This is a genomic window from Devosia sp. (genome assembly GCF_039927955.1).
GTDB lineage: Bacteria > Pseudomonadota > Alphaproteobacteria > Rhizobiales > Devosiaceae > Devosia.
In genome coordinates, this window is sequence record NZ_JBDSUA010000008.1 from 1 (window position 1) to 54,743 (window position 54,743).

The window sequence follows — 54,743 nt, forward strand, 5'->3', positions numbered from 1 at the left end:
GAGACAACCTGGCCCGGTTCACCCGCCGATCCAAACGCGCCTCCAAAACACTTCAGATGCTCGACGTGACACTTGCCCTGTTCTTCAACCGAAATCTCAAACTGAGTCCAAAGTGAACAGTCCCCCACAAGGGGGAGGGTCAGGGAGGGGGGATGAGAGCCCAATACACCGACGATTCACATTCATTGCGCATTCAGCCCGCCCCCATTAGCCTCCGCTCGACTTCGGGGGATTTTCACCATGCGCCTGCCTCTTGCCATTGCCGCTTTCGCGGCCCTTGCCCTGCCGGCTTCGGCGCAGATGATCACCCTCAGCCCCGACCAGGTCGGGCAGATCTTCTGCATCGGCAGCGTTGGCAATGACATGTCGCCGGTCGAGGCCGCGCTACTTACGCCCGATCTGCAAAAAGCCATCGCCGCAGCGTGGGCAAAGAGCGATGCCTATGAAAAGGCCAATCCGGGCGACATGCCGCCGCTTGGTGACGGCGTCCCCTGGCGCACCGCGCCCGACTATGCCGATGGCTGCACGGTGGGTGCCGTAGCAATCACCGGTGATACCGCAACCGTGCCGCTCAACTACACCTTCAAGGATTATCCCGACGCCAATTACACCGACACGCTCGATCTCAGGAAGGTCGTGGTCGAAACCGGCTTCGATCCCTATTGGCGCATCGATAACATCGAATATGCCGAAAAGCCGGGCACGTTGACCCAAGCACTGATCAGCCTCACCGCGACCCAATAGAGCGACCTCAATTCACGTCATGGTGAGCCGGCATGGTCCCCCGCATCGCAACGCGGCGCGGGATTGACACCGTGCCTCAAGGCGCTCATGTGTCGGGCGAATTCGGCCCGTGCCGAACTCATGTCAACAAGGACAACCCCGATGAACCCCGACAGTCGAAGTCGATCTTCGATCGCCCCGGAGCTGCAGCGCCCCTGAAGGTTCAGGTCCGGCGCGGCCCCGCGGCCCTGCGCAAAGGACTAAGTGATGCTGCGTATCTATACCAAGGACCAGACCCATCTGGTGCGCGCCGTCAGCGACGGCATTTCCAATGTCACCGGCCTCGAAAACGCCGTCTGGTACGATCTGGTCGACCCGACTGACGATGAGGAACTATTCGTCGAACGCTGCCTGGGCGTCTCCGTGCCCACCCGCGACGAAATGAAGGACATCGAGCCGTCGGCCCGCCTTTTTCACGAAGGCGGCACCGAATTCCTCACCTTGACCGCGCTGGTCAATATCCAGGAGGAAAACCCGATGAAAACCCCGGTAACCTTCGTGCTGCGCGAATCGACCCTGGTCACCGTGCGTTATGCCGAACCGCTGCCCTTCACGCTGTTCGGCAGCCGCGTCACCAAGCCCAATGGCCGCATCTATGCCAATGGCGAACTGGTCATGGTCGGCCTGCTCGAAGCGCTGATCGACCGCCTGGCGCAGGTGCTGGAAAACACCGGCGACGAGATCGACACCATCTCGCGCGAGGTGTTCCGCAACCGGACCAAGTCCAGCACCCGCAAGGCGCACAATCTGCAGCATCTGATCGAAAAGATCGGCCAGAAGGGCGATATGCTGACCCTGGCCAAGGAAAGCCTGATCAGCATCTTGCGCCTGGCGACCTTCCATCAGACCAAGGACACCTCCAACACCAAGGCGGCCCGTGAATTGCGCAACGAGTTCAAGGTGTTGCAGCGCGACGCCTCGGCCCTGAGCGAGCATGCCGGCTATCTGTCTACCAAGATCAATTTCCTGCTCGATGCCACGCTGGGCCTGATCAATCTGGAGCAGAACCAGATCATCAAGATTTTCTCGGTGGCCTCCGTGGTGTTCCTGCCGCCCACTCTGGTCGCCTCGATGTATGGCATGAACTTCCGCGTCATGCCCGAACTGGAGTGGCAGCTGGGCTATCCCCTCGCTTTGGCCGCCATGGTTCTGTCGGCGATCCTGCCCTACCTGTTCTTCAAGCGAAAAGGCTGGCTCTGAGCGCAAATTTTTGCCCCGCGCCAAACGCATGGCTGCCATAACGATTGACCCGATTGCTGGCAGCCGCGACCACCATTACATCACCGCCAACACGACGAACCGTTCCCTCCCTCCCTTGTGGTTCGTTGCGTTTCCTGCATTCGGGCTTGCCTGGATGCAGTAATGGCCTCGCTCCCCCTCGGGCGAGGCCATTTTCATTTCCCCCGCAAAACGCATGGCTGACATGTCAGCACCCCCATTGCTGACGAACGTACTTCAAGGCATCTTCATCATGTTGCTGAGACGTGCCCCGTATCCTCCTCCCTCGGGCCATGCATCGCAACACCGGGCCTTGATCGTATCCTCCTCCCTCGATCCTGGCCCACCCGGCGGCGCGCATATCCTCCTCCCTTGCGCCTCGCCATTACTTTGGATTTGGCTCAGGCCGGTCATAAGGCTCCACTCTCGGGTGGAGCCTCTTTTTTGTGCCGATGGTTTTGCCGACGAACCGCTGTCGAAACAGTCTGCATCCTCGCCCCTTGCGGGAGAGGGACTGCAATTCTGCGTCCAGCAGAATTGCAGGGTGAGGGGTTGTCTCCGCATACGACTAGCTCAAAGCAAGAGACCCCTCATCCGCCCTTCGGGCACCTTCTCCCGCAAGGGGAGAAGGCAGAAATAGGCATAACGGCAGTCCACCACCTGCCAGAATGCCGCAGTCAAAAATGCATGGCTGGCATAACCTCAACCCCATTGCTGACCAAATGGTCAAAATCTATGGTGATGACGTTGCCGCAGCGTCCTCCGTATCCTCCTCCCTCGGACCACGCCGTTGCAACACCGGGTTTAAGTCGTATCCTCCTCCCTCGACTTGGGCCCACCTGGCAGACGGCATATCCTCCTCCCTTGCCGGATGCCGCTACTTTGGATCTGGCTTTGCCGATCATCAGGCCCCGCTCTCGAGTGGGGCCTTTTTTTGTCCCAGGCTTTTGCGCAGACCGCATACCAGCACTTCCCAGTGTGCGTTTGTGTCCAGTCCGACGATGGGGAATAGTCAATTTGCATTTGCAGCCAGCGCCCCCCGCTGTGCTGCGCCTCCAAGGTCTGATGCCCCGGCAGATGACCCTTTGGCCTCGCCCATCCCCTCGGGCGAGGCCTTTTCTTTTTCAGCATTCGGACCCCCTGCAGGGCAAATATTGCCGCGTTTGGCGCTGCGCGGCCTCGCGCCTCATTGAAATATCAGCATTATTTTCCGGCACGGTGATTGCATAGGTTTTGTTAACCAATGGGATTGCCACCATGCAGATCACCGCATCGACTTATGCCAGCACCGGCTATGCCACCCTCGCTGCAGCCACCAGCACCAGCGCGCAGACCAGCAGCGGCGCCACGCTGCTGACCGGCACCACCGAGCAGGCCGCAACCACCATTACCCTGTCCGATGCTGCCAAGGCCGCCCTGCAGGTCAAGGACTTCCTCACCGTCATTGCCGAGGCGCGCGCCAAGTTCGATAGCCTGCTGAAAACCGCTGGCGTTACCTCCCCGCTCAAGGGCGGCAAGCTGGCGGTCGATCTGGCAAGCCTGGACCCGCGCGAACTGTTCGCCATCTCCAGTTCTACCAACGACACCTTCACCAAGGATGAGCAGGAAGGCGCGTCGCTTGAAATGCAGCGCCGATTCGAAGCTGCCCTCTCGGGTCCGGCTGCCGTCGCCAAGGTCAGCGGCAATTATACCGGCCTCTATCAGGCCGCCGCCGATTACCTCAACAGCCTGAGCGCCGAGGAAAAAGCCGAACCGGAAATGGTCGCCGCCCGCGCCGCCATTGCCGATGCGCAAAAACAGCTCGCCGCCGATCCCAAGCTCAAACCCGATGCTGGTGAGGATGATCCGGTGGCGCTCTATCTGTCGCTGGTCGATGCCCGTCAGACCAGCCCCACGCGCAACATCTCCGACGTGGCTGGCGACGTGCGCGCCGCGCTCGACAAAGCCTATGCGGACATCAAGGCCAGGGGCCTGGTGCCGATCATCGACAAGGCGCGCAAGTCTGGAGAATTGGTCGATCTGTCCAAATTCGACAGCCGGCAGGTCTCGGCCATCGCGCTCAATACCGACGGCAAATTCTCCACCGATGAGGTGCGGATCGCCAAATCCGTCATCCAGTCGCGCAGCAGCGCCGCTTTGCTGGCCGGCTTCAAGAGCGCCTCGAAGGGCTCAGACCCCACCGGCTTCAGCCAGAATATCATTTCCATGTATGGTTCGATGTCAGCCGAAGAACGCCAGGCCTCCGGCATTTCCGACACGCTCTATGCCGCAGCTGTCGCCAATTACCAGAGCACATCCAAGCTGATGAGCATGTTCAACCAGGCCACTGGCAGCTCTTCCAGCGGCGGCGGCTTGTCCAGCCTGCTCGGCACCAGCGCCTAAGTTCAGGCCGTCTGCGCGGTCCACTGCAGAATCTGTTCCATCACCGACTTGAGCGCGCCGTCCAGCCCGTTGATCGCCTGCACCGTTGGATCGGTGGCGGCAGGCTGGCTGGCGGTGAATTCCTTGTTGGCAAAGATCATCCCCCGTCGCTCATCCACCAGCTTGGCGCTGATGGTGACCGTCGCGAGATTGCCGCCAGCCACGTCGATTTCAAACGCCCGCAATTCGGTCGCCAGCGTCACATCGACCCGCAACTGATCGTCGGGACGACCGATATTGGGGAAATTACTGGCCTCAAACGTTTGCAACAGTCTGGTCTGCACCAGCCGCGGCAAGGTGTCGGACCATTGTGCATCGGGCAGATAGCTCAGAATATTGCCCGGCTCCCGCACCACCACGCGCTGGGTGTCATAGGTCTGCACGGTCTTGGGTAGGGTGATGACCACCACGCGGGAAGAACGGCGCCGCAGCGGAATCTGCGCGGCGCTGCCCAGATCAAAGGTCAGCGGCGGTGCCGCGCCCAGACACCCGGCGAGGCCCAACGTCAGCGCAGAAGCGCCCAGAACCATGAATGTGCGGCGAGTGGGGCGCATGGCCATCCTATTTCTTGTTATAGTCGCGGACGGTGTCGCCGCCAAAGATCAGACCCTGCGGATTGTTTTCCAAATTCCGCACGACGCGGTCAAGCCGGTCGAGCGTTGTCTGGGCATTCACCGCCAGCGCGGTATAGCTGGACAATCCCTTGCTCGTGAAATCGTTCAATCCCACCGCGATTTTGGCAGTGCTGGCGTTAAGCTGGTCCGCCAGCGCCTTGACCGAAGCCGCTGCGTCGCCAATCTGGCCGAACACGCCCTGCCCTTCGGCGCTGGTCACCGAGGTATCGAGCTTGCTCAAAATCTCGTCGACCTTGCCCGCCGAGCCGACCAGCGAATTGGACACCTCCGTCGCATTGGCGACAATGGTGTCGATATTGGCAGAATTGGCGCCAAGCTTGGTGGTGAAGGTATCCACATTGGCCAGCACCCGCGTCACCATTTCCGGATCGATCTGGGCCGCAACCTCGTTGATCTTGGTGACGCTGGACCCCAGCCCCGTCACCATGTCGGTGAGGGTTTTCGACAGCGTTCCAGCCGAGGCCAGCACCGAGTCGATCTGGCTCGAATTGCGCGCCAGGCTTTCGGTGAACGTGCCGACATCAGCCACGATGGACGCCACCTTTTCCGGCGGCGCCGCAGCGAGAATGCCTTTGAGATCAGCAGTCATCGGCCCCAGCTGGCTGGAGAAGTCATCGACATTGGCGATAACCCGGCTGACGGCCTTGGGATCGATTTCGGCGGTCACCGCATTGATCTTGTCGACACTGGTGCCAAGGCTTGCGCTCATCTCGGTCAGGTTCTTCGACAGCGTCGAAGCCGAAGCGAAGAATTCATCGATGGTGCCGGAATTGCGCGCCAGCGTATCGCTGAACGTGGTGACATTATCGACCACGGCCGTGACCTTTTCCGGCGGGATGGCCGCCACCAGGTCGGTGAGATCGGACGACAGCGCCGTGATCTGTTCCGCCATCGGGCCGATCTGCTTGCCCACATCGGCGACGGTGGCCAGTGCGTCCTTCACCCCAGCCGAATTGGCCGCCAGTGCATCGCTGAAGGTTTCGACATTGGCGATCGTCGCGTTGAGCTTGGTCTCGTTGGTGTCCAGGAACCCATTGAGCCGGTCGACGGCGGTCGAGGTGCCGTTGATGGTGGACGACAGCCCATCAAGGATCGATTGGAAATCGGAAACCTTGGCATAGAGCGTCGGCACCGAACGGCCCTGCTCGATGGGCGGGGCACCCGCATCCTTGGAGCCGCCCGAAAGTTGCAGCGAGCCAGTCCCGGTCAACCCCTGAAATCCCATCAGCACCTTGGTGTCGGCCTTGACCGGAACCGAGGCATCCAGCTCGATCCGGGCAATCACGCGGTTGATGTCGGCCGGGTCCAGCGCCACGGTTTTGACCTGCCCGATCTTGATGCCGTTGAACTGCACGTCGGTGCCGGGGCCAATGCCCGAGACGGTGCCGGTGAAGATCACATCATAAGGCTTGGTCGGGATACTGCTCGACGGGCCGGCAAACCAGAACACGAAAGCAAACAGCGCGGCGAGTACGGCAGATGCCAACGCCCCGACCAGTGCATAATTTGCCTTGTTTTCCATGTCTAGCCTTCGAGGTTGTGGGCGCGGGGGCCGTGGAAATAGTCCCGGAGCCAAGGATGGGATGCGGCGCGCATCTCGGCAAGGGTCCCGGCCATCAGCAATTTGCCATCAGATAGCGCCACGATGCGGTCACAGGCGGTTTCGAGGCTGTCCAGATCGTGGGTGACCATCAGTACCGTGAGGCCCAGCGTGTCGCGCAGCGTGCGGATCAACTCATCGAACTTGCCGGCGCCGATCGGATCGAGGCCCGCCGTCGGCTCATCCAGAAACAGGATGTGGGGGTCGAGCGCCAGCGCCCGCGCCAGCGCGGCACGCTTGATCATCCCGCCAGACAGTTGCGCCGGGTAGCTGAGCGCCGCCTCGGCCGGCAAGCCGACCAGATCGATTTTCATGCGGGCAATTTCCCGACGCAGCCCGGACGACATGTCCAGATGCTCGCGCATGGGGAATTCGATGTTTTCCAGCACTGTCAGTGACGAAAACAGCGCGCCCTGCTGAAACAGCAAACCCCAGTCGCGCCTGACCTGAACGCGCTCGCGGCTGTTTAGCTCCGCATATTTCTGCCCGCCCACAATGATATCGCCGCCACGATGCGGCAGCAGGTCCGCCATCGCTCGCATGGTCACCGATTTGCCGGAGCCTGACGGTCCGATCAGGCCCAGGATTTCGCCCTGCAACAGCTCAAAGCTCAGCCCGTTGATGATGACCTTGCTGTCAAAACCCACCACCAGGTCCTGCACGCTCATCGCTGGTGCGGTGTTTGGGGCAACTGCCATGGCTAAAACCCGACCGCCGCAAAGAAGATGGCGAACACCCCATCGGCAACGATGACCACAAAGATCGATTTGACCACCGACGAGGTGGTGCGCCGCCCCAGCGATTCTGACGATCCGGCCACTTTCATGCCTTCAACCGAGGCGATCAGCCCGATCAGGAACCCCATGAACGGCGCCTTGAGCAGTCCCGCCAGCACGCTGGTGATGCTCATGGCGTTGCGCAGTCGGATGAAAAACACATCGACCGGAATGTCGCCATAGACCTTGGCGACAAAGATTGCCCCAACGAGCCCCGCCATCGAACCGACAAACGCCAGCAGCGGCAGGCCCAGCACCAGGGCAAACACCCGTGGCAGCATCAGCGCCTGATAGGGATCAACCCCCATCACCCGCAACGCATCGAATTCTTCGCGCATCCGCATCGAGCCGATCTCGGCGGTAATCGCCGAGCCCGAGCGGCCCGCCACCATGATCGCGGCCAGCAGCACGCCGATTTCGCGGAACATCAGGATTGCCGCCAGATCGACCACGAAAATCGCCGCGCCGAAATTGCGCAGTTGCAGAATGGTCTGCTGGGTGATGATCGCGCCCACCACCAGCGAGATCAGCGCCACAATGGGAATTGAGCGCAGGATGATCACTTCGAATTGCCGCACGAAACTGGCCATTCGCAACGGCGCCTGCAGGCTCAGCGTACGCACCAGGGCTGCCAGAAGATGGCCCTGCGTAACATTGGCCAGGTAGATATCGCGTCCGGCGGTGATCACGGTCCGGCCCAGCGTCGCGAATGGCACCAGCAGGGCCGGCGTATGGCGCACCGGCGGCAGGTCGCCAGGCTCATACTGGTTGATCCGGTCGAGCAGGCGCTGGTGCATGCTCGAGGCGCCGGCAAAGGCAGAATCGGCCTGCTGGTTGCTGCGCCGCAGCCGGGTCAGCAGCCAGGCGCCAGTGGTATCGAGCTTTCCAACTGCGTGGATATCAAGGCTCAGGCTGCCGCGCTGGGCCGGCGACAGCGACAGGCCGGCAATCTCGGCCTCCAGCGCCCGCGCATTGGCGGACGTCCAGTCGCCCGAACAGGCAATGACTGTTTCCGTCGCTCCCCGCGCTGCGATTTCTATCTGAAGACCCATCAAGCCACGTGTTTCAAATCATCAACTGATTCACTATCACATCGCGCCAGACCTGCGTATCAAACATCAAAAGAGAGTTGAATGGTCGAAATCGTACACAACCCAATACTGTCCGACGCGACACTACAGGCATTGTGGGCAACTGCATGGGGCGACACCAATCGAAACAGCTTTCAACCCGTGCTGCAACGGAGCCTCGCCTATATCGGCGCCTTTGATGGCGACCGTCTCATCGGCTTCGTCAACCTTGCCTGGGACGGCGGCGTTCACGCCTTTTTGCTCGATACATGCGTCGATCCGGACTATCGCCGACAAGGCATTGCGACCCGCCTCGTCGCCGCCGCCCGCGCGGCAGCCACGGCCGGCGGCGCCGAATGGCTGCACGTCGATTATGAACCCCATCTGGCCGGATTCTACACCGCCTGCGGATTTGCCCCCACGCAGGCCGGGTTGATCAGGTTGCGGCTAGATCACGACGAGATGTAGTCCCGCAGCGCCGCAGTCTCGTGTTCGGCCTGATCGAGCTTGTGTTTGACCACGTCGCCAATCGAAACGATGCCGAGCAGTTCGCCAGCTTCGGCCACCGGCACATGGCGGATACGGAAACTGGTCATCTGCTCCATCACCGCGTCAATCTCGGCGTCGGGCGTGCAGGTCACCACGCCGCGCGTCATCGCGTCGGCAATATGCATCGACAAGGTTCCAGCCGGGTCACTGCCCAGGCGGCGGACGATGTCGCGCTCGGACAAGATACCGATGATCGCCCCGCCCTCGTCGGTGATCACCACCGCGCCGATATTGTGGGTATTGAGCACCGAGACGGCATCGGCCAGCGTGGCGCTGGCCGGCAGGGTCTGAACCACGGCCCCTTTGGATCGAAGAATAGATGAAACAAGCATGATGCAATCCTCCCCTCTGGACGTGGAGTCTGCACCTCTGCTGCCCCGTAAACAAGCACACAAAAAAGAAGGGCCGGCGCGGGGCCGACCCAGTTTCTACGGAGTATCAAGTCTATGGAGGTCAGCCTTCGCCCCGGCCTGCCTGCCAATACTGGCTGGCATCGCGGCGCGCCGGCGCCTGTTCCGGTAAAGCGCCGCGCCAGGTAATGCGCGCCACTTCGAACAGGATTGCGAACACCAGCAAACTCAGCGGAACCATGAACACGGCCACCGGTGCATCGATGGTCTGAGCGAAATCGGCAGCATTGCTGGGGCTGACCCCGAAAAACAATGCGGCGACCCCGCCTGTGCCAGCAAGAACGGAACTGGCAATGGCATAGAGTTTGAAACTTTTCCGCTGGGCAGACGTAGATTTGTGCATGGGATCGTCGTCCAACTCGAGTTCACAATGCTCATACTAAGCCTGCCAAATGCGCAGGGAGTTTGCGGTCAAAGAGGTGATGTGCGTACCATTTGAGGGCAGAACTGTGGCAGCGGCCGTGGTTTGGAAGCCATGAAACGTCGAACGCCAAGGAGGCAGTGATGCGTTACGTGCTTGGGATTGCGATGCTTTTAGTTGCCTTGACGGGTGTGAGCTTTGCCGAAAGCGCGCCCGCCACCACCGCCACGCCGGCCCCGTCCACCCCGATGGACCCGGCAACCGATGCGCCGTGGCAAGCCATCGTCACCAGCCAGATCGAGGCCTTCCGCAAGGGTGACGGCGCCGCCGCACTGGAATATGCCTCATCCGTCTTCAAGGCAAACTTCACCGATCCAGATCTGTTTTACACCGCCATCCTGAGCGGCGGCTATGAGCCGATCGTCAAATCCCGCTCGCACAGCTTCGGCAAGTTCCAAAAGCTCAGCGCCCAAGAAGTGCTGCAGGTGGTCAAGTTTGTCGGCCCCGACCAGAGCCTGTACGAGGCGCTGTATCAGATCAGCAAGGAAGCCGACGGCTGGCGCATCAACGGCGTCGCGCTGCAAAAGCAGAAGGGTGTCGGCATCTAAGGCCACCTGCGACGTCATTCCCACACCCGGTGTCATTCCGGCGAAGGCCGCAATCCAGGCGGCACAGTGCTAGCCAGCCATCCCGCTCCACCCCCCGATCATCTTGGCTGGTTTCCGCCTCCTGGCAGACCTCATGATGAGCCTGTCGAACCACCGGGGAGCGTGGCACCTTGCCCCCCGCCCCGTGCCGCACTATCACAGCGGCGCAATCGTGGGAGATGATCATGGCGTTCTTGTCTGAGGCTTTGGGGCGCGTGGCGCCATCGGCGACAATTGCGATTAGCCAGAAGGCCCGCGACATGGCAGCTGCCGGTCGCGACGTCATCGCGTTGTCGGCCGGCGAGCCGGATTTCGATACCCCGCTCCATGTACGCGAAGCCGCCACCCGCGCCATGAACGAGGGCAAGACCCGCTATACCAATGTCGATGGCATCCCTGAACTCAAGGCCGCCGTAGCCGCCAAGTTCAAGCGCGACAACGGCCTCGACGTGACGGCGGCGGATTGCTTTGTCTCTTCGGGCGGCAAGCAGATCATCTTCAATGCGCTGATGGCCACGCTCAACCCCGGCGACGAAGTCATCGTGCCCGTCCCCTATTGGGTGAGCTATCCCGAAATCGTGCGCCTGTGCGGCGCCGAGCCGGTCTTTGCCGTGGCCGACTCGACCACCGGCTTCAAGCTCGCGCCTGAAGTGCTGGAAGCGGCAATCACCCCAAAAACCAAGTGGCTGCTGCTCAACACCCCATCCAACCCCACCGGCGCCGCCTATACCGCTGCCGAACTGCGCGGTCTCGCCGATGTGCTGCTGCGCCATCCGCACGTCCACATCCTCACCGACGATATCTATGAAGTGCTGGTTTATGATGGCGGCACCTTCGCCACCATCGCCCAGGTCGAGCCCAAATTGCAGCCGCGCACCCTGACCATGAACGGCGTTTCCAAGTCGCACGCCATGACCGGCTGGCGTATCGGCTATTGCACCGGTCCACGGACGCTGCTCGCCGCCATGACCAAACTGCAGGGCCAATCCACCTCTTGCCCCACCTCGGTCTCGCAATGGGCCGCTGTCGAAGCGCTCAACGGCCCGCAGGATTTTCTCGATGACTGGCGCCAGGTGTTCCAGCAACGCCGCGACATGGTGGTCGCTGGCCTCACCGCCAATACCGGGCTCGATTGCCTGACGCCCGAAGGCGCGTTCTACGTCTTCCCCTCCTGCGCCCGCCTGTTGGGCAAGACCAGCGCCGGCGGCACCAGGCTGACCACCGACGAGGATTTCGTCCTGGCCCTGCTCGAAGAAACCGGCGTTGCGCTGGTCCATGGCACTGCCTTCGGCCTGCCCGGCCATTTCCGCCTCAGCTACGCCGCCAGCAATGCCGAACTCGAAGAAGCGGTCAAACGCATCCAGACCTTCTGCGCCGGCATCGCCTGAGCCTGAGAGTGCAGTGGTGCTTGTTCCGCAAACACAGTGTCACCCCGGCGCAGGCCGGGCCCATCCTGACATAGCGGGCATTTTCAGCGGTCGTGCGGCTCGTAGTTAAATCTCGAGATGGGCCCCGGCCCGCGCCGGGGTGACACCGAGTTTTTGGATGGATTTGGCATCACCATTAGATTTCGTCGTTTTAATCGCTTGAGATAGCGTGCTTGCTGGAAACATCTTTGGAGGCGACCATGAGTGGACGGCTGGCGGGCAAGGTGGCAATCATTTCTGGTGGCGCCACCGGCATGGGCGGGGCAGCCTCAAAACTGTTTGCCGCCGAAGGTGCCAGGGTCTCGATCATCGATCGCAATCTGGCGGCGGCAGAAGCCACCGCTGCCGAAATCCGCGCCGCGGGTGGCATCGTGGCGGCCTTCCAAGCTGATGTGTCCGACGAGGCGGCGGTGATCTCGGCGGTCAAGGCCACCGAGGCGCAGTTCGGTCCGGTCACCGTGCTGTTCAATCACGCCGGCACCATCGTCATCAAACCATTCCTTGAAACCACGCTGACCGAATGGGACTGGCTGCACGCGGTCAATGTCCGCTCGATGTTCCTGATGACCCGGGCCGTGCTGCCCGGCATGATCGCGGCCGGCGGCGGCTCGATTGTCTGCACCTCCTCGATTTCGGCGGTGGCCGGCACGCCGATGGAAGTGCTCTACGATACCACCAAAGGCGCGGTACACATGTTTGCCCGTGCCATCGCCGTCGAATTCCGCGATCGCAATATCCGCTGCAACGCCGTCTGCCCCGGCTTCATCCGCACCCCGCATGGCCTGCGCGAAGTCGATGAACTGCAAAAGCTCGGCGTCGACGTTTCCGAAGCCAGCCTTGCCGCCCAGCAGGGCCGCATCGGCGAACCCGAAGAAGTCGCGCGCGCCGCGCTGTTCCTCGCCAGCGACGACGCCAGCTTCGTCAACGGCACCCACCTGTTCGTCGACAACGGCTTCACCGCCGCCTGAAAAATCGCTTTGCTGAACCATCAGTCGACAACCCTCCCCCTTGCGGGGAGGGAAGCGAGATAGGACTTGGCTTGCCAAGTCCGTCATCGAGCAGGAAGGGGGTATGTTTCCGCAAACTCCGCCGCCCACAATCGGCCGTTCACTACGCTGCCAGTCGGCGCTCACAGCAGCGATCGAAGCAAATCTGATGCGCCCCCAAACCTTACCAGCCTGTCCAAAGCTTCATCTGCTCGCAAGGCTGTGAACAGATTGGCCCCTGTATGGTCGCTCCTGTGCTGGACAAACCAGCTTCCCATGCAAAGGAAACCGACCCCGATGAACAAGTTTAGCTCAACCGCTATCATCGCACTCATGACCGCCGCTATCGGCCTTTCTGCCGTCGCCCCCTCCATGGCGCAGGATGCCGCAGCAACCACCACCCCCGCCGCCCAGGTCGCCGATAACGGCCACCACAAGGGCCCGGGCAATGGTCCTGGCCCAATGGGTCGGGAAGAAAATGGCCCGCGCGGCGGTGGCTTTGGCGGCCTGCTCAATTTCGAACGCGGCACTGAAGGCATCGAAATTGCCTTTGTCCGCCTGTCGCACGCCATCACGCTGACAGATGCGCAAAAGCCATTGCTCGATGATCTCAAGACCACGGCACTTGCCGCGGCCACCGAGTTCACCAGCGTGCTCGACGCCTCCCGCCCGGCTGCCGATGCCGCCACCAGGCCGGACGTAACCACCCTGGTCAAGACCCGCATTGCCGTCGAAACCGCCCATGCCAAGGCGCTGAGCACCATCCTGCCCAAGCTCGAAGCCTTCACCGCCAGCCTGACCGATGAGCAGAAGGCCGCTCTGGCGCCAGCCCGTGGCGAACGCCCGGAAATGGGCGAACGCGGCAACGGCGGCCAGCATCGTCCCGGCGGCGAGCACAAGGGCCAGATGAACGGCCAGCCACAGCCGATGGGTGCTGACGCCCCTGCGCCGATCAACGGCTAAACCCCTCCAGCCGGTCCCTCCGCATCCCCCTGCGGGTCCGGACCGGCCCAGGCTGCGCCCTTCGGCATGCCCCCGCCTCGGCGCAGTGCGAACCCCGGCTCTCAACAGCCGGGGTTCAGCTTTTGCAGCGGTTGCACCACCGCAGCGGACCCGCTACCAATCAGATACCACCTGATCGGAACGCTCCATGACCCTGCCGCTCGACCCCGCCCGCATCCGCGCTAATTTCCCCGCCTTCTCCGAACCCTCGCTGCAGGGCCAGGCGTTCTTTGAAAATGCTGGTGGCTCCTATACCTCGCGGCAGGTGCTGGATCGGCTGAACCATTTTTATACCCGCACCAAGGTGCAGCCCTATGGCACCTACCCGGCCTCCATCGAAGCCGGCGACGCCATGAATCTCGCCTACGAGCGCATCGGCGCCGCGCTGGGCGTTATGGCGGAATGGATCCATTTCGGCCCCTCCAGCTCGGCCAATACCTATGTGCTCGGCAACGCCTTTGGCGGCTATCTCAAGTCCGGCGACGTGGTCATCGTCACCAATCAGGACCATGAAGCCAATGGCGGCGCCTGGCGCAAGCTGGCCGCCAAGGGCATCGAGGTACGCGAATGGGGTGTCGATAAAGTCACTGGCCGCCTCGCGCTGGCCGATCTCGACACGCTGCTCGACAACAAGGTCAAGCTGATCGCCGCGCCGCACTGCTCCAACATTGCCGGTGAAATCAACCCGATCGCTGAAATCTCCGCCCGTGCCCATGCCGTCGGCGCCGTCACCGTCATCGATGGCGTCAGCTACGCTCCCCATGGCCTGCCCGATCTGGTCGAGCTGGGCGCCGATATCTATTTCTTCTCGGCCTACAAGGTGTACGGCCCCCATCAGGGCATCATGGCCGTGCGCCCGTCGCTCGCCGCCGCGCTGCCCAATCAGGGCCATTTCTTCAACGACGACAAACCGCGCTATCGCCTCACCCCCGCCGGTCCCGATCACGCCCAGATCGCCGCCAGCGCCGGCATCGCCGATTACCTCGAAGCCGTGGCCGACATTGCCGACGGCACCGGCAACCCGTTCCGCCGCGCTCATCACGCCATGCGCGATCAGGAAATCGCCCTCGCCACACCCCTGCTCGATTATCTGCGCGGCAAGAACAACGTCCGCATTATCGGCCCGGCCGATCCGGCCCTGCGCGCCCCCACCATCGCCTTGGGCCTTGCCGAACCCGGTCGCCCCGTCGCCGAGCGCCTTGCCAAACACGGCATCATGGCCAGCGGCGGGCACTTTTACGCCTACCGCCTGCTGCAGGCCGTCGGCATCGACCCCAACCACGGCGTCTTGCGCCTGTCATTCACCCATTACACAACCCCGGCAGAGATCGACCAGTTGATCGCTGCGCTCGATGCGGAACTGCGTTAAGCCGCATCAAGCAGCCCGAACACTTCCTTGGCGGCGAACAAGCCATTGAGCGCCGCCGGGAAACCCGCATAAACTGCCATCTGAATGATGATTTCGACGATTTCGTCGCGGCCTAGACCCACATTGAGTCCAGCCTCGATATGCACCTTGAGTTGCGGTGTCGCTGTGCCCATTGCCACGAGCGCGGCGATCGTGCCGATCTCCCGTGCCCTTAGGTCCAGTCCCGGGCGCGCATATATGTCGCCAAAAGGAAACTCCAGGATGTAGCGTGCGAAATCCGGCGCGATGTCGCTAAGGCTATCGACCACGCGCTCCCCGGCCAAACCATCGATTTCACTCAAAATTCTGCTGCCGCGTTCGAGCCGGCTTTCATGTGTCATTGTGCGTCGTCCCTGCTATGTCGTCGGAATATCCGGCGATCTTGGTATCGAGGGCAGCAAGTGCCGATTGCAGATTGGCCAGGTGCGCCCGAACACGGTGTCGGTGCGCTTCGAGCAAAGCCCGGCGTTCGCCTTCCGTTGCCGGGCCAAGCTGCCGCAATGCCGCGTAGCGCAGCATTTCGCTGATCGGCATGCCGGTAACCTTCAAGCGCTCCAGAAACGCAATCCACACCAGGATGCTGGTGTCGTAATCGCGGTGGCTGGATCGGTCCCGGTCGGCATAGGGCAGCAGCCCGATCCGCTCGTAATAGCGAATGGTATGAGCCGATAGCCCACTGCGTTTTACCAGTTCACCGATCTTCATTGCGGCCTCAGTTTTCCTCAACGCCCCTGTCCTACAGCTTCGAGCGAACTCTAAGTCAAGGCCTTTGCAGCGCAGAGTAATCTGTGATTTATGGCGCTTCATCACAGAGTCCCCCATGCCCCGCCTCGCTGCCATCCTGCTGCTCCTGCTCTGCACCATGCTCTGGGGCTTTGCCTTCGTAGTGCAGAAATCCGCCATGGCCTCGATGGGGCCACTGACCTTTATCGGCGTGCGCTATCTGCTGGGCGGCCTCGTCATCCTGCCGGTCGCCCTGTGGGAACGAAGCCGCAGCCCGGTCAAGCTCACCGGCAAGCAGTGGCGTTTCGTCGCCGTGATGAGCCTGTTCCTGTTCGTCGGCACCTGGCTGCAACAGGTCGGCCTGCTCACCACCACCGTCACCAATGGCGGCTTCCTCACCAGCCTCTATGTGCTGTTCGTGCCCGCCATTGCGCTGATCGCCTTCCGCACCTGGCCGCACCCCATCGTCTGGGTCGGTGTACCGCTGGCGCTGATCGGCATTTATTATCTCAATGGCGGCGGGCTTGATCGCCTCAACTCCGGCGATGGCCTGATCGTCATCTGCGCCGTATTCTGGGCCGTACAGGTGCTGATGCTGGGCTATATCGCCCGTACCAGCGGCCAGCCGATCCTGGTCTCCTGCGTCAGCTTCCTGCTGGCCGGCGCCGCCGCGTTGATCCTGGCCTTTGTCCTGGAAACCCCAACCCTTAGCGGCATTCTCGGCGGCTGGCAGGAAATCGCCTATGCCGGCGTTTTCTCCACCGCCATCGCCTTCACCCTGCAGGCGGTCGGCCAGCAATATGTGCCGCCGGCCAATGCGGCGATCATCCTGTCATCGGAAAGCCTGTTCGCGGCCCTTGGCGGCGGCCTCGTGCTGGGCGAACGCCTGACGCCGATTGGCTACGGCGGCGCGGCGCTCATCCTCGTCGCCATCGTGCTGGTCGAAGCCGTCCCCGCCATCATGGAGCGGCGGCGCGCCGACCATGCCGAGGAAATCATCCACCCGCTAACCTGAGCTTCTTAGCCTCTCCCCTTCGAGGGAGAGGTTGGCCCTCCGGCCGGGTGAGCGGGCCTTTCCGCACTTACTTCGTATAGCGATACATCTGGTAGGTCTTGCAGATGATCAGCAGCGCACAGCCCTTGAGCGAGAACTGGTTGTCGTTGATCTGGGTGATCGTGCCGGTGGCATTCTGCCCATAGATATGCAGCTTGCCGCGCCATTTTCCGGGGCCGGCCGGTGGCGCGTGGTCGATCAGCAGGGTGTTCATATAGGGCAGGTTTTCCGGGCTGTCCGCCCCATTGCCCAGCCACACCAGCGTCGCGCACAGCTGGCTGTTGTTGGGCCCGCACATTGCCACGTCATAGCGCGAATCGCGCATCTCGATTTCCCATAGCCCCACCGGCGAGGCAAACTGGGCAAAGGCCGTGCTGGTGCCGGTGAACATCAAGGCGGCAGCGATCAAGGTCTTGAATAACGTCATCGTCAGTCTCCGGCCCCCCGGCGCGCCAATCACGCCGCAACACTAAGGCCGATGTGTGATGACCCGATGATATCGGCGTCATCGCACCGTCATGTGGCCCCAATAACGTCCTAATCATCCCGGGCTACCCCCAAAGCGCCCGGGTCTGCTGCCGATGCCCCGCGCCCCGCCAAATGCGCCGCGCTCGGTTCTGGAAAGGCCTGGCTGCCAACCCGCCTTTCCTCGGACCCCGGTCCGGTTCTGGCCGCCCCACCCGGGCGGCCTCTTTTTTGTGGAGCCCCCAAGGCTGCATAGCAGCCTATTCTTCTTGCACCCAACGCAGCGTCGCAGCCTATTCTGTGGAGCAACTTGCTTTGCACTCGCCACTTTGCCCCGCGTCCGCAATAACAGGCCAAACCCGCGCGGACCCCGATGGCCAAGCTCTATTTCTCCTATTCGACCATGAATGCCGGCAAATCCACGATTCTGCTGCAGGCGGCCTATAACTATCGCGAACAGGGCATGCGGGCGCTGCTGCTCACCTGCGCCGTCTATGCTGAAAATGGCGTCGGCGTCATCAGTTCGCGCATTGGCATCGATGCCCCCGCCCAGTTATATGCCGATGGCGACGATCTCTATCAGATCATCCATGACCATATCGACGCGGCCAAGGTCGATTGCGTCTTCGTCGATGAAGCCCAATGCCTCACCCGCGACCAAGTCTGGCAATTAGCCCGCGTTGCTGACCGGCTCAGGGTGCCGGTGATGTGCTTTGGCCTGCGCACCGATTTTCAGGGCAATCTGTTCTCGGGGTCCGAAGCCCTGCTCGCCCTTGCCGATGTGCTGCGCGAAATTCGCACTATCTGCTCCTGCGGCGCCAAGGCTACCATGGTAGTGCGTCAAAGCGCCGATGGTCGCGTGCTGACCGCCGGCGATCAGGTCTCGGCTGAAAAGTCGGCCTATGTCTCGCTCTGCCGCAAGCATTGGGAAGAAGCGATCGGCCAATGGCCGGTGAAAGGACCATGACGTGATCAAAGATACCGACGGCCCCACTGGCTCGCTGACCATCCGCACTCTCGCCATGCCCGCCGATACCAATCCGGCCGGCGATATTTTCGGTGGCTGGGTGATGAGCCAGATGGATATTGCCGGCGCCATCGCCGCCGTCGAGCGCGCCCAGGGCCGCGTCGTCACGGTCGCCGTTGAGGCCATGACCTTTATCGCCCCGGTCAAGGTCGGCGATATCCTGTGCGTTTATACCACCATCGAGCGGGTCGGGAACACCTCGGTCACCGTGGCGATGGAAGCCTGGGCCCGCCGCAACCGTCTCGATGAACGCCAGAAAGTCACCGATGGGCGCTTCGTTTATGTCGCGCTGGGCGAAGACGGTCAGAAGCGCGCCATTCCGCCTGCTATCGTCTGAGCATATTCAGCCGCCGTTCAGTTTGCCTGTGGTCAAACATCATCATGGCCGAGCGTCCGGCCACCCAAGGGGAGCATTATGAAGACTATCCGTGTCGCGCTGACCTCGATCCTGGCCACCGTCGCTCTTTTGGCAAGCGCCGCTATGGCCATGGCTGCGCCGGGCCAGATTACCAGTAACGTCAATGTTCGCAACGGGCCGGGCACCCAGTATGGCGTCGTCGGCGTCTTGCCCGCCGGCCAGATGGTCGATGTCAGCCAGTGCGATAGCGGCTGGTGCTATGTCTCGTCCAACGGCGGCGCCGGCTGGGTTTCGGCAACTTTTCTTGCCAAGCCGGGCCAGGCCGCACCCGCTGATCCCAGCGTCAATTTCGGCATCCAGATCGGCCCAGACGGCAAGCCGAGCATCAATTTCGGCATCAACCAGCCACAACCGCAGCCTTTGCCGCAACCCCAGCGCCCAAGGCCAATTCCAATTCCGCAACCCGAGCCGGAAGACGATCTGGCGCAGGCCTGCTTCTATAGCGGCACCAATTTCTCTGGCAGCAGCTTCTGCGTCGAACAGGGCGATACACTCAATTCGCTCCAGGGCTGGAATGACCGCATCCGCTCCGTTGAGCTGTTCAACGGCGCCACCGTCGACATCTGCGGCGACCGCAATCTGGTCGGCGTTTGCCAGACACTGACCCGCAGCAAGGGCCGTATCGCCAATCAGCTCGATCGCCGCGTCTCTTCTCTCGAAGTGTATTGATCGCTGTCGCCCTGCTCCATCGCCGGCCTCCGGGCCGGCGGTTTTGTTTGCTCCGCCGCGGCAGTTAAGCGGAACTGTTTGCCCCGCTCCTCGTTGCTCTCCCAACAAATATCCGCCGCTCGCCCACGTCATCCCTACCGACGATCAGGCGTGCCGGGCACACCAGGAGCGCCTTATGAAACGCCAGACCCGCAAGCTACTGCTCAACATTGCCGCCGGCGCCGCCGTGGCGACAGCCGCTGCCATCGTCATGATCCCGGCCGCCCAAGCCGCGCCCGGTCAGGTGACCGGCAACGTCAATGTTCGTTCCGGCCCCGGCACCAATTATGGCGTCATCGACGTGCTGTCGCGCGGCACCAATGTTGATGTCGGTCGCTGTCAGGGTTCGTTCTGTCAGGTCCGCACCAGCAGCACCAGCGGCTGGATCGCCTCCAGCTTTCTTGCCAATGGGCGCGGTTATGGCGGCGGCACGACTGCTACCCCAATCCAGCCCGGCATTGCCATTGGCGGCGGCATCGGCATCAATATCGGCCCCAATGGCATCAGCATCGGCACTCCGCGCCCGCCAGTCGTCCAGGCCGCCACCACCGGCGAAGTCTGCTTCTATGATCGGACCCGGTTCCGCGGCGCCAGCATTTGCGCTGAACAAGGCGAACGCCTGCGCAACCTCGGTAATCTGTCGGAGCGCATTTCTTCCATCGACAATCCCGATGGCCTGCGCGTTGAGGTCTGTGGCACCGGCTATCGCGATTGCCGCACCTATACCTCCAGCGCCTCTTCGCTGGGTGATTTTGACGACTACATCGTTTCGGTCCGCGTGCGCTAAACCAGCGCTCCGACCGCATCTCCTAAGGCGCCACGTTTCCCTGCGTGGCGCCTTTTATCGTCCGGATTGCGGATTTTTCCGGCTTGGAGAAGCGCTGATCAGCCGCTAATGTTGGGCCATATTGCTGGAGGGTGCCCCACATGCTGAAATCCATTCGTGCCATTGCCACGGTCCTGCCATCCCTTGGACTGGCGGCACTGGCTATTGGCGCCCTTGCCGGCATGACCGCGCCGGCCATGGCTGGAACGCATGCGTGGAGCTCGGCAGAATTGATCCTGCTCCAGGGCCCCGGCGAAGGCTATGATCAGACCGGCTCGATCGCCGCCGACGAGCCCATCCTGGTCGACCGCTGCCAGCGCCTGTGGTGCCAGGTTCACGCCGGGCACGAGAAGGGCTGGACCCATCTTGGCCTGATCCGCTTCGGCCTGGAATCGCGCCCGGGACTCACCGGCCCGCGCCTCAACTATGCCTCTGGGGGCAGCGGTCAGGTCTGCCTGTTTGAAGGCGCCCACTATACCGGCTCGTCCGTGTGCCTTGCCGGCGGCGTTGTGTACAACGATCTGCTGCTCGGCCACGCCGACAACCTCTATTCGTCGATCCAGGTGCCGCCCGGCGCTTCGGTCACCCTCTGCCGTGACCGCTTCTTCAAGAGCTATTGCGCCCGCATCAACGAAGATCAGCCGGTACTGCAGCAATATCTGAACAACGCCGTATCCTCGATCCACGTCTGGTAAGTCGCCGCGCCGGGTTACTCGGCCTAGCATCAAGCCAGACGGGCGCGATCAGTTTGCACCCCGCAATGGCGAAGTCGAGGCCAGCAGCCGGACCAGGTCGGCCTGCCGCGACACGCCGGTCTTTTCAAACACCGATTTAAGCTGGGTCTTGACCGTCTCGGTGGAAATCCCCGCTCCGGCGGCAAAATCGGACTTGGTCGATCCGCTCGCCAGCGCCTTGGCCAGCCGCGCTTCCGCCGGCGTCAGGTCGAACAAGCCGTTGAGCATCTCGGTCAGCGGTGCATCGGGCGCCAGCACCGGGGTCACCATCATCAGGCAATTGGAGCCGATGAAAATGTCGTGGGCGCTGCGCCGTATCGGCACCAGATGAATGATCAGCGCCGGCATCTCCCCGGTCATTGCCACCGGAATGGACCGGATCGAGGGCGCTTCATCGCTGGTCACGGCCGCAAGGCTGTTTTGCACGATGCTCAGCGCCCGCCCATCCAGCATCCCAAGGACATCGCGCGCGCCCACGCTGATGCGCGGCGCCAGCGCCTCGAACATCCCATTGCACGCCATGACCTTGCCCGCAGCGGTCAGCACCGCCCCCGGCAGACCGATCATCGCCAGTGTTTCGATAGCTTGCCGGGCCCGCTCCAGCCGCAATCGTGTCGATAGCAGGCCCGCCCGCGCCAGATGCGGACGAAACGGGTTGAGCGCGGCCACCGCCTCCTGTTCGAACGGCCCGTCGATCTTGCGATGCACGAAATCGAAGACCAGCACATCTTCGGTGGGCATGGTGATCACCGAACCCATGGTCCAGTTCAGGCCATGGGGATGCAGCAGGGTGCGATAGACCGCATCCACGTCCAGCTCGTCCTGCGTGCAAAAATCCAGGTCGCGCGAAAATCCCGAATAGCGCGCTGCCAGAAAGCGCTCGGTCCGCGTATTACTGTAAGTACGCCCGGATTTGGCCAGATCCTCGAACGGGGCGCGGTAGCTGTCGGTGGTAGTGAAGCGCGTCCGCTGCGCATTATCCACCGCCACCAGCGCCCCGCCCCATGCTCCCGAGATTGCACACAGCCTGTCCAGCACCGCAGGCCAGCGTTCGGGCAGAACCGCCGCCTCATAGATGGAGCCGATAATGTCGGAATGGTCCGTGCTCAATCGCATGCTTCTGGCATCGCTCTGTGCTCCGACCTGACCATTCGTCACTCTCCCCCCGGAGAAATGATGACCGTACCTCAATACACCGTAAAGTCCCGCGCCACACCGACAATTGGGAAATCTCCCTAGGGAGGGAACGATCAGTCGCCTGCCGCGCTGTGCGTCAATTCAGGATATAGCGCTCAAGGACCGCCAAAACACCGGTTTTCTGAACAGTTGGCCCGCCCGGCTAAACAGCACGTTCAGCCATGGTTCAGCCGGCAAGGTATCAACTCACCCTCAATAACGGCGATCCAGAGGGACGCCGGTTCACCAAATCGAGGACCTGAAAATGATCACCAAGCGCATCGCCATCGCATCTGCTCTCGCCGCTTTCACGGTGCTGACCACGGCCGGCGCCGCCTTCGCCGAAGCGGGCATTGCCAAATCCGTCGTCAATGTCCGCTCCGGCCCGGGCACCGGCTACGCCAAGGTCGATAGCCTCTACGCTGGCGAGGCCGTCAACGTGCTGGCCTGTAACACCTCCTGGTGCAAGATCGAGCATGATGGCCCGGATGGCTACGTCGCCAAATCCTACCTCAAGCCAGCGGCTGCCACCCCATCGAGCCCGAAAAAGGACATTCCGTTCAACCTCGGCCTGACCTTTGGCCCTGGCGGCCCAGCCATCTCCTTCGGCATCGGCGACGCACCGCTCCCGGCCCCCATTCCGGTGCCGGCAGCGTCCAAGGCCTGCTTCTTCAAGGGCCCGAACTTCACCGGCGCCAGCTTCTGCGTTCCCGCCAGCAGCCATGACAACCACATCGGCTTCAGCTGGAACGACAAGATCTCCTCGATCAAGCTCTATGGCGGCGCCCAGGTGCAGATCTGCCGTGGCTATAACTATACCGCCGGCTGCGCCGTCGTGCATACCAGCAAGCCCAGCCTGGGCTCGTTCGACGACGATACCTCGAGCTACCAGGCCTGGTAACCAGCGCCGCATCCGCTCCACAACGCCGCCCTCCGGGGCGGCGTTTGCTTTTACCGCTTCAGCGACCAGCCTTGTGGCCCGCCCCATCCATAAAATTGTACGCACTTTCACAGCTGTTTGCAGAGCCGCAGCCGCTATCCATGCTGGGCGCTGGCCCCTTGCTTGCGCCCGGGGGGACAGACGATGCGCTCATACTTCGATGCCATGCTGCGCTATTTCGAATTTTCCGGCCGCACCGGTCGCGCGCAATACTGGATCTACCAGTTCATCTCGCTCTTGGTCATCGGCGGCACGCTGTTCATCGAATTCAAGCTCAATCACACCCTGCCCGACCCGGAAAATCCGGCGACGCTGGTCTCGGTCGTCGCGCTGTTTCATGCTATTCCCGGGCTCACCGTCACCGTGCGCCGCCTGCACGATATCGGCAAATCCGGCTGGTGGTATCTGCTGAACTTTGTCCCGTTTGGCGGCCTCTTCATCCTCGTCTGGACCTGCTATGCCAGCCAGGACGGTGCCAATGACTTCGGCGAACCCAGCCACTTCACCCAGGCTCCCGCCACGCCCCGCCGCGGCTCCGTCAGCAATGCCCGCCTGCACGCCGCCATGGGTCGCACCCCGGCCGGCCGCAAGACGCCGGCCAGCGAACCCGGCGAAGGCCGCTTTATCTAGGCGTAGCCGACCCAGCCTCTAAAGCTCAGGCCCGCATAGAACAGCGCCACATCGGCAAACCCGGCCTCGCACAACATCGCCTCGTCGTCCTCCGGCGACAAAATGGAAAGCCGGGTCCCGATTGCCTGCCGGGCGCTCGCCACATTGGCTGGGTCCGTGCCGCCAAACGCCACGTGACGCGCGATCCACAGCGACCGCTCCGGTTCAGTCTGCGGAAAACTGATATGCGCAACCACAAGGGGCGCCCCCGGTGCCAGCCGGCGATGCAGCTGCCGCAGCGTCCCCAGCCTTTGCTCGCGTGCCACGAAATGCAGCGTCAGCAGGCAGGTCGCCCCATCGAATGGCCCGTCCGGTGCCACCTCGACATAGCCCTTGTGCAGGTTGATCCGCGCAGCGTGCGGCGCCACGAGTTGTTGTGCCACCGCCAGCATATCGCCCGATGGATCGACGCCATCAAAGCTCCACCCGGCATGCTCGTCCGCCAGGGCCTCGAGCTCCAGTCCCCGCCTGCCCCCAGCACCAGAACCCGCCCCTGCTCCGGCACGCGCTCCGCCAGCAGCATCGACGTCATCCGATGCAGGCTGGCAAATCCCGGAACCTGCCGTGCCGGCCCCTGGGCATAGGAGCGCGCATGGGCCCCCGAAAACACCGGCGTTTCGCCAATTGGCAAGGCAGGCATGGCATCATCTCCACTCACGTAACTTTTAATGTTACATAAGGGGCCGGAGTGTCAAGCTTCGTCTGGCGTCGCTCTAAAGGTGCTTCAACACCCGGGCCGGCACTCCAGCCGCCAGGGTGTCTGCCGGCACATTGCGGCTGACCACGGCGCCAGCGGCGATCACGGCATTATCGCCGATTGTGACCCCCGGCAGGATCGTCGCCGCCGCGCCGATCCACACATTGTTGCCGATGGTAATGGGCTTGGCGACAATACCATTGCGGCGCTCGGACGGCGCTACCGGATGGCCGGCCGAAATCAGGTTGACCTTGGGTCCAATCATCACGTCATCGCCGATGGTGATGCCGCCCATATCCATGAAGTGGCAGCCCTGGTTGATGAACACGTTGCTGCCCACAACAATGTTGAGCCCGCAATCGGTGGAGAACGGCGGAATGATCATGAACCGCTCGCCGACAGGCCTGCCGATCAGCTCGCAAAATGCCGCGCGCAGATCATCGAGGTCATCAAAACCAATATCGCTCAGCCGCGCCGAAAGCCGCACGGCGCGCTGCACATTCTCGAAACGTGCCCGGCCTTCGGCCGAGCGGGCTGGGTTGGTCATGGCGCCGATCCGGGTGAGTCGACCGCCATGATAGCGCAATTACACCAGCGCCAATTCCTGTTGTCAGGCCTTTGCGGCCCCTCACGGCACGTCAGTAAAGCGTCCGCTTGTATTCCTCTTCGAGATCGTCATCCAGTTTGCGCATCTCCCCCTCGCCGCTTGGAGCGCCGGTGGTCTGATCCAGAATGATTTTGATCAGCGACGGCATCTCGCGACGGTCCTGAAAATGCTCCGGACTCCACAACTTGGAGCGCCGGAACGCCTTGGCGCAATGCATGAAAACCGCGCTCACCTTGACCACGATGGCGAGCTTGGGCATGCGATCGTTGACGCTCATGCCCTCAAGAATTGCCGGGTCGGTTACCAGCACCGCCTGCCCGTTCACCCGCAAGGTGTCGTCAAACCCCGGAATGATGAACAGCAGTCCGACACTGGGATTGGCGATGATATTGATTAGGCTGTCGAGCCGGTTATTACCGGGCCGATCGGGGATCGCCAAAGTGCGCTCATCGAGAATTTTGACGAAACCCACCGGGTCCCCGCGCGGGCTGACATCGGCTTTGCCGTCCATATTCTGCGTGCCGATGCAGATGAAGGGCGACCGTTTGATGAAGGCCTGCGCATGCTTGTCGAGCCTGTCCTGGCACTTCACCACGGCCAGGTCATGCGTGGCCTCGAATAGACCGCGCAGCGACTGTTCATCCGCGATGACGAATTCTGGCTTGACCTCTAGTTCACTCATCAATTCCCCCCCCGGAAAGTGTCTTTTGGTTTGATCATCATGGCTGCCTGGCCCGTCTGGACCAGTGGGCCTGCGCTCCATCGCGGGCGCGATGATGCCCTCCTGCCCCACAGCAATACCACAGCAGCTCCAATTTGAGGTACGTACCTCAAATTGAGACAATCGTCAAGGGATCGGCGTTCTGGAAGAAAGCTCTGGCCCGGCACAGCAACGGCCCTGCCTGCAGATTTCTGCACTGGCGAACTGGATTATGTTCGCCGCGCCGTGCCATTGATTTGCAGATTGAGTGCCGAACTATTTAACTGACGCCAACTCGGAGCCAGCCAATGACCCCAACCATCACCGCCTTCGAAGCCTCCCCCGATCGCGGCCGGGGATTGGCGCGGGACATGCAGGTGCGCTGGGCGCTCGAGGAAGTGGGCCAGCCCTATGACGTGCGGCTGGTGTCCTTCAAACAGATGAAGGAGCCCCTGCATCTGGCGGTTCACCCTTTCGGGCAGATTCCGACCTACGAAGACGGCGACCTCGCTCTGTTTGAGTCAGCATCCATCGTGCTCTATATCGCCGAGCACCATCCAGGCCTGTTGCCCGCCGATACCGCCGGGCGCGCCCGCATCATCACCTGGATGTTTGCCGCCGGCGACTCCGTGAAGGCGCCGATCATTGAACGCGAAGGCGCCATTCTCACCGAGCGCGACAAGCCCTGGCACGCCGAGCGCCTGCCCATGCTCGACCAGCGCGTCCATGCCCGGCTGGCCCAGCTGTCCGCCCGCCTCGGCGATGCCGACTGGCTGGAAGGCGCGTTCAGCGCCGCCGATATCATGATGGTGGGCCTGCTGCGCCGTCCGGCCTGTTCGGACCTGCTCCAGGACCACCCCAACCTCGTCGCCTACGTCGCCCGCGCCGAATCCCGCCCCGCCTTCCAGCGCGCCTTCGATGCGCAGTTGGCGGTGTTCACCGATCAATCTAAAGGTGACCAACGCTAAAACCGCGTATTAGCTTGTCGTTAACGAAGGCAGGCAATCACCATAGGAAATTGCCAGTTGCTCCGTCATTCCTAGGCATCTGCTTGGGAGCCCATGGACATGATTTATTACAAGCGCCACGACATGTTCAGTACACTCGTCGCGACTGGCTTGATCACTACGACCGCTGGCTTGGCCATCATCAGCATCGTTGGCATAGAAAACGCCTTGCAGACTGCCCCTTTGCAAATTCTTATGGCTGTTGCCGCCCTATGTGCAGTGTCCGACGCCATTTGGCGCATTTTGACCAACAGACGCGTGGCCCTTGGGCTGCAAGTCGGCAAACTTTGCTACCCAAAATATGTTGGCCGTGTCGCGCGGTTGGAAAGAAGCACCGCTTGGGATCAGGACGGCCGCCTGGGTGCTCCTTGGTGTAGTGATGGCAGCATCAAAGCTTTACTTCGGCAGGTAGCCAGTCTCGCTCCGCGTTGAGGATCGGCATCTTGGCATCGATATCCCACCCACGCCGATACGTATAAGCTGCGCCGCCTCCGCGCTGCTGCTGCCCAGCGGAACCGAGGACGAGAGCCAGGGCCTCCGTCCCTATTTCGAAACCAAAGGCCGCTACGCGCTGCTGGCAATCGCCGCTTTCCATATTCTGAGCGTCTTCGCCAATCTGTCCTTCTTCAGGGCGCCGCTGCTGTCGTTCTGGGCGATGATGGAACTCCCCCTTATGCGCTGCCCCTGCTCGGCTTCTTCCTGCGCCAACGCGCGCTGCAGGTTGCAGTCGTCTGCCTCTACCTGCCGCTGTCCGCCCTCGACATCTGGCTATCGGCAGGCGTCTGAACAGACGCTCCGCCCGCTTGACGCGCCGCCTCCAACTGCAACAATGGCCCGCACCATCAAGAGGATCACCCGCATGTCCGACTACCGCATGACCGGCGGCTGCCAGTGCGGCGCCGTCCGCTACGAGTTCCTGGCCCGCCGGAAAACGTTCATGTCTGCCATTGCCGCATGTGCCAGAAGGCTGTGGGCGGTCCGTTCGCAGTGATCTGCCCGGTGTTCAAATCCGCGTTTCGCGTCACGCGCGGCGCCATCACCTATTTCCGCAGTTCGGCCATGGCGCAGCGCGGCTTCTGCAGCAATTGCGGTACGCCATTGATTTTCGACTATCCCGAATTTCCCGATCTCGGCGTGTTGGCCGGCAGTCTCGATCATCCCGAACTGGTGCCGCCGGTGGTGCAATACGGCATCGAAAGCCGCGTCCCCTGGTATCAGCACCTGCCCGAACTGCCCGGCGACAAACCCACCTACACCGTCGATCCTAACGGCTACCTGCCCAAGATCGCCGCCTCCAACCGCCAGCATCCCGATCACGACACCGGCGACTGGCCGCTCATGCCGGTACAGGACCCCTATTAGGGTGTGTTGGGATTAGGTCAGGACGAGGCGAAAACGGCGGTTTTCGAGAAGTGATGAGCTTCTTGAAAAAGGTCCTGTGGACCTTTTTAGCGAAGAACGCCCGTAGAGCTACGCTCGAAGGGCTATGGCGCAACGTACGTTTGGTACGTGAGCACCGGAAGCGCAGAAAATCGACGTTTGCAGCCCGACATCACCTAATCCCGACATACCCTAGCCTCGCGCCCGCGCAACTCGGCCAGATAGTCGCGCAGCAGCGCCGCCCGGCGTGGCCGAAAACTGTCGCCGGTCCCCTGCAGATCGCTGATCCGCTCCAGCCGGAACATCCGGAACGCCTCGCGCAAACAGCACCACGCCAAGAGCGTTAGCGCCCGGTCGGTATAGACAATCGCCAGTGGCAAAATCACCCGCTCGGTCACCGCATCGCCCTTGTCGGCATAACGGATGTGCAGCGCCTGCTCGCCCCAGCAGGCCTGCCTGATGCGGTCGATATCGATCGCCAGCGGATAACGCCCATCGGGACGATAGACCTGCGAAATTGCATGAAACAGCTGCTGATCGCGGCCATCCGGCAGTGTCGCCGCCACCTTGGCCAGCACCGACGCTGCCGCCTTGGCCAGCGCCGGATCGCCCATATGCCGCACTTCGGCCAGCCCCAGCGCAATCGCCTCGATCTCGGCCCGATCGAACGTCTGCGGCGGCAGCGCATAATCCTCGATCAGCCGATAGCCATAGCCGCGCTCGCCCTCGATCCGCGCGCCGGCCGCCCGCAGGCTGTCGATATCGCGATACAGCGAGCGCAGCGATACTTCCATTTCCCCGGCCAGGCGCGCCGCCGTGATCGGCGCCGGCATCACCCGCATCGCCTGCAACAATCGAAAAAGCCGGTCCGGTCGCGCCATCATCCAACTGTCGGAAACTGTCAGTTGGGGAGCGATATATCAGCTCTCATCAGGCGACACAAAGGAACCCGCCATGACCATCAAGACCACCACCCACCTCAATTTCCGCGACCAGGCCCGCGCCGCTCTGGCCTTCTATCAGTCCGTGTTCGGCGGCGATCTGGCCCTGATCTCCTATTCCGATGCCCATGCCGTGCAGAACCCAGCCGAGGCCGAGCAGATCATGTGGGGCCAGGTCGCCGCCGATAACGGCTTCCGCATCATGGCCTATGACGTGCCCTCGGCCCTGGGCTGGAATGCCGGCGAAATCCCGGTCTTCGTCTCGGTCCGGGGCAGCGAAGCCGCCGAAATCACCGCCTATTGGGCAAAGCTGGCCGAAGCCGCCACCATCATCCAGCCGCTCGCCCCCGCCGGCTGGTCGCCGCTCTACGGCATGCTCAAGGACCGCTTCGGCATCACCTGGGTTCTCGACGTCGAAGCCGCCGACGCGGCGTGACGGCCGGGGCGGCGCGCCGGCTCTGCGCCGCGCCGCCTAATGCTGCCCGAACAGCTGCGCCAGCCCAAGATTGAGCGCCACCAGCACCCCGAACACCGCCGCCCAAAACCCCTGCCCGGCCAGCAGCATCAACAGGGTCGTGGCGCCGAACATGCCGATCTTGAACACCAGCAACCACGGCTCCGGCAGCCGCATCGCCGACATCGGCGCCCCCCAGACCGCCCACACGGCGGTCGCCAGTGCCACCACCACGATCACCAGCGCCCAGCGGATCAACAGGTCCTGCGATAGCCCGAACGCCCACACGCCCAGCCCTGCCAGCATTGCCAGCTCCAGGGCAAAGGCCAGCCCCAGATTCACGCCGCGTAACATCGTCATCATCGTCTCCCTCGCTGCAGCCACACTGCGCCGCCATCGGGGCCGCGTCATTCCACCAAAATCCTATGTCCATTATGCAGCATTGCTGACACCCCCTGTCAGCAGCCCCCGTTCCCTCTCCGTTCGATAGCCGATATGGTGTTGGGAACATTGCATTGACGCGGCTCGTTCCCCATTTGAGTCGCCTCCCCCGACGCACGGTGTTCCCCTATGGCCGACAAGCCAGCTTCCCGCCCCGGTAAAGCCGAGTTCTCGATCGACGATTTCATCGGCGAAATCGAAAAGCACGAGGACAGCATTGCGGCCAAGCCGCTCTATGCCGAGCGCATGCGCAACAAGCGCGCCCTCGATCGCGCCGATCAGGCCGCCGCTGCCGCCGAGGATGAGGCGAAAGCCAAGGCGGCCCAGGCCCTCCGCCGCGAGGCGGAAAAAGCAGCGGCAAAGCCAAAGACCGCGCTGGAAAAGCGCCGCACCACCAAATCCAGCCACGATACCGTCACCGGCATGTCCGCCAAGTCGCCCAAATCCAAGGCGAACTCGGTCGAACGCCCGACCAATCTTGACGGTTTTGGCGAAACCGAACAGGCCGGCTTCGGCCACATGCCATCCGGCCAGATGACTGCCCGCGACCTCAGTCGCGAAGCTGCTAAGAACCCGGAAGTGCAGGAAAAGCTCCGCGAAGCGCTTACCAAAGCCAAAAAATCCCGCGGCGCCCCGAAAATCGCCGGCTCCACCCTCGATGACTCCGGCACCGTTGGCGTCACCGCGACCGTGAAAGCCCTCGAACAGATCATCCTGCATGGCCGCAAGGAAGTCGAAGGCTCCTCGCCCTGGGCCCCGCATCGCCCCACCCGCCCGGTGCGCGAAGCCAGCCGCCCGTTCCGCATGGTCACGCCCTACCAGCCCGCCGGCGACCAGCCCACCGCCATCGAGGAACTGGTCGAAGGCGTCAACAATGGCGAAACCGACCAGGTCCTGCTCGGCGTTACCGGCTCGGGCAAAACCTTCACCGCTGCCCAGGTCATCGCCCGCACCAACCGTCCGGCGCTGATCCTGGCCCCCAACAAGACCCTCGCCGCCCAGCTTTATGGCGAGTTCAAGAGCTTTTTCCCCGACAACGCGGTGGAATACTTCGTCTCCTACTACGACTACTACCAGCCCGAGGCCTATGTGCCGCGCACCGATACCTATATCGAGAAGGAATCCACCATCAACGAGCAGATCGACCGCATGCGCCACTCGGCCACGCGCTCGATCCTCGAGCGCAACGACGTCATCATCGTCTCCTCGGTCTCCTGCATTTACGGCATCGGCTCGGTCGAAGACTACACCGCCATGACCGTCGACCTGCAAAAGGGCCAGAAGATCGACCAGCGCGAGGTCTTGGCCAAGCTCGTTGCCCTGCAATACAAGCGCGGCGACACCGGCTTCGTGCGTGGCACCTTCCGGGTCCGTGGCGACACCATCGAGCTGTTCCCCGCCCACTATGAAGCCGCCGCCTGGCGCGTCACCCTGTTCGGCAACGAAATCGAATCCATCGCCGAGTTCGATCCGCTGACCGGCAAGAAGTCCGCCGATCTCACCTTCGTGCGCGTCTATGCCAATTCCCACCACGTCACGCCCCGCGCCACCATGAACCAGGCGATCAAGCTGATCCGCGCCGAACTCGCTGCCCGCCTGCAGGAGCTCAACGGCGCCGGCCGCTTCCTTGAAGCCCAGCGCCTCGAACAGCGCAGCCTGTTCGATCTGGAAATGATGGAAGCCACCGGCTCCTGCGCCGGCATCGAAAACTATTCGCGTTACTTTTCCGGCCGCAAACCCGGCGAGCCGCCACCCACCCTGTTCGAATACCTGCCCGACAACGCCCTGGTCTTCGTCGACGAATCCCACGTCACCATCGGCCAGCTCGGCGCCATGTATCGCGGCGACCTGCGCCGCAAGGCGACGCTGGCCGAATACGGCTTCCGCCTCCCCTCCTGCATGGACAACCGTCCGCTCCGCTTCGAGGAATGGAACGCCATGCGCCCGCAATCGGTCTACGTATCGGCCACCCCCGGCTCCTGGGAAATGGAACAGACCGGCGGCGTCTTTGCCGAACAGGTCATCCGCCCCACCGGCCTGATCGATCCCCCGGTCGAAATCCGCCCCGCCAAGGCCCAGGTCGATGACGTGGTCGATGAAATCCGCCAGACCAACAAGCAGGGCTATCGCACCCTGCTCACCGTCCTCACCAAGAAAATGGCCGAGGACCTCACCGAATACCTGCACGAACAGGGCATTCGCGTGCGCTACATGCACTCCGATGTCGACACCATCGAGCGCATCGAAATCATCCGCGATCTCCGCCTCGGCGCCTTCGACGTCCTCGTCGGCATCAACCTGCTGCGCGAGGGCCTCGACATCCCCGAATGCGGCCTGGTCGCCATTCTCGATGCCGACAAGGAAGGCTTCCTTCGAAGCGAAACCTCATTGATCCAGACCATCGGCCGCGCTGCCCGCAACGTCGATGGCAAGGTCGTGCTCTATGCCGATCGCATCACCGGCTCCATGGAACGCGCCATCGCCGAAACCAACCGCCGCCGCGAAAAACAGGTCGCCTACAACACCGAACACGGCATCACCCCGCAATCGGTCAAATCCAACATCCACGACATCGTCGACTCGGTTTACGAACGCGACCACGTCACCATCAGCATTGGCAAAGGCCGCGACGGCAAAGAACAAGTCCAGGTCGGCGCCAACCTGGCGGCGGTTATCAAAGACATGGAAACCCAGATGCGCGAAGCGGCGACGAACCTGGAGTTCGAAAAGGCTGCACGGCTGCGCGACGAGGTCAAGCGGCTGCGGGAGATGGAGTTGGATACGTTGGAAGCGCCGAATGAGACCTAATAGTTCTTGATACAATGTGGGTGTCGACCACCTAAGGTGAAAGGCGGCCTAGCTTCGTCGACAATGAAGAACTACGATGCGACATGAACACAAATCTTAAAGTCGCACTGTGAACGAACATCAAAAAAAGCTCGTAGAGGCGGGAGAGCTGGTAGTCGCTCTACCTTTTCTTGAGGGACGGGACCAATGGCGCGGATCGGTTCTTTCTGGACCGGAATGGGCGCTATACAACGGCTCTGCCCTAGAGGTCCTACGTCAGCTACCTGCAAACTCCATTAGTTGCGTGGTCACGTCACCGCCATATTTTTGGTTGCGCGACTATGGTGTGGAGGGGCAGATTGGGCTCGAGGGAAGCGTAGAAGAGTACGTCGCCAACCTCGCTGAAGTTATGCTTGAGGTACAGCGCGTATTGCGGCCAGACGGCCTTTTATTTTTAAACATTGGCGATACCTTCTATTCCGGAAAGGGAGAGTCACAAGGTACGGATCGCAAAAGCAGCAAACGTCGCTTTGGTCTTCGAGCAGTTGACCGAAGCGGTGGTATGGGCATTGGCCTTCAGCGAAAGTCGCTCATAGGTGTACCTTGGCGCGTTGCCATGCGTCTTGCGGAGCAGAAATGGGTCCTTAGAAGCTCAGTTATCTGGCACCGCAAGCATGCGCTCCCTGAGCCCGTTCGAGATAGGGCTGGCAGAAGCTATGAATACGTTTTCATGCTGGCCAAGTCTAGAAAATACTATTTCGATAAGACTCCGCTGATCGAAAAGAAAATAGATGAAGATATGTGGAGCATCGCTGCAAAGCCAAAAGCGCGAACCGGCATTGAAACTGCTCCGTTTCCTGATGAATTGGTAGAGCGCTGTCTTTCTATCGGTTGCCGCCCTGGCGGCGTTGTGCTTGACCCGTTTTCTGGTAGTGGCACAACGGTCAGAGTTGCTGTTAAGATGGGACACTCAGCAATTGGGATTGAATTAAATAGAGAATTTTGTCTCTATACTGCTAATGAAATGGCAATCAACCGATAATGCATCTATCAGCAATGGTCATTCAAGACGCCGTACGACGTCTACAGGACGTGCATCCCTTCTTGGGCATCACCTATGTCGCTTGCAAACAAAAGCAGCTGAGCGTCGGTGAGACCCAAGCTATCAGCCTTGATGCCCTTACTAAAGACCATATGAACAAGCATCATCAGATACTCGATGATAGTTCCTATTATTTTCAGCCATTTAAGAGCGTAAAAGAATGGGTAAGCCATAAGTACCCTTCGTCGGGACTACAGGCAATAAATACGCAGACATTTGGAAAAGTTTTCAATCATCCCAGAAACTCAAATCGCTGGGGATTCGTCAGCGAATATGAAAAAGTAGTGGCAGAAGTTCTGCGTGCTACTGGAAATTCTCCGGCAGCACCTCTGATACCATTGGCGATTTGGCTATATAAATTTGAAGATTTTGGACCGGCTGCCAATTTCGATACGTTGGTAGATCGCTTTATTTCAGACTATCATCTAACTTCCCACGAACTCGATATTTTGTTTTCGAGGGATCCTGAACTCTTCGACGAAACTATTGTGGCTTGGCAGTCTGAAGCAGCCACCTCCTTCGAAATTCTTACTGATTTTTCTCTTCCTCCGGACGCCTCTCCCGAGGCATTCACGTCAGTCTCGTCATTAAGTTTAGAAAATGTCGGGCCTGCAACGGTTGTAGATTTTGAACCTGGTGAGCGGCTTACAATCGTCACTGGCGACAACGGACTAGGGAAATCATTTCTTCTAGAGGCGGTATGGTGGGCAACAACCACACAGTGGGCAGAAAGGCAGGCACTACCTTCAAACTTCGACACTGACGTAAGCCCAATGATTCATTTCGAAGTAATTGGGAAGTCTGGTCAGACGGCGAACCACTCAAGTTCCTTTGAATGGAGGCCGTACCGGTGGTCTGAAATAACGTCGTACGATGGCGTTCAGGCAATCGCCTTGTACTCTAGAGCAGACGGTTCCTTTGCGGCCTATGATCCTGTTCGAGGCTTGTTTGACACCACAGCTCTAAGGCAATTTTTCTCCCCTACCGACGCTTGGGAAGGTAACGGCCACATTATTCAGGGCCTGATTAAGGATTGGGTTCAGTGGAAGAACGCGCCCGACCAGACCCAATTCAAAAGATTCTGCGTACTACTTCAACAGTTGTCACCAATTGACCTAGGGGAATTGTCTCCTGGAGAAATCGAACGTCAACCACGTGACGCCCGTCTAATACCAACTTTGAAACATAAGTATGGAACGGTACCAATAACCCATCTATCTTCTGGGGTAAAAAGAGTATTAATTCTTGCCTACTTAATTTCATGGATTTGGCAAGAACACGAGGTTGCAGCAGAACAGCAGTTAGTTCCAAAACTTACAAGATTTACGCTAATTATTGACGAGCTTGAAGCACATCTTCATCCAAAATGGCAAAGAACCGTATTACCTGCCCTTTTGGGAGTGGCAGAACATCTTTCGGACGATCTTTCAATTCAAACAGTAGTAGCCACACATTCACCGATGATTTTGGCTTCGATGGAAACTCACTTCGACGACATGCGAGATGCGCTTTATCACTTGAGCGCCGACGACGAGGGAGTTGAGCTATCTGGTATGGAATTTAGAAAATATGGCAACATTGCCTCTTGGCTTACGTCCCCAGTATTTGGCCTTAAGCACGCTAGGTCGACCGAAGCCGAAGTTGCGATTGAGAAGGCCAAGCGTCTGCAACTTGCGCAAATTGTTGAGGCAAGCGAGGTTTCCGAGACAAATAGGCTTTTGCTGGTCAGCCTTGCCGAAGACGACAGTTTTTGGCCCAGATGGATATCGTTTGCAGAAGCCCACGGGGTGAGATTTTGATACGCGTGAACGCTCGCCCAGAACCGGCCAGCTTTCACGACAATGTTCGGCTTCGGGGTCAGAAATTTCTTCAATCCGTGCCTAATCCTAACAACAAACAGTTTAGGCCGCACAGCTACTGGACTTATGCTAGCGCGGATCTAAGACGAGAATACTCCGGCGTCTGCGCATATACAGGTATGTTCCTGGTTCAGGGCTCTATCGACCATTTCCACCCAAAATCTATCTATCCAAAATGCGCATACGAGTGGAACAATCTTCGTTATTGCAACAGCAAAGCAAATAATACAAAAGACAACAGCGAGTTTGTACTGGACCCGTTCTCCGTTGGAGACGACTGGTTTCATTTATTATTTCCGTCGTGCCAAGTGACGCCCAACCCCAATCTCGCCAAAATAGATCGGTATAAGGTTAGACAGTCTATCGATATTTTGCACCTAAACTCTGATGATGATTTTGTGCAACAACGAAGCGACTTTTGCGTCTCGTATGCGGACGGCGATGCTGATTTCGATAGATTGCAGAAGCTATCGCCGTTTGTTGCTCGGGAGTTGCTACGCCAAGGCCTGAACACACCTGAGAAGGTTGCCAATATATTTGGGAGAGGTCGAGGCCCAAAGCCGGCTCGCCCTGACGATATTAATTAGGGTCGCGGACCGAGGTAAAATTATAAACTCCCCAATCGCCCCAATAAAAAACCTTCGTGGGACACCTGCACCCTCCGCCGCATCATCGCCCATGTCCGACGTGCTCAAACACAGCTCCCCGCTCTCCAATGGCGGACCGCCGCTCGATGATGATGCGCCCCCTTGGGGTCGCAACGGCGTTGGCAATTATTTCGAGTGGGCGGCGGCCAAGAAGCAGGCGTTCGATGTGCCCTATGACATCGCCATGTTGCGGGTGAAGCGGGCCGAGCTGATCGGGCGGACCTATACCGAGTACACGCTGGAAATCCTCGAACGCGGCCGCTACCTGAGCGCCAGCGACACCGCCCGCATCGCCGAAATCATCCGCAAGCGTCCGATCCGGTATTAGGGGTCTCTTGCAAGGAACCACCAGTCGTCACCCCTCGCCCCTTGCGGGAGAGTGACAGCAATTCTGCGTCCAGCAGAATTGCAGGGTGAGGGGTTCTCTCCTCCGCACGATGACCAGAGAGAGACCCCTCATCCGCCCTTCGGGCACCTTCTCCCGCAAGGGGAGAAGGGTAGACAAGAGGTGCCGCCCGCCCACTGAGCGCCCCTTATCCCCACCCCGCCCGCACGCCCCATAATCCCCGGTTTAACCCCGGAGCCAATATGACCCGCACCACTCTCTCGCCACGCACCATCAACGCCTATAATCGTTTCGCCAAGGAAATCGCCGCCATCAATTTCATCCGCCGGGAAAAGCCCAGCGGCGCCCTGGGGTCATCGACGGTGGCCACCTGCAACAAGCTGGTTGCCGCCGCCAACCGGCTGTTCAAGCCGGAGCCGGACATGCCGCGCTTCCTGCGCATCGATCCGACCACGCCGATGACCCAGGCCGATCTACGATTGCTGACTGCGCGGCTCACCGCCGCCGCCCTCGATTTCGAGGAGCGCTATGCGCACCTGAGCGGCACCACGGCCCGCCTGATCGACCGGTCCGGCCTGCCCTCGCCGCACCGTCACTGAAAAACTTATCCCCGTCGCCAAAAGCCGTGGCATCATGCCTCCATTCCCGCCAGTCACTTGGCGCTGACGCGGCGTCAAGGCGGGAAGACCGGCAGATGGGGGCGCTCGTCTGGGCATGGGGACTTCGTCGCTGTTCCGGCACAGCCGGACAAATGTCTCCGGCGGAGACATTTGAGGCAGAGAAGGCCATGAGAGCTGCGCTCGAATGGCCAGGCGCGCAGGGCTGCAATAATGCCCTGCACGAACCGAACCTGCCGAAAATCCGGATCGTGACGGGCGGCTTTTGCTTCCCCTAACCAAACCTCAGAGGCAAAAGCCGCCCGTTACCGTGATTCCCCGCAGGCGCCTGGCGCCGTGCGGCCAATGCTGTTTGCACCCGATCATCCTGCCCCAAATTCGCCCGCCGCGCGTTACACAAGCAGCCATCGGAGAATCATCATGCGCGCTTTGCCCCTCGTTCCCATCCTGCTGCTGTTCGCCGCCCCGGCCCTGGCCTTTGACAATACCGCCACCGTCGCCGGCAATCCGCCGTTCTATGACGGTCCCGGCTACGACTACACCGCCCAGGGCCGCCTGCCGGCCGGCGCCACCGTAACTCTGGAACAATGCACGCCCGATGGCGATACACCCTTCCCCGGCTATCCGCGCCGCCGCCACACCGATGGCTCGTTCTGCCTGATCCGCGGTGCCGGCTGGGTCGATGCCGCGTTCCTCGTCGGCATGCGCGCCAAGGTCAACGTCACCGATCCCAGCTCGATCAGCACCCCGCCCAATGGGCTGCTCGGCGGCTCGTCGCTGTCCGACCAGTTCGGCGTGGATTTTTTCGGCGACCAGAAAAACCCGCAATGATTTTGGATCACCCGATTTCTGAATGAAGATGAACCGGCGCTTCAGTGCCGGTTCAACCGCCATCCCTCACAACGGCAGCAAGGCAATTGTGCCACCATGAGGGATTTCCGATGTCTATCAAGCTCAGCCTGCTCACCCTGTCCATGCTCGCCGCCACCAGCGTCGCGGCGTTCGCGACACCGGCCATCGTCAACCACAACGTCAATGTCCGCAGCGGCCCGGGCCTTGAATACCGCGTCATCGGCCAGGCCTGGCAGGGCACTTCGGTCGATGTCACCTATTGCGACGATGACGAAGAATGGTGTCTGGTCAACCAGTCCGGCTGGGTCCGCGCCACCTACCTCACCACCGGCTGGGGTGAAGGCCCATTCTCCGAATATCACCCGGAAGACGCAAACGACCTCGATGCGCCCACCTATTGGGTCAACCCGTCTCGCCGCGTCACGCCATATTTCGCAGCACCATCACTGCACCGCGCCATGCCGATGTTCGACCACCGCGACTGCGTCAGCAGCGGCGTCGCCGCGATGTGCCTGTAGCCCCTAAAGCCAGCCGCTCAGTTCCCGCCGGACCATGGCCTCGATCATGTCCATGCCGGCGGGGCTATCGTTCAGGCAGGGGATATAGGCAAACTTATCCCCGCCTGCTTCCATAAAGGTATCCTTGCCCTGCATGGCAATCTCTTCGAGCGTCTCGATACAGTCCGCAGAGAACGCTGGCGCCAGGATCGCCACCTTCCTGATGCCCTTGCCCGGCAGTTCGCCCAGCGTCACGTCGGTATAGGGCTCCAGCCATTTGGTCGGCCCGAAGCGCGACTGAAAGGTCAGCATCAGCTTTTCTTTCGGCCAGCCCAGATATTCGCGCAGCAGCCGCGTCGTCTTGTAGCACTGGCAATGATAGACATCGCCGCGCTCCAGATAGCTCACCGGCATGCCGTGATAGCTGGTGATCACCACGTCCGGCTCGAAATCCAGCGCTGCCACCCCGTCGCGGATCGAATTGCCCAGCGTCTCGATATACTTGGGGTCTTCGAAATAGGCCGGCGCCGTCCGCACCGCGGGCTGCCAGCGGATGGTCTTGAGCACGTCGAACGCCTTGTCATTGGCCGTCGCCGTGGTGGTCGCCGAGTTCTGCGGATACAGCGGCACCAGCAGGATTTTGCCACAGCCGGCGTCGTGAAGCGCCTTCAGCCGGGACTCGGTGGACGGATTGCCATAGCGCATGGCAAAATCCACGATGACATCGGCATGACCACTCAACCGCTGCGCCAGCGCTTCGCTCTGCTTGCGGGTAATCACCAGCAGCGGGCTTTCATTGCGCTCCTTGTCCCAGATCTGGGCATAGGCATGCCCGGATTTTTGCGGCCGCACCGTCAAGATCACCAGGTTCAGCAATGGCCACCACAGCCATCGTGGCGTCTCGATCACGCGCCGGTCGCTGAGAAATTCCTTCAGATACCGCCGCACGCTCCAGTAATCCGTCGCATCGGGCGTACCCAGATTGAGCAGCAGCACGCCGATTTTCGGCTTGTTGACGGGCGGATGGTTGACAGGCAGGTGATCGGACATGAGCCGCCGCAGTCTGGAATGTTTCAAAGCTGCGTCACCATAGCCGCCCGCGCCATTGGCACAAGGCGGCTATGGGTCGCGCCTAGAATGAAGCGATCAACAGCACGACACCAAACGCCAGCACCAGAACCGCACCAAGCAATTCGGCCCACCAGACCACGCCCGCCGTCAGCTTGTTGTCTGCCCCGCCAATGCGCCGTGCCAACCCCTTGGCCGTGACTGCCAACGTCGCCAGAATACCGACGGTGATCGCCGTTCCCAGTCCCATCAGGAACACCGCGGCAATACCCGCCGCCAGCACCCCCTGCGACAGTGCAAACACCAGCACTACAAGCGCACCGGAACACGGCCGCAGCCCCACCGCAAACACCACGCCAAGCTGCTCACGCAGCGAACCGGTGGTCTTATCGGCAGGAACGATGTGCAGATGCTCATGATGATCGTGCACGGCATGTTTGTGACCTGAATGGTCATGGGTCGCATGATTATGGCCAGCATGATCGTGGTGATGACCATGATCATGTCCGTGATGATCGTGCTCCTCATGCCCGTGCAGGTGGCTGCGCGCCAGTTGCCGCATTTCGTCGGACGGCGGCGCGTCGTGCGCGTGACCATGGCCCCAGCCAAAAATCTTGCGCGCAATCAGCCACAAGCCGAGCAGGCAGACCATGGCGTAGGAGGCAATGCTGATCCAGCTCGCCGCATCGCTCATCGCCATGCTGGTCATGCCCAATATACCCGCAGCAATCAGCACGAAGGCCACCGCGACCAGCGATTGCATCATCGCCGAAATAAAACTCAGCGTAATGCCGCGCTTCACCTGCGTTTCGTTGGCCAGCATATAGGACGAGATCACCACCTTGCCGTGGCCCGGCCCGGCGGCATGGATCACGCCATAGAGGAAACTCAAACCACCCAGCAGCCAGAACGCCGTATAATCGGTCCGCAGCTTGCCCAGCGCCGAGGTCATCGCGGCGTAGAAGTCGCGCTGCATGTCCTGGATGGCTTTGAAAAAGCCGTTATGCGGCAGCGGCAGTCCGGGCTCGGACGGTGGTCCACCAAATGGAGCGGCCTTGAACACACCCACCGCATTGACGGCGTCCAGCGCTGTTGCCGGCGGGGCAGCGGCAACACCCGTCGGGCAGTTGATCGCCACCAGCCCCTGCGTACCGCGCATTGCGGCGGCGAGATCCGGCGGCAGTACCAGCACTTCCGGGCCCAGTGCATAGAGCTTGTCGGCCAAAGCCGGATCGAGATCCTTGGGTGGATCGAGCTCGACGCTGCATCCGGCCGGCGCATTTTCCAGCGTGATATCGGACTTATTGGCAAAGGTGATGGCGACGTAATATTCAGGGTCGCTGATCCCCAGCTCGAACCGGCCCTTGATGTGGTAGGGCGTGTCGGTATCGATCGTATAGGTCAGCGTGTTACGGCCGTTTTCAAAGTGAAACTTCTGCTCGCCGGTCGGCTTGAACTTGACCTCGGTGCCGTTCTTGCCGGCGAAAGTATAGAAGCCATACTCCGACAGGCCCTTGACGTTGTCGTCGGCCAGATCCTGCATTTCCGCGTCGCTGACCGTGCCGTCCTTATTGGTATCCAGCCCCTGGATCGCCCAGGCGGAAAACGCTTCGTCAAAGGTCCAGCTGTGGCGCAGCGCGATCACCGCGCCGGTCTGGTCGAACACCACCGCAAGCTTGGCGTCGATGAAAATATGCGGGTGTGCCGCAGCGGGCAGGATGGCAGCAACGGTAAAACCCACCAGCCAAAGGGCCAGCGTTGCTATTTTATGCAACAATTCCCACGCGCTCCCCGCGTAAATCAGCTCACAGGGTGGGCGGCAAACCACTCGACCAGATAGTCGATCAGCGCGCGAACCTTGCCGGCCAGATGGCGTCGATGCGGATATACCGCCTGCAGCGTCTGACCGGTTGGCATGAACTCTGCCAAAACCGGCACCAACGCGCCCGACGCCACCGCCGGATCAGCGAGGTAGGACGGCATTACGGCGAACCCAAGGCCGGAAATCGCCGCCTGCCGCGCCGCCAATGGGGAATTGACCCGCACCGGTCCGGTGACCGGAACCGAGAGCGTTTTACCATCCTCGATAAAGCGCCAGTTCGCCTGACCCTGCAGATTGGTATCGACGATACAGGGCTGCGCCCGCAATTCATCGGGATGCTTGGGCACCCCCATGCGCGCAAGAAAATCCGGCGAAGCGGCAGCCACCACCCGCATATCGGCAATCTTGCGGGCGATCAGCGAACTGTCGGCCATGGTGCTGATCCGCAGCGCCACGTCGATCCCCTCATCGACCAGATCGACGTAGCGATCCTCCAGCCGCAGATCGAGGCTGACTTTGGGGTATTTGGCCAGGAACGCAAAAATCACCGGCGCCAGCGTATCCTCGCCAAAATTGCGCGGCGCCGATACCCGCAGCAACCCGCGCGGCTCTGCTGTCTGGTCGGTAATGGTGGCGTCCAGATCGTCGAGTTGCTGCAACAGCGTACTGGCTTCGCGATAATAGGCTTCACCGGCCTCGGTCAGCCCCAGCTTGCGCGTGGTCCGGTTCATCAGCCGCACGCCGAGATAATCCTCAAGGTCGGTGACATACTTGGACAGCAGCGCCTTGGAGCGCCCATGCTGGCGCGCCGCCGCCGAAAATCCGCCGCTGTCGAACACCTGAACGAAAGCCCGGATACGCGCAAGATCCTGCGTCAATTGCGCGTCCTCCCTCAAATCAACACAAAACGCATAACTCATCTGCACAGGCCGAACAACAATCGGCCTTGGTCGTTGCCCGATTAACGATAGGTTAGAGCGTGGATCGACGCGAGACAGGAGTTCGGACTATTTTCCCGCCTATGTCCAAACCATCTTCGCGTTCGACCCTGTATCGGCTGATCGAAGCCGGCCAGCTTGCCCACAAGGCTTTGCTGCTTCCCCTGATTGAACGCGGGCTGGAGCCTGGCGACGACGCCATCCTGTTCGTGCTGCATCGCAAGGGCACCTCGGAAACTGAACTTTCCGACGAACTCGGCCTCGATGGCGAGGCGCTGCAAGCGCGCATCACCCGGCTGATCGATCGCGATCTGGTGGTCCGGCAGGCGGTTGGCCCGCTGCTGACGCCCGGCCTTGCCCTCACCGAACGCGGCACGCGCATCCGCAATGGCCTCGCTGAAAACTGGGCCGTGCTCGAAGATGCCCTGCTCGGCGAGCTCAAGAAAAAGCAGCGCAAGAATTTCGGCGACGTGCTGAAGCGCTTCGTCGACCTGCTGCGGCTGTAGTTCGGGCAAACCCGCCGCCCCAATTCCACCCGCATTCATTCAGCTTCGGTTCAGGCGCCAGATGCTTTTGTAGACGTCCGGGCAACCACGGCCCATCGTTTTACAGGAGTTGAAATCATGGCATTGAACCGCAAAATCGCCCTCGGCGGCTTGGCAGCACTGGCGATGATGGCGACCACGGCCGGCGCCTTTGCCGCCACCGCTTACGCCAGCACCAACGTCAATGTTCGCTCCGGCCCGGGCGGCTATTATGACGCCATCGACACGTTGCAGCGCGGCGAAGCCGTCGATGTGCAGTACTGCCGCGACAGCTGGTGCTTCGTCGAAAAGCGCGGCCCCGATGGTTGGGTTTCGGCCAGCTATCTCGATCGCGGTCGCCCACAGGTTCAGCGCCCGCCACGTCCTGATTGGAATTGGGACAATGACAACGATTGGGGCTGGGATCGTCCGAGCCCGCCGACCTGGCATCGCCCGCCGCACAACAGCTATCCTAATTATGGCCGGCCGTACCCATCCCGGCCCTATCCGGTCAATCCGGGCGGCCAGGTCTGCGTCAACGGCGCCGACGGCTACTTCTGCTTCGGCACCAATTAAACACCACGCACCGCTCCTCAGGGGGCGGTGCACGACATTGCTCCGTTGAAACCGGCCAGCCCTGGACGCCGTTGCTGCAAAAGCCGGACGATATTGTCCGTCTCGATGATCTTTCGCGGTTCATTTCCCGTATCATCGTTCACCAGCAACGGAGCCAGCCGGCGATGACCAAATACCTGATCCTCTATGCCGCCTGCGCCATGGTATTCTTCCCGCTCGATTTCGTCTGGCTCTCGACCATGGGCAAGACGGTCTATCAGCGTGAAATCGGCACGCTGCTGTCACCGACGCCAAACCTTGCCGTCGCCGCCGGCTTTTATCTGGCCTATCTGGTGGGCGTGGTCATCCTGGTCGCCGCACCGGCGGAAGGCGATATCGTCAAGGCGCTGCTCACAGGCGCCGTGCTGGGCTTTGTTGCCTATGGCACTTACGATCTGACCAATCTGTCGACCATGAAGGGTTTCACCCCCACCATTGCCGTCATCGACATCGTCTGGGGCACGGTACTGACCGCATCCAGCGCGGCATTGGGCGTCTGGATCAGCCGATTTTTCGCCTGATCAGTGCGGCGCATCGATGATTTGCGGCACCTTGCGCACCCGTTCTCGCGCCACAACGACGAGTCCCGCCGCCACGATGATCGCCGCCCCGCCCAGCGAGATCGGATCGATCAGATGGCCAAACATGGCAAAGCTCAAAAAGATCGCCCAGGGCAGCGAGAAATAGTTGAACGGCTGCAACACGCTGGCCGGCGCCATCGACAGCGCCAGCATCATCAGCCCATGCCCGACCGTAGTGGTGAACATCAGTAATACCATCAGCGCCAGATCCACCCCCCAGATCGGCTGCCAGTAAAACACCCCGACTGCCGTGGACAGCACCAGCCCGATCAGGCTGGCATAGACCATGCTGGTGGGCGCACTATCCATCTGCGCCACCTTGCGGGTCACCACGATATAAAGCGCGTAGAGCGTCGATGAGGCGACCGCAAAACCCGCTCCAATGGTGATCGGCAGCCCGCCCGGCCGCACGATGACCATCGCCCCCAGAAACCCCACCGCCACCGCAATCAGCCGGAACATACCGACCCGCTCGCCCAGCAAGGGAATCGCGAACAGCGTCACCAGCAGCGGATAGATCAGCGAAATCGACTGCAGCTCGGCCAGCGGCACTGTCTGCAACGCTAGTGCGAACAGCCAGATATCGCCCATCAGCAGCAGGCCGCGCACCACTTGCCAACCCGGCACTTTCGAACGCAGCGCCTGCCGGAGCGGCGCCTGCCGGGCCACCAGGATCAGCGAAAACGCCGCGAAGGCCCAATAGCGCATCATCGTCACCTGGAACGGCGAATAGGTCTGCACCAGCAGCTTGGAGACTGCGTCCTGCAACCCCAGAATGCCGATCACGATCAGGATCAGCACCATGGCGCGGGGGATATTTTCCTTGGGCAGAATAGTCTCGGTCGCGCTCATCATCGCGTCACAGTCTCAAAAATCTCAAAGCAAAAGACCCCGGACCAGAACCGGCCCGGGGCGCAACGCTCCTAACGCAAAGCGACTTACTTCGCCATGCTCGACTTGATGAACCCGGCGATGGCGGTCAAAATGCCGCCGCTGATCAGCCCGGTCACGCCCTGCCCGGCCAGAGCGGCGACGTCGATGCCTCCTGCCGTGGCGCCTGTGGCGCCCATGCCCGATACCAGCCCGCTCAATCCCGGGATCTTGGTTGCCAGCCAGGTGCCCGCCAGCCCGCCAATGGCGCCTGCGATGCTGTTGCCGACCGGCCCGAGGTCGACCTTTTTGATCAACTGCGCGATGACATTGCCGCCGGCTCCGCCGGCGATGAGCTGCACGATCAGTGGCAGAATTGCTTCCATGATATTGTCCCCTCAGTGGCCGCATGTTTGCGTTTCCACACGAAGATGTTACCGCCGAACCTGTCCCAACAAAAGGACAAGCCTACTGCCAGACCCTGTCACCACTCCCCCGCATTGATGGCGCGAACCGACGCGGAGATTGCTGATGCCGGGCGAAGCGGCTTATGGTCAAACCCGACCGATGCAGACCAAGACCAACGAATCAACAGCCATGCCTTCACCCGTTCAAAACCCTGTGGCGCTGGTCACAGGTGCCAGCGACCGCGTCGGCGCAGCCATCGCCCGCCACCTGGCCGCTCATGGCTACAGCGTCGTCATTCATTATCGCTCGGACCCGGCCAAGGCGAAGGTCGTGCAGAACGAAATCACTGCTGCCGGCGGCCGTGCTGCAATCGTTAGGGCCGACATCGCCAGGCGCAGCCAGCGCGCCACCCTGATCGCCAAGGCCGCCAAGCCGTTCGGCCCGCTGACCGTGCTGGTCAACAACGCCTCGGTGTTCGATCCGGACAGTGCCACCGACCTGACAGAAGAACTCTGGGACCAGCACTTCGCCGTCCACGCCGAAGCCCCGATCTTCCTCGCCCGCGATTTCGCCCGGCAACTTCCTGAAGGCTTCAAAGGCAATATCGTCAACATCATCGACGAGCGCGTGCTGCACCTGTCCCCGGCCTATTTCAGCTATACCCTGTCCAAATCCGTGCTGTGGACGGCTACCCGCACGCTGGCCCAGTCTCTGGCGCCCACTATCCGCGTCAATGCCATCGGCCCCGGCCCGGTGCTGCCACATGCGCGCCAGACCGACGCAGCCTTCGAGGCGCTGGTCAAAAGCCTGCCGCTCGGCATGCACGCCGGCCCCGACGCCATCGCCGAAGGTGTGCTGATGCTGCTCAACACCCCGTCGATGACCGGCCAGATGCTGGCGCTCGATGGCGGCCAGCACCTTGAATATTCCGCCCGCCGCGGACCGACGCCCACGCCATGACCGACGAAATCCCCCAACTCGGGCCGGAGGTGATCAAGGCCTTCGTCCGCACCCTGCCCACCGCGCCTGGCGTCTATCGGATGATCGATGCGCAGGGCGAGGTGATCTATGTCGGCAAGGCGCGCAGCCTCAAGTCGCGCGTCACCAACTATACCCGCCCCGAGGCGCTTCCCGTCCGTATCCAACGCATGGTCGCCTCGACCGCGAACATGGAATTCGTGCGTACCGAAACCGAGTCCGAAGCGCTGCTGCTCGAAGCCAATCTGATCAAGCGCCTGAAGCCGCGCTACAATGTGCTGCTGCGCGACGACAAGAGTTTCCCCTATATACTGATCGCCACTGATCATGAGGCGCCCGAGCTGACCAAGCATCGCGGCACCCGCCGTCGCAAGGGCAACTATTTCGGCCCCTTTGCCTCGGCCACTGCCGTTGCCCGCACCATTGCCTCGCTGCAAAAGGCGTTCCTGCTGCGCAATTGCTCCGACAGTTTTTATGCCGCCCGCACCCGCCCCTGCCTGCAACACCAGATCAAGCGCTGCGCTGCCCCCTGCACCCGCGAAATCTCCGTTGAGGGTTATGCCGAACTGGTCGACGAAGCCAAGGAGTTCCTCTCCGGCCGCTCGCAGGGCGTGCGCGACCACATGCAGCGTGATATGGCCGCCGCCGCCGAAGCGCTGGATTTCGAGCGTGCCGCCCTGCTGCGCGACCGCCTCGGCGCGCTCGCCCTGATCCAGAGCCAGGGCGATGCCACTGCAAAATCCGTCGAAGAAGCCGACGTCTTCGCCATCCATCACGAAGGCGGCCAGTTCTGCGTGCAGGTGTTTTTCTTCCGCGCCTTCCAGAACTGGGGCAACTATGCATTCCGCCCTCGCGCTGACTCAGAGCTCACCGATACCGAAGTGCTGGAAGCCTTTATCGGCCAGTTCTATGAAAGCCGCACGCCGCCACGTCTGGTACTGATCAGCCACGAACTGGCCGAACCAGACCTGATGGAAGAAGCGCTGAGCAGCCGCGCCGAGCGCAAGGTCTACGTCGAAGTGCCCAAGCGCGGCGAAAAGCGCGATCTGGTCAATCACGCGCTCAACAATGCCCGCGAAGCCCTCGGCCGCCAGCTCGCCGAAGGCGCCACCAACCGCACGCTGCTTGAAGGGGTCGCCGAAGTCTTCGGGCTTGATGAAGTGCCCCGCCGCATCGAAACCTACGACAACTCGCACATTTCCGGCACCAACATGGTCGGCGCCATGGTCGTGGCCGGCGAAGAGGGCTTTTCCAAAAAGCACTACCGCACCTTCAACATCAAATCCGACATCGCCGCCGGCGACGATTTCGGCATGATGCGCGAAGTGCTGACCCGCCGCTTCACCCGCCTGACGAATGAAAGCGACGAAGCAGCCGAGGACGAAAACACCGGCATGCCCGATTGGCCCGATGTGGTGTTCATCGATGGTGGCGCCGGCCAGATGAGCGCGGTGCGCGGCGTCATCGCCGAAATGAACCTGCCCAAGGAAGTGATCTTCATCGGCATCGCCAAGGGCGAGGAACGCGACGCCGGCCGCGAAAAATTCTTCATGGAAGGCCGCGAAGCCTTCATGCTGCCGCACCGCGATCCGGTGCTGTATTACGTCCAACGGCTGCGCGATGAAGCCCACCGCTTCGCCATCGGCACCCATCGCGCCAAGCGCAAGAAAGACCAGATCAAGAACCCGCTCGATGAAGTCGATGGCATCGGCCCCACCCGCAAACGTGCCCTGCTCAACCATTTTGGCTCCGCCAAGGCCGTCGGCCGCGCCAGCCTGCAGGATCTCGAGGTCGTCCCCGGCATCTCCAGCGCCATGGCGCAGCTGATCTACGACCATTTCAATCGCACGGATTGAGATTACCTCTTTCCTACCCTCGCCCCTTGCGGGAGAGGGACAGACTTTTCGCGTTCAGCGAAAAGTCAGGGTGAGGGGTTGCTTCCGCAAACGTGGAGCCAAGAAAGACACCCCTCATCCGCCCTTCGGGCACCTTCTCCCGCAAGGGGCGAAGGTAGAGCGTTATCACTACCCCCCTCTGGCAAGTCATTGAACAAAGGCGTAAAATCTCCGCCAAAAGGAGCAACCCAACGATGCTTCACGCCGTTCCCACGCCGGATCATCAACCGCATAACGAGCCGGGTGTCGTCGCGGCCAGCGTCTATGCCAATGGCACGAGGCTGGCCGATATTGCCGTCGATGATGCAGGCGGATGGGCCCATCGCCCCGGCCACGTGGTCTGGATCGGCCTGCTCGAGCCGTCCGGAGACCTGCTCGCCCGCGTTCAGCGGCAGTTCGGCCTGCACGATCTGGCCATCGAGGATGCCGCGAAGGCCCACCAGCGCCCCAAGCTCGAACAATATGGCGACTGTATCTTCATCGTCGCCCGCACCGCCCATATGGCGGAGGGCCGCATCAGCTTCGGCGAAACCCATATCTTCGTTGGCAAAGGCTACATCGTCTCGGTCCGCCACGGCGCGTCCACCTCATACGCCCCGGTGCGCCAGCGCGCCGAATCTTGCCCGGCTGTGCTCAAGCATGGCGAGGATTACATCCTTTATGCTCTGCTCGATTTCATCGTCGACAACTACATGCCCGTCCTCGAAACCGTGAACAGCGAGGTCGAGAGCGTCGAAGACAAGGTGATTGCCGGTGAGCTTGGCCAGGGCGAAGTCGAACGGCTCTATATGCTGCGCCGCGATCTGCTGCGCCTGCGCAATGCCGCCTCGGCGCTGGTCGATGTCTGCCGCCGCCTGCAGCGCGTCGAAGTCCGCCCGATCGAAGCCACCATGCAGCCGCTGTTCCGCGACGTCACCGACCACATCCATCGCGTTCAGGACGAAATAGACACGCTGCGCGAAGTGCTGGCCTTCGCCTTCGAGGCCTCGATGATGGCCGGACAGGTGCAGCAGACCCACATTTCCAGGCGTCTCGCCGCCTGGGCCGCCATCCTTGCCGTCCCCACCGCCGTCGCCGGTATCTATGGCATGAACTTCGAATTCATGCCCGAACTGCACTGGCGCTTCGGCTACATCGCCGTCGTCGGCGGCGTCGCCGCCATCTGCTGCACGCTCTACTACCGGCTGCGCAAGAGCGGCTGGCTTTAAAGGAACGTCACCACCACGCCCTTGCTGGTCATCCCCGCCAGCTCGTCCGCATCCCAGTTGGTCAGCCGGATACAGCCATGCGAGCCGGTCTTGTCGATCAGCGACGGCTCCGGCGTGCCGTGAATGCCGAAGGTCGGCTTCGACAGCGCAATCCACATCGATCCCACCGGCCCGTTCGGACCCGGCGGAATGGTCAGCACACCGGTGTTCTCGCCCTGCTGGAAGTTGATCTTGGGATTGTAGGTATAGTTCGGCATCGGCGTCACCGACATGACCGTGTAGGTCCCGCTCGGCGACGGATTGTCTTCACTGCCGATAGTGGCCGGATAAGCCGCCAACAGCGTCCCGGCCGCGTCATAGGCCCGCACCTGCCGCAGCGTCTTGTCGGCCTCGATCCTGGCAACCGCGCCGGTGCGGTTCGCGCCGGTAATCACCACATCGATGTCTTCGCCGGCCACGAACTGCGCCCTGGGGTTCAGCGCCTTGAGAAAATCAATATCCATGTGAAACCGCTCGGCCAGTTCCTCCTGCAGACTGGAATAACCCAGAAAGCTCATCGTCGCCTTTTCGGCATAGTCCACCGGTGCTGGGGCGGTCAGCGCTGACCCATCCTCGGCGGTAATGCTGTAAACCCCGATCACCGGTTGATGCTGATCCAGCTTGGCCAGCACGTCGGCGCTGAGCAAACCATCGGACGGCAACCCCGCCATGATCTGGAAAGCCGCAATCGCCTTGGTCAGGTTGTCGCCGGCAAAGCCATCCACCACGCCGGGAGAAGCGCCCGCCTGGTCCAGCAAAACCTGCAACCGGGCAATCGCTGGGTTGGCATAAACCTTGGGCTTGGCTGGTGGCGCGGCCGGCGTCCCGTCGTCTGCAACAGCTGGCACCGGCACCGCCGCCGCCGGTTGCGCCCGCTCGGTCACATAGGCGGCCATATCGGCATTGTTGACGCTGTCGCCGGTCAACACCGGCGCAACCACCGCTGGCCCGGCTGGCGCAGCCGGCACCGGTTCTGCCGGCGTTACGGCCGGGCCGAACATCGCGTCCACCTTCTCGGCAGTAGTCTGCGCCAGTGCCGGAACGGCCATCCCGCCCAACAGCGCCGTCGTCAGCAAAATCTTGGTAAACAGTTTCATATCGACCCCTATCTACACAGAAGCCGGTCCAGCCTGAATGGTTGCCTAAACGGGTCCGCGCCCGCCTACACCTTCAAGTTATGGTAAAATTTGTATAAACTTTGGTTCAATAGAGGGCAGCCATTCTCCCTCGTGACAAAGCCATTTGGCCGCGCTATATCACTGCCCATGATCCGTTCCGTCGCCACCATCTCGTTCTGGTATTTTAGCTATCCGCTCCCGGCGGAGGCTAACGCGCGCTTGATCTGATCCACTCGATAAGATTGACCCCGAAGCCGCCGCCCGATCCCGAGGCGGCGTTTTTGTTTGCGCCACCTCAGCCCCCAAAGACCCTGAGGAGACCAAAGTGCTTAAATCAACCGACGACCTGCGTATTCTGGATATCCGCGAGCTTTCGACCCCGCTCGAAGTCATGCGCGAACTCCCCCGCACCGATGCTGCCACGCGCACGGTGCTCAGCGCCCGCCACGCCTTCCACAATATCCAGAATGGCCATGATGACCGCCTCGCCGTCATCGTCGGCCCCTGCTCCATCCACGACCCAATCGCTGCCGTCGATTATGCCAAGCGCCTCACAGCGCTCAAGGAACAGCTCGGCGATCGCCTCGAAATCATCATGCGCGTCTATTTCGAAAAGCCGCGCACCACGGTGGGCTGGAAGGGCCTGATCAACGATCCCGATCTCGATGGCAGCTTCAAGATCGACCAGGGCCTGCGCGTCGCCCGCGGCCTGCTGCTCGATATCAACAATCTGGGCCTGCCCGCCGCCGTCGAATTCCTCGATATGACCACTCCGCAGTATATCGCGGACCTGGTGTCCTGGGCCGCCATCGGCGCCCGCACCACTGAAAGCCAGATCCATCGCGAACTGGCCTCGGGCCTGTCGTGCCCCATCGGCTTCAAGAACGGCACGGACGGCAATGTCCGCATCGCGCTTGATGCCGTGCGCTCGGCCAGCCAGCCGCACCATTTCCTGGCGGTCACCAAGAACGGCCGTTCGGCCATCGCCTCGACCACCGGCAATGAGGATTGCCACATCATCCTGCGCGGCGGCAAAACCCCGAACTACGATGTTGCCAGCGTCAACGCTGTTTGCAGCGAAGCTGAAAAGGCCGGCCTGCCGCCGATCGTGATGATCGACGCCAGCCACGCCAATTCCTCCAAGAAGCCGGAAAACCAGCCGTTGGTCCTCGAAGATATTGGCAACCAGATGGCCGCCGGTGACCAGCGCATCATCGGCGTGATGATCGAGAGCAACATCGTCGCCGGCCGCCAGGATCAGGTCGAAGGCAAGCCCCTGACCTACGGCCAGTCGATCACCGATGGCTGCATCGATTGGGACAGCACCGTGACTGTGCTGGAGAAGCTGGCCGATGCGGTCACCGCCCGCCGCGCCACCACGAGCAAGCAGGTGGCCTGACCTGCCGCAAACACTGGATTGTACCTCCCCCTCAAGGGGGAGGCTAGGAGGGGTGTTCGAGGCACAATGTCAGAACCCAGCGTCCAGTCGCATGCACTGCTCTCGAAACGTCACCCTTGACCCCCCGCCCCCAATCTTGTCATCTCCGCCCATGGCCCAGACCTCGCAAATCACCAATATCCCCAACCTCATCACCTTTGGCCGCATCGCCGCCATTCCGGTCATCGCCTGGTTCGTCGCCACCGAGAACTGGACGCTGCGCATGATCGCGCTGGTGCTGTTTATCATCGCCGCCGCCAGCGACTGGGTTGATGGCTATCTGGCCCGCAAATGGAACCAGACCTCCCCGCTCGGGCGTATGCTCGATCCGATTGCCGACAAGCTGCTGGTCGGCGTGATGATCGTCATCCTCGCCTATGACCGCTCGATTTCCGATCTGGACCTGCTCCCGGCCTGCGCCATCCTGTTCCGCGAAATCTTCATTTCCGGCCTGCGCGAATTCCTCGGCAACACCAAGATCGTGCTGCATGTCAGCAAGCTGGCCAAATGGAAAACCACGCTGCAACTGGTGGCGCTGATCGTTTTGCTGATCGAACCGGCGCTGGTCGGCTTCGGCATTTACAGCGACCTGATCCTGTGGGCCGCCGGCATTCTGACCGTCTGGACCGGCATCGAGTATTTCCGCGCCAGCTGGCCCCATCTGGCAGGCGACGCCAAGTGAAAATTCTGTACTTTGCCTGGCTGCGCGAACGCCTTAATCGGGGCGAGGAAGAAGTTTCGCCGCCGGCCGAAATCCAGACCGTTGGCGATCTGATCACCTGGCTGGGCAGCAGGGACGAGGCAGCCGAACTGGCTTTCGAAAAACGCAGCCTGATCCGCGCTGCGGTCGACACCAAAATTGTCCCCCATACGGCCTCGATTGTCGGTGCCAAAATTGTCGCCTTGTTCCCGCCGATGACAGGAGGCTGATTTGGCCGTCCGCGTCTCCACCGATCCATTTGACCCCGGTGCGGAAACCAATGCCTTCCTCAAGGCCGGCAATGGCGCTGGCGCTGCGGTGACCTTCACCGGCGTGGTCCGCTCCAAACCGGATGATCCGATCACCGCGCTGACGCTGGAATGCTATCCCGAACTGGCGGTCAAGCAGCTCACCGCCATTGTTGACAAGGCCACCGAGCGGTTTGCCTTGCTCGCCGCCACGGTGATCCACCGCTACGGCGCCATGGACCCGGGCGAGCCGATTGTTCAGGTGATGACGTTGTCGCCGCATCGCGACGCCGCCTTCAAGGGCGCCGAGTTCCTGATGGATTATCTCAAGACCGACGCCCCCTTCTGGAAACAGGAAACCGGTCCCAGGGGTACGCATTGGGTCGAAGCCAAGGCCGAGGACGACACTGCCAAAGCCCGCTGGGAATAACGTCCCCGCGCCGTACTGGAGCGCCAGGCCTCGCTATGATATTTTGGCTCCAGGTAGTGGCCGCTATTGGCCGAAGTGCGTGAGGCCCCATGCCAGTCGCTGAAGTTTATCTCGATCCAGCCACGCTCAAGCGCTTGTCCACCCTTAAGACCTGGCGCACCGCGCTCGCCATTGCTTTTGACTGGGGTGTCATCGCCCTCTGCGTCGCCGCCTCACAAGCTGCCCACAACATTGTCGTCTATCTGGTCGCGGTCGCCATCATCGGCGGACGCATGCACGGCTTTGGCGTCCTGCTGCATGATTTTGCCCATTACCGCTTCATCGACAAGCGCAAGGCGCTCAGCGACTGGGTCTGTGAACTGACCCTGAGTTGGCCAATTCTGACCACCGTGGCCGCCTATCGGAGCAATCATCTGGCCCATCATCGCTATACCAATACCGACAAGGACCCCGATTGGATGTTCAAGCTGGGCAACCACAAGTTCACCTTCCCCCAAAGCTGGCAACATGGCGTCCTGACGCTGGCCAGCTATCTGCTGGTGATCGGCTCAGTGCTGGACGTTTTCAGCGTCGCCAAGCGCCTGAGCGGCGCGGAAAAACCGCCACTCTCCTATCGTCTGACGCGGCTTGGCTACTATCTGGCCTTAGCCATCCTGTTCACCCTGACCGGCAGTTGGATGCTGTTCGTACTTTACTGGCTGGTGCCCTATCTCACGACGTTTTTCCTGCTGATGCATATCCGCAGCGTCGCCGAGCATTTTGGCAGCATGGACTACAGCCATGAGCTGGGCAGCACACGCAGCGTCTTGCCGTTTTATTGGGAGCGGGCGTTTTTTGCGCCCCATAACGTCAACTACCACCTCGAACATCACCTTTATCCGAGCGTGCCGTTCTAC

The 54,743-nt window shown here is 61.3% G+C and carries 62 protein-coding genes and 1 pseudogene (1 of these 63 running past the window's edge); 41 read left to right on the top strand and 22 right to left on the bottom strand.

Going from position 1 to position 54,743, the window contains the following annotated elements; all coding sequences use genetic code 11:
- The first annotated feature begins 240 nt into the window (after positions 1-240).
- The 3 genes from ABIT12_RS03675 to ABIT12_RS03685 all read left to right on the top strand — a co-directional run bounded on the left by ABIT12_RS03675 (position 241) and on the right by ABIT12_RS03685 (position 4,383).
- Entirely contained in the window at positions 241-744 is a 504-nt protein-coding gene (locus ABIT12_RS03675; RefSeq protein WP_348043860.1) for a hypothetical protein, read from the top strand.
- A gap of 246 nt (positions 745-990) precedes the next feature.
- Positions 991-1,983, top strand: coding sequence for a magnesium/cobalt transporter CorA (corA, locus tag ABIT12_RS03680; protein ID WP_348043862.1), 993 nt, complete (start codon positions 991-993; stop codon positions 1,981-1,983).
- Positions 1,984-3,258: 1,275 nt separating this feature from the next.
- Complete coding sequence (locus tag ABIT12_RS03685; RefSeq protein WP_348043867.1) at positions 3,259-4,383, top strand: hypothetical protein; 1,125 nt, start codon at positions 3,259-3,261, stop codon at positions 4,381-4,383.
- Positions 4,384-4,385: 2 nt separating this feature from the next.
- Here ABIT12_RS03685 and ABIT12_RS03690 read toward each other — a convergent pair whose 3' ends face one another.
- Genes ABIT12_RS03690 through ABIT12_RS03705 form a run of 4 tightly spaced genes read right to left on the bottom strand, consistent with a single transcriptional unit; the run spans position 4,386 to position 8,485 of the window.
- On the bottom strand, positions 4,386-4,976 hold the full coding sequence (locus ABIT12_RS03690; RefSeq protein ID WP_348043869.1) for an ABC-type transport auxiliary lipoprotein family protein: 591 nt from the start codon (positions 4,974-4,976) through the stop codon (positions 4,386-4,388).
- Between the two features lie 7 nt (positions 4,977-4,983).
- Complete coding sequence (locus ABIT12_RS03695) at positions 4,984-6,579, bottom strand: MlaD family protein (protein ID WP_348043871.1); 1,596 nt, start codon at positions 6,577-6,579, stop codon at positions 4,984-4,986.
- A gap of 2 nt (positions 6,580-6,581) precedes the next feature.
- On the bottom strand, positions 6,582-7,355 hold the full coding sequence (locus ABIT12_RS03700) for an ATP-binding cassette domain-containing protein (RefSeq protein ID WP_348043873.1): 774 nt from the start codon (positions 7,353-7,355) through the stop codon (positions 6,582-6,584).
- Positions 7,356-7,357: 2 nt separating this feature from the next.
- Complete coding sequence (locus ABIT12_RS03705; RefSeq protein WP_348043875.1) at positions 7,358-8,485, bottom strand: ABC transporter permease; 1,128 nt, start codon at positions 8,483-8,485, stop codon at positions 7,358-7,360.
- 81 nt (positions 8,486-8,566) lie between these two features.
- On the opposite strand from ABIT12_RS03705, the gene ABIT12_RS03710 reads away from it, so the two are divergent.
- Entirely contained in the window at positions 8,567-8,971 is a 405-nt protein-coding gene (locus tag ABIT12_RS03710) for a GNAT family N-acetyltransferase (protein ID WP_348043877.1), read from the top strand.
- Here the strand turns inward: ABIT12_RS03710 and ABIT12_RS03715 are convergent.
- Together ABIT12_RS03715 and ABIT12_RS03720 are read right to left on the bottom strand one after the other, a co-directional pair.
- On the bottom strand, positions 8,956-9,384 hold the full coding sequence (locus ABIT12_RS03715; RefSeq protein ID WP_348043879.1) for a CBS domain-containing protein: 429 nt from the start codon (positions 9,382-9,384) through the stop codon (positions 8,956-8,958). The genes ABIT12_RS03710 and ABIT12_RS03715 overlap by 16 nt on opposite strands.
- 121 nt (positions 9,385-9,505) lie before the next feature.
- Positions 9,506-9,805 (bottom strand): hypothetical protein, encoded by a 300-nt coding sequence (locus ABIT12_RS03720; RefSeq protein WP_348043881.1) that lies wholly within the window; start codon positions 9,803-9,805, stop codon positions 9,506-9,508.
- Positions 9,806-9,966: 161 nt separating this feature from the next.
- Between ABIT12_RS03720 and ABIT12_RS03725 the strand changes: the two genes are divergently transcribed.
- The 5 genes from ABIT12_RS03725 to ABIT12_RS03745 all read left to right on the top strand — a co-directional run bounded on the left by ABIT12_RS03725 (position 9,967) and on the right by ABIT12_RS03745 (position 15,254).
- Positions 9,967-10,431, top strand: coding sequence for a DUF4864 domain-containing protein (locus ABIT12_RS03725; RefSeq protein WP_348043883.1), 465 nt, complete (start codon positions 9,967-9,969; stop codon positions 10,429-10,431).
- A 224-nt stretch (positions 10,432-10,655) separates the two neighbouring features.
- The gene (locus ABIT12_RS03730) at positions 10,656-11,858 is read left to right on the top strand and encodes a pyridoxal phosphate-dependent aminotransferase (RefSeq protein WP_348043885.1); all 1,203 of its coding nucleotides are present in this window, start codon (positions 10,656-10,658) and stop codon (positions 11,856-11,858) included.
- 239 nt (positions 11,859-12,097) lie between these two features.
- Positions 12,098-12,865, top strand: a complete 768-nt coding sequence (locus tag ABIT12_RS03735) for an SDR family oxidoreductase (protein ID WP_348043887.1) — start codon at positions 12,098-12,100, stop codon at positions 12,863-12,865.
- 315 nt (positions 12,866-13,180) lie between these two features.
- Positions 13,181-13,846, top strand: coding sequence for a Spy/CpxP family protein refolding chaperone (locus ABIT12_RS03740; protein WP_348043889.1), 666 nt, complete (start codon positions 13,181-13,183; stop codon positions 13,844-13,846).
- A 187-nt stretch (positions 13,847-14,033) separates the two neighbouring features.
- On the top strand, positions 14,034-15,254 hold the full coding sequence (locus ABIT12_RS03745; protein WP_348043891.1) for an aminotransferase class V-fold PLP-dependent enzyme: 1,221 nt from the start codon (positions 14,034-14,036) through the stop codon (positions 15,252-15,254).
- On the opposite strand, the gene ABIT12_RS03750 is transcribed toward ABIT12_RS03745, so the two are convergent.
- Both ABIT12_RS03750 and ABIT12_RS03755 read right to left on the bottom strand, forming a co-directional pair.
- Positions 15,251-15,634, bottom strand: coding sequence for a carboxymuconolactone decarboxylase family protein (locus ABIT12_RS03750; RefSeq protein WP_348043893.1), 384 nt, complete (start codon positions 15,632-15,634; stop codon positions 15,251-15,253). The genes ABIT12_RS03745 and ABIT12_RS03750 overlap by 4 nt on opposite strands.
- A complete protein-coding gene (locus tag ABIT12_RS03755; protein WP_348043895.1) occupies positions 15,624-15,998 on the bottom strand; it encodes a MerR family transcriptional regulator in 375 nt (124 codons plus the stop codon). Before ABIT12_RS03755 ends, ABIT12_RS03750 begins: the two co-directional genes overlap by 11 nt.
- 115 nt (positions 15,999-16,113) lie before the next feature.
- Between ABIT12_RS03755 and ABIT12_RS03760 the strand changes: the two genes are divergently transcribed.
- Positions 16,114-17,031 carry a DMT family transporter gene (locus tag ABIT12_RS03760; protein ID WP_348043897.1) on the top strand — a complete coding sequence of 306 codons (918 nt, stop codon included), beginning with the start codon at positions 16,114-16,116 and terminating at the stop codon, positions 17,029-17,031.
- 67 nt (positions 17,032-17,098) lie between these two features.
- Here ABIT12_RS03760 and ABIT12_RS03765 read toward each other — a convergent pair whose 3' ends face one another.
- Positions 17,099-17,497, bottom strand: coding sequence for a hypothetical protein (locus ABIT12_RS03765; protein ID WP_348043899.1), 399 nt, complete (start codon positions 17,495-17,497; stop codon positions 17,099-17,101).
- Between the two features lie 411 nt (positions 17,498-17,908).
- Here ABIT12_RS03765 and ABIT12_RS03770 point away from each other — a divergent pair, with 411 nt between their 5' ends.
- The 5 genes from ABIT12_RS03770 to ABIT12_RS03790 all read left to right on the top strand — a co-directional run bounded on the left by ABIT12_RS03770 (position 17,909) and on the right by ABIT12_RS03790 (position 21,209).
- A complete protein-coding gene (locus tag ABIT12_RS03770) occupies positions 17,909-18,502 on the top strand; it encodes a thymidine kinase (protein WP_348043901.1) in 594 nt (197 codons plus the stop codon).
- Positions 18,503-18,557: 55 nt separating this feature from the next.
- Complete coding sequence (locus tag ABIT12_RS03775; RefSeq protein WP_348044019.1) at positions 18,558-18,899, top strand: acyl-CoA thioesterase; 342 nt, start codon at positions 18,558-18,560, stop codon at positions 18,897-18,899.
- 78 nt (positions 18,900-18,977) lie between these two features.
- Complete coding sequence (locus tag ABIT12_RS03780; protein WP_348043903.1) at positions 18,978-19,649, top strand: SH3 domain-containing protein; 672 nt, start codon at positions 18,978-18,980, stop codon at positions 19,647-19,649.
- A 175-nt stretch (positions 19,650-19,824) separates the two neighbouring features.
- Complete coding sequence (locus ABIT12_RS03785) at positions 19,825-20,475, top strand: SH3 domain-containing protein (RefSeq protein ID WP_348043905.1); 651 nt, start codon at positions 19,825-19,827, stop codon at positions 20,473-20,475.
- 140 nt (positions 20,476-20,615) lie between these two features.
- Entirely contained in the window at positions 20,616-21,209 is a 594-nt protein-coding gene (locus ABIT12_RS03790; protein WP_348043907.1) for a peptidase inhibitor family I36 protein, read from the top strand.
- A gap of 48 nt (positions 21,210-21,257) precedes the next feature.
- On the opposite strand, the gene ABIT12_RS03795 is transcribed toward ABIT12_RS03790, so the two are convergent.
- A complete protein-coding gene (locus tag ABIT12_RS03795) occupies positions 21,258-22,358 on the bottom strand; it encodes a helix-turn-helix transcriptional regulator (RefSeq protein WP_348043909.1) in 1,101 nt (366 codons plus the stop codon).
- A gap of 331 nt (positions 22,359-22,689) precedes the next feature.
- Here ABIT12_RS03795 and ABIT12_RS03800 point away from each other — a divergent pair, with 331 nt between their 5' ends.
- Positions 22,690-23,325, top strand: a complete 636-nt coding sequence (locus tag ABIT12_RS03800; RefSeq protein WP_348043911.1) for an SH3 domain-containing protein — start codon at positions 22,690-22,692, stop codon at positions 23,323-23,325.
- Between the two features lie 183 nt (positions 23,326-23,508).
- Positions 23,509-23,994: a DUF805 domain-containing protein gene (locus ABIT12_RS03805; RefSeq protein WP_348043913.1), complete on the top strand. Its 486-nt coding sequence runs from the start codon at positions 23,509-23,511 to the stop codon at positions 23,992-23,994.
- Here the strand turns inward: ABIT12_RS03805 and ABIT12_RS03810 are convergent.
- The 3 genes and pseudogenes from ABIT12_RS03810 to ABIT12_RS03820 form a co-directional block, all read right to left on the bottom strand.
- Positions 23,991-24,673: pseudogene (locus ABIT12_RS03810) on the bottom strand (class I SAM-dependent methyltransferase). The gene ABIT12_RS03805 and the pseudogene ABIT12_RS03810 overlap by 4 nt on opposite strands.
- A 73-nt stretch (positions 24,674-24,746) precedes the next feature.
- Positions 24,747-25,277, bottom strand: coding sequence for a sugar O-acetyltransferase (locus tag ABIT12_RS03815; RefSeq protein ID WP_348043915.1), 531 nt, complete (start codon positions 25,275-25,277; stop codon positions 24,747-24,749).
- A gap of 91 nt (positions 25,278-25,368) precedes the next feature.
- A complete protein-coding gene (locus ABIT12_RS03820; RefSeq protein ID WP_348043917.1) occupies positions 25,369-26,019 on the bottom strand; it encodes a pyridoxamine 5'-phosphate oxidase family protein in 651 nt (216 codons plus the stop codon).
- Positions 26,020-26,345: 326 nt separating this feature from the next.
- Between ABIT12_RS03820 and ABIT12_RS03825 the strand changes: the two genes are divergently transcribed.
- Together ABIT12_RS03825 and ABIT12_RS03830 are read left to right on the top strand one after the other, a co-directional pair.
- Entirely contained in the window at positions 26,346-27,005 is a 660-nt protein-coding gene (locus ABIT12_RS03825) for a glutathione S-transferase family protein (protein WP_348043919.1), read from the top strand.
- A gap of 99 nt (positions 27,006-27,104) precedes the next feature.
- Entirely contained in the window at positions 27,105-27,476 is a 372-nt protein-coding gene (locus tag ABIT12_RS03830) for a hypothetical protein (protein ID WP_348043921.1), read from the top strand.
- A gap of 132 nt (positions 27,477-27,608) precedes the next feature.
- Here ABIT12_RS03830 and ABIT12_RS03835 read toward each other — a convergent pair whose 3' ends face one another.
- A complete protein-coding gene (locus ABIT12_RS03835) occupies positions 27,609-27,752 on the bottom strand; it encodes a hypothetical protein (RefSeq protein WP_348043923.1) in 144 nt (47 codons plus the stop codon).
- 151 nt (positions 27,753-27,903) lie between these two features.
- Here ABIT12_RS03835 and ABIT12_RS03840 point away from each other — a divergent pair, with 151 nt between their 5' ends.
- Together ABIT12_RS03840 and ABIT12_RS03845 are read left to right on the top strand one after the other, a co-directional pair.
- Positions 27,904-28,035 carry a hypothetical protein gene (locus tag ABIT12_RS03840; protein WP_348043925.1) on the top strand — a complete coding sequence of 44 codons (132 nt, stop codon included), beginning with the start codon at positions 27,904-27,906 and terminating at the stop codon, positions 28,033-28,035.
- An 8-nt stretch (positions 28,036-28,043) separates the two neighbouring features.
- On the top strand, positions 28,044-28,406 hold the full coding sequence (locus ABIT12_RS03845) for a GFA family protein (RefSeq protein WP_348043927.1): 363 nt from the start codon (positions 28,044-28,046) through the stop codon (positions 28,404-28,406).
- Between the two features lie 194 nt (positions 28,407-28,600).
- Here the strand turns inward: ABIT12_RS03845 and ABIT12_RS03850 are convergent, their stop codons facing one another.
- Positions 28,601-29,305, bottom strand: coding sequence for a YafY family protein (locus tag ABIT12_RS03850; protein ID WP_348044021.1), 705 nt, complete (start codon positions 29,303-29,305; stop codon positions 28,601-28,603).
- Between the two features lie 73 nt (positions 29,306-29,378).
- Here ABIT12_RS03850 and ABIT12_RS03855 point away from each other — a divergent pair, with 73 nt between their 5' ends.
- Positions 29,379-29,801 carry a VOC family protein gene (locus ABIT12_RS03855; protein ID WP_348043929.1) on the top strand — a complete coding sequence of 141 codons (423 nt, stop codon included), beginning with the start codon at positions 29,379-29,381 and terminating at the stop codon, positions 29,799-29,801.
- Positions 29,802-29,837: 36 nt separating this feature from the next.
- Here ABIT12_RS03855 and ABIT12_RS03860 read toward each other — a convergent pair whose 3' ends face one another.
- Positions 29,838-30,179 carry a YrdB family protein gene (locus tag ABIT12_RS03860; RefSeq protein ID WP_348043934.1) on the bottom strand — a complete coding sequence of 114 codons (342 nt, stop codon included), beginning with the start codon at positions 30,177-30,179 and terminating at the stop codon, positions 29,838-29,840.
- 327 nt (positions 30,180-30,506) lie between these two features.
- On the opposite strand from ABIT12_RS03860, the gene uvrB reads away from it, so the two are divergent.
- From uvrB to ABIT12_RS03900, 8 genes are all read left to right on the top strand, one after another.
- The gene (gene uvrB / locus ABIT12_RS03865; RefSeq protein WP_407065583.1) at positions 30,507-33,068 is read left to right on the top strand and encodes an excinuclease ABC subunit UvrB; all 2,562 of its coding nucleotides are present in this window, start codon (positions 30,507-30,509) and stop codon (positions 33,066-33,068) included.
- Positions 33,069-33,177: 109 nt separating this feature from the next.
- Positions 33,178-34,089 carry a site-specific DNA-methyltransferase gene (locus ABIT12_RS03870; RefSeq protein ID WP_348043936.1) on the top strand — a complete coding sequence of 304 codons (912 nt, stop codon included), beginning with the start codon at positions 33,178-33,180 and terminating at the stop codon, positions 34,087-34,089.
- 62 nt (positions 34,090-34,151) lie between these two features.
- Positions 34,152-35,948, top strand: coding sequence for an AAA family ATPase (locus ABIT12_RS03875; protein ID WP_348043938.1), 1,797 nt, complete (start codon positions 34,152-34,154; stop codon positions 35,946-35,948).
- Positions 35,949-36,127: 179 nt separating this feature from the next.
- Entirely contained in the window at positions 36,128-36,595 is a 468-nt protein-coding gene (locus ABIT12_RS03880; protein ID WP_348063292.1) for a hypothetical protein, read from the top strand.
- 91 nt (positions 36,596-36,686) lie between these two features.
- On the top strand, positions 36,687-36,983 hold the full coding sequence (locus ABIT12_RS03885; protein ID WP_348043940.1) for a hypothetical protein: 297 nt from the start codon (positions 36,687-36,689) through the stop codon (positions 36,981-36,983).
- Positions 36,984-37,243: 260 nt separating this feature from the next.
- The gene (locus tag ABIT12_RS03890) at positions 37,244-37,600 is read left to right on the top strand and encodes a hypothetical protein (protein WP_348043942.1); all 357 of its coding nucleotides are present in this window, start codon (positions 37,244-37,246) and stop codon (positions 37,598-37,600) included.
- A 438-nt stretch (positions 37,601-38,038) separates the two neighbouring features.
- The gene (locus tag ABIT12_RS03895) at positions 38,039-38,449 is read left to right on the top strand and encodes a hypothetical protein (RefSeq protein WP_348043944.1); all 411 of its coding nucleotides are present in this window, start codon (positions 38,039-38,041) and stop codon (positions 38,447-38,449) included.
- Positions 38,450-38,559: 110 nt separating this feature from the next.
- On the top strand, positions 38,560-38,988 hold the full coding sequence (locus ABIT12_RS03900) for an SH3 domain-containing protein (RefSeq protein ID WP_348043946.1): 429 nt from the start codon (positions 38,560-38,562) through the stop codon (positions 38,986-38,988).
- A gap of 3 nt (positions 38,989-38,991) precedes the next feature.
- Here the strand turns inward: ABIT12_RS03900 and hemH are convergent, their stop codons facing one another.
- The 3 genes from hemH to ABIT12_RS03915 all read right to left on the bottom strand — a co-directional run bounded on the left by hemH (position 38,992) and on the right by ABIT12_RS03915 (position 42,735).
- Positions 38,992-40,017, bottom strand: a complete 1,026-nt coding sequence (gene hemH / locus ABIT12_RS03905; protein WP_348043948.1) for a ferrochelatase — start codon at positions 40,015-40,017, stop codon at positions 38,992-38,994.
- A gap of 82 nt (positions 40,018-40,099) precedes the next feature.
- Complete coding sequence (locus tag ABIT12_RS03910; protein ID WP_348043950.1) at positions 40,100-41,812, bottom strand: DUF1007 family protein; 1,713 nt, start codon at positions 41,810-41,812, stop codon at positions 40,100-40,102.
- A 23-nt stretch (positions 41,813-41,835) separates the two neighbouring features.
- Entirely contained in the window at positions 41,836-42,735 is a 900-nt protein-coding gene (locus ABIT12_RS03915) for a LysR substrate-binding domain-containing protein (RefSeq protein WP_348043952.1), read from the bottom strand.
- A gap of 143 nt (positions 42,736-42,878) precedes the next feature.
- On the opposite strand from ABIT12_RS03915, the gene ABIT12_RS03920 reads away from it, so the two are divergent.
- The 3 genes from ABIT12_RS03920 (at position 42,879) to ABIT12_RS03930 (ending at position 44,455) form a co-directional block, all read left to right on the top strand.
- Positions 42,879-43,301 carry a helix-turn-helix domain-containing protein gene (locus tag ABIT12_RS03920; RefSeq protein ID WP_348043954.1) on the top strand — a complete coding sequence of 141 codons (423 nt, stop codon included), beginning with the start codon at positions 42,879-42,881 and terminating at the stop codon, positions 43,299-43,301.
- A gap of 117 nt (positions 43,302-43,418) precedes the next feature.
- A complete protein-coding gene (locus ABIT12_RS03925; RefSeq protein WP_348043956.1) occupies positions 43,419-43,895 on the top strand; it encodes an SH3 domain-containing protein in 477 nt (158 codons plus the stop codon).
- Between the two features lie 71 nt (positions 43,896-43,966).
- Positions 43,967-44,455, top strand: a complete 489-nt coding sequence (locus ABIT12_RS03930; RefSeq protein ID WP_348043958.1) for a DUF2177 family protein — start codon at positions 43,967-43,969, stop codon at positions 44,453-44,455.
- Here the strand turns inward: ABIT12_RS03930 and ABIT12_RS03935 are convergent, their stop codons facing one another.
- Positions 44,456-45,367: a DMT family transporter gene (locus ABIT12_RS03935; protein WP_348063294.1), complete on the bottom strand. Its 912-nt coding sequence runs from the start codon at positions 45,365-45,367 to the stop codon at positions 44,456-44,458. It lies immediately after the preceding gene.
- Between the two features lie 86 nt (positions 45,368-45,453).
- The gene (locus ABIT12_RS03940; RefSeq protein WP_348043962.1) at positions 45,454-45,771 is read right to left on the bottom strand and encodes a hypothetical protein; all 318 of its coding nucleotides are present in this window, start codon (positions 45,769-45,771) and stop codon (positions 45,454-45,456) included.
- Positions 45,772-45,982: 211 nt separating this feature from the next.
- Here ABIT12_RS03940 and ABIT12_RS03945 point away from each other — a divergent pair, with 211 nt between their 5' ends.
- The 3 genes from ABIT12_RS03945 (at position 45,983) to corA (ABIT12_RS03955) (ending at position 49,874) form a co-directional block, all read left to right on the top strand.
- Positions 45,983-46,753 carry an SDR family oxidoreductase gene (locus ABIT12_RS03945; RefSeq protein ID WP_348043963.1) on the top strand — a complete coding sequence of 257 codons (771 nt, stop codon included), beginning with the start codon at positions 45,983-45,985 and terminating at the stop codon, positions 46,751-46,753.
- Positions 46,750-48,627, top strand: a complete 1,878-nt coding sequence (gene uvrC, locus ABIT12_RS03950; RefSeq protein WP_348043965.1) for an excinuclease ABC subunit UvrC — start codon at positions 46,750-46,752, stop codon at positions 48,625-48,627. The genes ABIT12_RS03945 and uvrC overlap by 4 nt, the downstream gene beginning before the upstream one ends.
- Positions 48,628-48,860: 233 nt before the next feature.
- Positions 48,861-49,874 carry a magnesium/cobalt transporter CorA gene (corA, locus tag ABIT12_RS03955; RefSeq protein WP_348043967.1) on the top strand — a complete coding sequence of 338 codons (1,014 nt, stop codon included), beginning with the start codon at positions 48,861-48,863 and terminating at the stop codon, positions 49,872-49,874.
- Here corA (ABIT12_RS03955) and ABIT12_RS03960 read toward each other — a convergent pair.
- Entirely contained in the window at positions 49,871-51,010 is a 1,140-nt protein-coding gene (locus tag ABIT12_RS03960; RefSeq protein WP_348043969.1) for a L,D-transpeptidase, read from the bottom strand. The two genes, corA (ABIT12_RS03955) and ABIT12_RS03960, sit on opposite strands and share 4 nt — an antisense overlap.
- Positions 51,011-51,356: 346 nt before the next feature.
- Here ABIT12_RS03960 and ABIT12_RS03965 point away from each other — a divergent pair, with 346 nt between their 5' ends.
- The 5 genes from ABIT12_RS03965 to ABIT12_RS03985 form a co-directional block, all read left to right on the top strand.
- A complete protein-coding gene (locus tag ABIT12_RS03965) occupies positions 51,357-52,430 on the top strand; it encodes a 3-deoxy-7-phosphoheptulonate synthase (RefSeq protein ID WP_348043971.1) in 1,074 nt (357 codons plus the stop codon).
- A gap of 151 nt (positions 52,431-52,581) precedes the next feature.
- Positions 52,582-53,151: a CDP-diacylglycerol--glycerol-3-phosphate 3-phosphatidyltransferase gene (gene pgsA, locus ABIT12_RS03970; protein WP_348043973.1), complete on the top strand. Its 570-nt coding sequence runs from the start codon at positions 52,582-52,584 to the stop codon at positions 53,149-53,151.
- Entirely contained in the window at positions 53,148-53,399 is a 252-nt protein-coding gene (locus ABIT12_RS03975) for a MoaD/ThiS family protein (RefSeq protein ID WP_348043975.1), read from the top strand. The genes pgsA and ABIT12_RS03975 overlap by 4 nt, the downstream gene beginning before the upstream one ends.
- A gap of 1 nt (position 53,400) precedes the next feature.
- Positions 53,401-53,847: a molybdenum cofactor biosynthesis protein MoaE gene (locus ABIT12_RS03980; protein WP_348043977.1), complete on the top strand. Its 447-nt coding sequence runs from the start codon at positions 53,401-53,403 to the stop codon at positions 53,845-53,847.
- An 89-nt stretch (positions 53,848-53,936) separates the two neighbouring features.
- Positions 53,937-54,743: the 5' portion of a fatty acid desaturase family protein gene (locus ABIT12_RS03985; protein ID WP_348043979.1), read on the top strand. 135 nt of this gene lie beyond the right edge of the window; the window shows 807 of its 942 coding nt (coding positions 1-807); its start codon is at positions 53,937-53,939; its stop codon lies beyond the right edge, outside the window.

Bases quoted from the DNA above. Each gene is read 5' to 3' on its own strand.
- ABIT12_RS03675 (WP_348043860.1), top strand. From the start codon at position 241: ATGCGCCTGCCTCTTGCCATTGCCGCTTTCGCGGCCCTTGCCCTGCCG.
- corA (WP_348043862.1), top strand. From the start codon at position 991: ATGCTGCGTATCTATACCAAGGACCAGACCCATCTGGTGCGCGCCGTC.
- ABIT12_RS03685 (WP_348043867.1), top strand. From the start codon at position 3,259: ATGCAGATCACCGCATCGACTTATGCCAGCACCGGCTATGCCACCCTC.
- ABIT12_RS03690 (WP_348043869.1), bottom strand. From the start codon at position 4,976: ATGCGCCCCACTCGCCGCACATTCATGGTTCTGGGCGCTTCTGCGCTG.
- ABIT12_RS03695 (WP_348043871.1), bottom strand. From the start codon at position 6,579: ATGGAAAACAAGGCAAATTATGCACTGGTCGGGGCGTTGGCATCTGCC.
- ABIT12_RS03700 (WP_348043873.1), bottom strand. From the start codon at position 7,355: ATGGCAGTTGCCCCAAACACCGCACCAGCGATGAGCGTGCAGGACCTG.
- ABIT12_RS03705 (WP_348043875.1), bottom strand. From the start codon at position 8,485: ATGGGTCTTCAGATAGAAATCGCAGCGCGGGGAGCGACGGAAACAGTC.
- ABIT12_RS03710 (WP_348043877.1), top strand. From the start codon at position 8,567: ATGGTCGAAATCGTACACAACCCAATACTGTCCGACGCGACACTACAG.
- ABIT12_RS03715 (WP_348043879.1), bottom strand. From the start codon at position 9,384: ATGCTTGTTTCATCTATTCTTCGATCCAAAGGGGCCGTGGTTCAGACC.
- ABIT12_RS03720 (WP_348043881.1), bottom strand. From the start codon at position 9,805: ATGCACAAATCTACGTCTGCCCAGCGGAAAAGTTTCAAACTCTATGCC.
- ABIT12_RS03725 (WP_348043883.1), top strand. From the start codon at position 9,967: ATGCGTTACGTGCTTGGGATTGCGATGCTTTTAGTTGCCTTGACGGGT.
- ABIT12_RS03730 (WP_348043885.1), top strand. From the start codon at position 10,656: ATGGCGTTCTTGTCTGAGGCTTTGGGGCGCGTGGCGCCATCGGCGACA.
- ABIT12_RS03735 (WP_348043887.1), top strand. From the start codon at position 12,098: ATGAGTGGACGGCTGGCGGGCAAGGTGGCAATCATTTCTGGTGGCGCC.
- ABIT12_RS03740 (WP_348043889.1), top strand. From the start codon at position 13,181: ATGAACAAGTTTAGCTCAACCGCTATCATCGCACTCATGACCGCCGCT.
- ABIT12_RS03745 (WP_348043891.1), top strand. From the start codon at position 14,034: ATGACCCTGCCGCTCGACCCCGCCCGCATCCGCGCTAATTTCCCCGCC.
- ABIT12_RS03750 (WP_348043893.1), bottom strand. From the start codon at position 15,634: ATGACACATGAAAGCCGGCTCGAACGCGGCAGCAGAATTTTGAGTGAA.
- ABIT12_RS03755 (WP_348043895.1), bottom strand. From the start codon at position 15,998: ATGAAGATCGGTGAACTGGTAAAACGCAGTGGGCTATCGGCTCATACC.
- ABIT12_RS03760 (WP_348043897.1), top strand. From the start codon at position 16,114: ATGCCCCGCCTCGCTGCCATCCTGCTGCTCCTGCTCTGCACCATGCTC.
- ABIT12_RS03765 (WP_348043899.1), bottom strand. From the start codon at position 17,497: ATGACGTTATTCAAGACCTTGATCGCTGCCGCCTTGATGTTCACCGGC.
- ABIT12_RS03770 (WP_348043901.1), top strand. From the start codon at position 17,909: ATGGCCAAGCTCTATTTCTCCTATTCGACCATGAATGCCGGCAAATCC.
- ABIT12_RS03775 (WP_348044019.1), top strand. From the start codon at position 18,558: ATGCCCGCCGATACCAATCCGGCCGGCGATATTTTCGGTGGCTGGGTG.
- ABIT12_RS03780 (WP_348043903.1), top strand. From the start codon at position 18,978: ATGAAGACTATCCGTGTCGCGCTGACCTCGATCCTGGCCACCGTCGCT.
- ABIT12_RS03785 (WP_348043905.1), top strand. From the start codon at position 19,825: ATGAAACGCCAGACCCGCAAGCTACTGCTCAACATTGCCGCCGGCGCC.
- ABIT12_RS03790 (WP_348043907.1), top strand. From the start codon at position 20,616: ATGCTGAAATCCATTCGTGCCATTGCCACGGTCCTGCCATCCCTTGGA.
- ABIT12_RS03800 (WP_348043911.1), top strand. From the start codon at position 22,690: ATGATCACCAAGCGCATCGCCATCGCATCTGCTCTCGCCGCTTTCACG.
- ABIT12_RS03805 (WP_348043913.1), top strand. From the start codon at position 23,509: ATGCGCTCATACTTCGATGCCATGCTGCGCTATTTCGAATTTTCCGGC.
- ABIT12_RS03815 (WP_348043915.1), bottom strand. From the start codon at position 25,277: ATGACCAACCCAGCCCGCTCGGCCGAAGGCCGGGCACGTTTCGAGAAT.
- ABIT12_RS03820 (WP_348043917.1), bottom strand. From the start codon at position 26,019: ATGAGTGAACTAGAGGTCAAGCCAGAATTCGTCATCGCGGATGAACAG.
- ABIT12_RS03825 (WP_348043919.1), top strand. From the start codon at position 26,346: ATGACCCCAACCATCACCGCCTTCGAAGCCTCCCCCGATCGCGGCCGG.
- ABIT12_RS03830 (WP_348043921.1), top strand. From the start codon at position 27,105: ATGATTTATTACAAGCGCCACGACATGTTCAGTACACTCGTCGCGACT.
- ABIT12_RS03840 (WP_348043925.1), top strand. From the start codon at position 27,904: ATGTCCGACTACCGCATGACCGGCGGCTGCCAGTGCGGCGCCGTCCGC.
- ABIT12_RS03850 (WP_348044021.1), bottom strand. From the start codon at position 29,305: ATGGCGCGACCGGACCGGCTTTTTCGATTGTTGCAGGCGATGCGGGTG.
- ABIT12_RS03855 (WP_348043929.1), top strand. From the start codon at position 29,379: ATGACCATCAAGACCACCACCCACCTCAATTTCCGCGACCAGGCCCGC.
- ABIT12_RS03860 (WP_348043934.1), bottom strand. From the start codon at position 30,179: ATGACGATGTTACGCGGCGTGAATCTGGGGCTGGCCTTTGCCCTGGAG.
- uvrB (WP_407065583.1), top strand. From the start codon at position 30,507: ATGCGCAACAAGCGCGCCCTCGATCGCGCCGATCAGGCCGCCGCTGCC.
- ABIT12_RS03880 (WP_348063292.1), top strand. From the start codon at position 36,128: ATGTTCCTGGTTCAGGGCTCTATCGACCATTTCCACCCAAAATCTATC.
- ABIT12_RS03885 (WP_348043940.1), top strand. From the start codon at position 36,687: ATGTCCGACGTGCTCAAACACAGCTCCCCGCTCTCCAATGGCGGACCG.
- ABIT12_RS03890 (WP_348043942.1), top strand. From the start codon at position 37,244: ATGACCCGCACCACTCTCTCGCCACGCACCATCAACGCCTATAATCGT.
- ABIT12_RS03895 (WP_348043944.1), top strand. From the start codon at position 38,039: ATGCGCGCTTTGCCCCTCGTTCCCATCCTGCTGCTGTTCGCCGCCCCG.
- ABIT12_RS03900 (WP_348043946.1), top strand. From the start codon at position 38,560: ATGTCTATCAAGCTCAGCCTGCTCACCCTGTCCATGCTCGCCGCCACC.
- hemH (WP_348043948.1), bottom strand. From the start codon at position 40,017: ATGTCCGATCACCTGCCTGTCAACCATCCGCCCGTCAACAAGCCGAAA.
- ABIT12_RS03920 (WP_348043954.1), top strand. From the start codon at position 42,879: ATGTCCAAACCATCTTCGCGTTCGACCCTGTATCGGCTGATCGAAGCC.
- ABIT12_RS03925 (WP_348043956.1), top strand. From the start codon at position 43,419: ATGGCATTGAACCGCAAAATCGCCCTCGGCGGCTTGGCAGCACTGGCG.
- ABIT12_RS03935 (WP_348063294.1), bottom strand. From the start codon at position 45,367: ATGAGCGCGACCGAGACTATTCTGCCCAAGGAAAATATCCCCCGCGCC.
- ABIT12_RS03940 (WP_348043962.1), bottom strand. From the start codon at position 45,771: ATGGAAGCAATTCTGCCACTGATCGTGCAGCTCATCGCCGGCGGAGCC.
- ABIT12_RS03945 (WP_348043963.1), top strand. From the start codon at position 45,983: ATGCCTTCACCCGTTCAAAACCCTGTGGCGCTGGTCACAGGTGCCAGC.
- uvrC (WP_348043965.1), top strand. From the start codon at position 46,750: ATGACCGACGAAATCCCCCAACTCGGGCCGGAGGTGATCAAGGCCTTC.
- corA (WP_348043967.1), top strand. From the start codon at position 48,861: ATGCTTCACGCCGTTCCCACGCCGGATCATCAACCGCATAACGAGCCG.
- ABIT12_RS03960 (WP_348043969.1), bottom strand. From the start codon at position 51,010: ATGAAACTGTTTACCAAGATTTTGCTGACGACGGCGCTGTTGGGCGGG.
- pgsA (WP_348043973.1), top strand. From the start codon at position 52,582: ATGGCCCAGACCTCGCAAATCACCAATATCCCCAACCTCATCACCTTT.